Origin of the sequence: Corynebacterium sp. CCUG 65737 (genome assembly GCF_024454115.1) — a bacterium.
Classification (GTDB): domain Bacteria; phylum Actinomycetota; class Actinomycetes; order Mycobacteriales; family Mycobacteriaceae; genus Corynebacterium; species Corynebacterium genitalium.
In genome coordinates, this window is sequence record NZ_JAGPZB010000001.1 from 335,850 (window position 1) to 393,520 (window position 57,671).

General features: G+C 62.6%; 45 protein-coding genes (2 of these 45 cut by a window edge). 11 read left to right on the forward strand and 34 right to left on the reverse strand.

The window, feature by feature from the left end; genetic code table 11:
* From KBX17_RS01760 to KBX17_RS01790, 7 genes are all read right to left on the reverse strand, one after another.
* A protein-coding gene (locus KBX17_RS01760) for a carbohydrate ABC transporter permease (protein WP_256018313.1) crosses the window boundary here: on the reverse strand, positions 1-709 show its 5' portion. 299 nt of this gene lie to the left of the window's left edge; only the first 709 of its 1,008 coding nucleotides appear in the window; its start codon is at positions 707-709; its stop codon lies off the left edge, out of view.
* 341 nt (positions 710-1,050) lie between these two features.
* Positions 1,051-2,298, reverse strand: coding sequence for an ABC transporter substrate-binding protein (locus tag KBX17_RS01765; RefSeq protein ID WP_256018235.1), 1,248 nt, complete (start codon positions 2,296-2,298; stop codon positions 1,051-1,053).
* A gap of 299 nt (positions 2,299-2,597) precedes the next feature.
* Positions 2,598-3,077, reverse strand: a complete 480-nt coding sequence (locus tag KBX17_RS01770; protein ID WP_005286315.1) for a GNAT family N-acetyltransferase — start codon at positions 3,075-3,077, stop codon at positions 2,598-2,600.
* A gap of 155 nt (positions 3,078-3,232) precedes the next feature.
* Complete coding sequence (locus KBX17_RS01775) at positions 3,233-4,618, reverse strand: NAD-dependent succinate-semialdehyde dehydrogenase (protein ID WP_005286313.1); 1,386 nt, start codon at positions 4,616-4,618, stop codon at positions 3,233-3,235.
* A 110-nt stretch (positions 4,619-4,728) separates the two neighbouring features.
* Entirely contained in the window at positions 4,729-6,282 is a 1,554-nt protein-coding gene (locus KBX17_RS01780) for an APC family permease (RefSeq protein ID WP_005286311.1), read from the reverse strand.
* The gene (locus KBX17_RS01785) at positions 6,279-7,211 is read right to left on the reverse strand and encodes a universal stress protein (RefSeq protein ID WP_255994501.1); all 933 of its coding nucleotides are present in this window, start codon (positions 7,209-7,211) and stop codon (positions 6,279-6,281) included. The genes KBX17_RS01780 and KBX17_RS01785 overlap by 4 nt, the downstream gene beginning before the upstream one ends.
* A gap of 11 nt (positions 7,212-7,222) precedes the next feature.
* A complete protein-coding gene (locus KBX17_RS01790; RefSeq protein WP_256018237.1) occupies positions 7,223-8,719 on the reverse strand; it encodes an NAD(P)/FAD-dependent oxidoreductase in 1,497 nt (498 codons plus the stop codon).
* Between the two features lie 113 nt (positions 8,720-8,832).
* Between KBX17_RS01790 and KBX17_RS01795 the strand changes: the two genes are divergently transcribed.
* Positions 8,833-9,507, forward strand: coding sequence for a TetR/AcrR family transcriptional regulator (locus KBX17_RS01795; protein WP_005286304.1), 675 nt, complete (start codon positions 8,833-8,835; stop codon positions 9,505-9,507).
* Positions 9,508-9,513: 6 nt separating this feature from the next.
* Here the strand turns inward: KBX17_RS01795 and gabT are convergent, their stop codons facing one another.
* Positions 9,514-10,842 carry a 4-aminobutyrate--2-oxoglutarate transaminase gene (gabT, locus tag KBX17_RS01800; protein ID WP_255994503.1) on the reverse strand — a complete coding sequence of 443 codons (1,329 nt, stop codon included), beginning with the start codon at positions 10,840-10,842 and terminating at the stop codon, positions 9,514-9,516.
* 141 nt (positions 10,843-10,983) lie between these two features.
* Between gabT and KBX17_RS01805 the strand changes: the two genes are divergently transcribed.
* The 3 genes from KBX17_RS01805 (at position 10,984) to KBX17_RS01815 (ending at position 15,529) form a co-directional block, all read left to right on the forward strand.
* Complete coding sequence (locus KBX17_RS01805) at positions 10,984-12,537, forward strand: PucR family transcriptional regulator (RefSeq protein ID WP_256018239.1); 1,554 nt, start codon at positions 10,984-10,986, stop codon at positions 12,535-12,537.
* A gap of 152 nt (positions 12,538-12,689) precedes the next feature.
* Positions 12,690-14,180, forward strand: a complete 1,491-nt coding sequence (locus KBX17_RS01810; protein ID WP_040423411.1) for an NAD-dependent succinate-semialdehyde dehydrogenase — start codon at positions 12,690-12,692, stop codon at positions 14,178-14,180.
* A 104-nt stretch (positions 14,181-14,284) separates the two neighbouring features.
* Positions 14,285-15,529, forward strand: coding sequence for an amino acid permease (locus KBX17_RS01815; RefSeq protein WP_005286293.1), 1,245 nt, complete (start codon positions 14,285-14,287; stop codon positions 15,527-15,529).
* 67 nt (positions 15,530-15,596) lie between these two features.
* On the opposite strand, the gene KBX17_RS01820 is transcribed toward KBX17_RS01815, so the two are convergent.
* Together KBX17_RS01820 and KBX17_RS01825 are read right to left on the reverse strand one after the other, a co-directional pair.
* Positions 15,597-17,357, reverse strand: coding sequence for an acetyl/propionyl/methylcrotonyl-CoA carboxylase subunit alpha (locus tag KBX17_RS01820; RefSeq protein WP_256018240.1), 1,761 nt, complete (start codon positions 17,355-17,357; stop codon positions 15,597-15,599).
* 146 nt (positions 17,358-17,503) lie between these two features.
* The gene (locus tag KBX17_RS01825; RefSeq protein WP_256018242.1) at positions 17,504-18,382 is read right to left on the reverse strand and encodes a sulfurtransferase; all 879 of its coding nucleotides are present in this window, start codon (positions 18,380-18,382) and stop codon (positions 17,504-17,506) included.
* A gap of 222 nt (positions 18,383-18,604) precedes the next feature.
* Here KBX17_RS01825 and KBX17_RS01830 point away from each other — a divergent pair, with 222 nt between their 5' ends.
* A complete protein-coding gene (locus KBX17_RS01830) occupies positions 18,605-19,666 on the forward strand; it encodes a Cj0069 family protein (RefSeq protein ID WP_255994508.1) in 1,062 nt (353 codons plus the stop codon).
* 87 nt (positions 19,667-19,753) lie between these two features.
* On the opposite strand, the gene KBX17_RS01835 is transcribed toward KBX17_RS01830, so the two are convergent.
* Genes KBX17_RS01835 through betT form a run of 3 tightly spaced genes read right to left on the reverse strand, consistent with a single transcriptional unit; the run spans position 19,754 to position 24,982 of the window.
* Entirely contained in the window at positions 19,754-21,319 is a 1,566-nt protein-coding gene (locus KBX17_RS01835) for a GMC family oxidoreductase (protein WP_256018244.1), read from the reverse strand.
* A 15-nt stretch (positions 21,320-21,334) separates the two neighbouring features.
* On the reverse strand, positions 21,335-22,819 hold the full coding sequence (locus KBX17_RS01840; protein WP_256018245.1) for an aldehyde dehydrogenase family protein: 1,485 nt from the start codon (positions 22,817-22,819) through the stop codon (positions 21,335-21,337).
* A 51-nt stretch (positions 22,820-22,870) separates the two neighbouring features.
* Positions 22,871-24,982, reverse strand: a complete 2,112-nt coding sequence (gene betT / locus KBX17_RS01845) for a choline BCCT transporter BetT (RefSeq protein ID WP_256018247.1) — start codon at positions 24,980-24,982, stop codon at positions 22,871-22,873.
* A gap of 350 nt (positions 24,983-25,332) precedes the next feature.
* Between betT and KBX17_RS01850 the strand changes: the two genes are divergently transcribed.
* Positions 25,333-26,556, forward strand: coding sequence for a DUF4282 domain-containing protein (locus tag KBX17_RS01850; RefSeq protein ID WP_256018248.1), 1,224 nt, complete (start codon positions 25,333-25,335; stop codon positions 26,554-26,556).
* Positions 26,557-26,563: 7 nt separating this feature from the next.
* On the opposite strand, the gene KBX17_RS01855 is transcribed toward KBX17_RS01850, so the two are convergent.
* The 11 genes from KBX17_RS01855 to KBX17_RS01905 form a co-directional block, all read right to left on the reverse strand.
* Entirely contained in the window at positions 26,564-26,959 is a 396-nt protein-coding gene (locus KBX17_RS01855; RefSeq protein ID WP_256018250.1) for a DUF3151 domain-containing protein, read from the reverse strand.
* Positions 26,960-26,963: 4 nt separating this feature from the next.
* The gene (locus KBX17_RS01860) at positions 26,964-27,053 is read right to left on the reverse strand and encodes a hypothetical protein (protein WP_256018251.1); all 90 of its coding nucleotides are present in this window, start codon (positions 27,051-27,053) and stop codon (positions 26,964-26,966) included.
* Positions 27,054-27,106: 53 nt separating this feature from the next.
* Entirely contained in the window at positions 27,107-27,481 is a 375-nt protein-coding gene (locus tag KBX17_RS01865) for a hypothetical protein (RefSeq protein ID WP_256018252.1), read from the reverse strand.
* 10 nt (positions 27,482-27,491) lie between these two features.
* Positions 27,492-28,082, reverse strand: a complete 591-nt coding sequence (locus tag KBX17_RS01870) for a nucleoside triphosphate pyrophosphatase (protein ID WP_256018253.1) — start codon at positions 28,080-28,082, stop codon at positions 27,492-27,494.
* Positions 28,082-28,306 (reverse strand): acyl-CoA carboxylase subunit epsilon, encoded by a 225-nt coding sequence (locus KBX17_RS01875; RefSeq protein ID WP_256018254.1) that lies wholly within the window; start codon positions 28,304-28,306, stop codon positions 28,082-28,084. The genes KBX17_RS01870 and KBX17_RS01875 overlap by 1 nt, the downstream gene beginning before the upstream one ends.
* Positions 28,307-28,329: 23 nt before the next feature.
* Positions 28,330-29,847 carry an acyl-CoA carboxylase subunit beta gene (locus KBX17_RS01880; RefSeq protein WP_256018255.1) on the reverse strand — a complete coding sequence of 506 codons (1,518 nt, stop codon included), beginning with the start codon at positions 29,845-29,847 and terminating at the stop codon, positions 28,330-28,332.
* 83 nt (positions 29,848-29,930) lie between these two features.
* Positions 29,931-30,647 carry a hypothetical protein gene (locus KBX17_RS01885; protein WP_256018257.1) on the reverse strand — a complete coding sequence of 239 codons (717 nt, stop codon included), beginning with the start codon at positions 30,645-30,647 and terminating at the stop codon, positions 29,931-29,933.
* A gap of 62 nt (positions 30,648-30,709) precedes the next feature.
* Positions 30,710-31,258, reverse strand: coding sequence for an RNA polymerase sigma factor (locus KBX17_RS01890; protein WP_256018258.1), 549 nt, complete (start codon positions 31,256-31,258; stop codon positions 30,710-30,712).
* Between the two features lie 68 nt (positions 31,259-31,326).
* On the reverse strand, positions 31,327-31,680 hold the full coding sequence (locus tag KBX17_RS01895) for a hypothetical protein (RefSeq protein WP_256018260.1): 354 nt from the start codon (positions 31,678-31,680) through the stop codon (positions 31,327-31,329).
* 4 nt (positions 31,681-31,684) lie between these two features.
* Positions 31,685-33,508 (reverse strand): Hsp70 family protein, encoded by a 1,824-nt coding sequence (locus KBX17_RS01900; RefSeq protein ID WP_256018261.1) that lies wholly within the window; start codon positions 33,506-33,508, stop codon positions 31,685-31,687.
* A 124-nt stretch (positions 33,509-33,632) separates the two neighbouring features.
* Entirely contained in the window at positions 33,633-35,135 is a 1,503-nt protein-coding gene (locus tag KBX17_RS01905) for a hypothetical protein (protein ID WP_256018263.1), read from the reverse strand.
* Between the two features lie 240 nt (positions 35,136-35,375).
* Between KBX17_RS01905 and KBX17_RS01910 the strand changes: the two genes are divergently transcribed.
* On the forward strand, positions 35,376-37,202 hold the full coding sequence (locus KBX17_RS01910; RefSeq protein ID WP_256018265.1) for a dynamin family protein: 1,827 nt from the start codon (positions 35,376-35,378) through the stop codon (positions 37,200-37,202).
* Between the two features lie 3 nt (positions 37,203-37,205).
* Positions 37,206-38,693, forward strand: coding sequence for a dynamin family protein (locus KBX17_RS01915; RefSeq protein WP_256018266.1), 1,488 nt, complete (start codon positions 37,206-37,208; stop codon positions 38,691-38,693).
* 36 nt (positions 38,694-38,729) lie between these two features.
* Here KBX17_RS01915 and KBX17_RS01920 read toward each other — a convergent pair whose 3' ends face one another.
* The 10 genes from KBX17_RS01920 to KBX17_RS01965 form a co-directional block, all read right to left on the reverse strand.
* Entirely contained in the window at positions 38,730-39,680 is a 951-nt protein-coding gene (locus KBX17_RS01920) for a DUF3800 domain-containing protein (protein WP_256018268.1), read from the reverse strand.
* Positions 39,681-40,132: 452 nt separating this feature from the next.
* Complete coding sequence (locus tag KBX17_RS01925) at positions 40,133-43,036, reverse strand: exonuclease domain-containing protein (protein ID WP_256018269.1); 2,904 nt, start codon at positions 43,034-43,036, stop codon at positions 40,133-40,135.
* 118 nt (positions 43,037-43,154) lie between these two features.
* Positions 43,155-43,730 (reverse strand): hypothetical protein, encoded by a 576-nt coding sequence (locus KBX17_RS01930; protein WP_256018271.1) that lies wholly within the window; start codon positions 43,728-43,730, stop codon positions 43,155-43,157.
* A gap of 46 nt (positions 43,731-43,776) precedes the next feature.
* Entirely contained in the window at positions 43,777-44,631 is an 855-nt protein-coding gene (locus KBX17_RS01935) for a 3'-5' exonuclease (protein WP_256018272.1), read from the reverse strand.
* A gap of 93 nt (positions 44,632-44,724) precedes the next feature.
* On the reverse strand, positions 44,725-45,138 hold the full coding sequence (locus KBX17_RS01940) for a hypothetical protein (protein WP_256018274.1): 414 nt from the start codon (positions 45,136-45,138) through the stop codon (positions 44,725-44,727).
* Between the two features lie 107 nt (positions 45,139-45,245).
* On the reverse strand, positions 45,246-46,106 hold the full coding sequence (locus tag KBX17_RS01945) for an alkaline phosphatase family protein (RefSeq protein ID WP_256018275.1): 861 nt from the start codon (positions 46,104-46,106) through the stop codon (positions 45,246-45,248).
* Positions 46,107-46,121: 15 nt separating this feature from the next.
* Complete coding sequence (locus KBX17_RS01950; RefSeq protein WP_256018277.1) at positions 46,122-47,261, reverse strand: ABC transporter ATP-binding protein; 1,140 nt, start codon at positions 47,259-47,261, stop codon at positions 46,122-46,124.
* Between the two features lie 2 nt (positions 47,262-47,263).
* Complete coding sequence (locus tag KBX17_RS01955; RefSeq protein WP_005286213.1) at positions 47,264-48,118, reverse strand: ABC transporter permease; 855 nt, start codon at positions 48,116-48,118, stop codon at positions 47,264-47,266.
* Positions 48,103-49,056, reverse strand: a complete 954-nt coding sequence (locus KBX17_RS01960) for an ABC transporter permease subunit (protein WP_255994528.1) — start codon at positions 49,054-49,056, stop codon at positions 48,103-48,105. Before KBX17_RS01960 ends, KBX17_RS01955 begins: the two co-directional genes overlap by 16 nt.
* Positions 49,056-50,189 carry an ABC transporter substrate-binding protein gene (locus KBX17_RS01965; RefSeq protein ID WP_198002207.1) on the reverse strand — a complete coding sequence of 378 codons (1,134 nt, stop codon included), beginning with the start codon at positions 50,187-50,189 and terminating at the stop codon, positions 49,056-49,058. The genes KBX17_RS01960 and KBX17_RS01965 overlap by 1 nt, the downstream gene beginning before the upstream one ends.
* Positions 50,190-50,391: 202 nt before the next feature.
* Here KBX17_RS01965 and KBX17_RS01970 point away from each other — a divergent pair, with 202 nt between their 5' ends.
* From KBX17_RS01970 to KBX17_RS01980, 3 genes are all read left to right on the forward strand, one after another.
* A complete protein-coding gene (locus tag KBX17_RS01970; protein WP_256018279.1) occupies positions 50,392-51,057 on the forward strand; it encodes an HAD family phosphatase in 666 nt (221 codons plus the stop codon).
* Positions 51,058-51,150: 93 nt separating this feature from the next.
* Complete coding sequence (locus KBX17_RS01975; protein ID WP_256018280.1) at positions 51,151-54,051, forward strand: DEAD/DEAH box helicase; 2,901 nt, start codon at positions 51,151-51,153, stop codon at positions 54,049-54,051.
* Between the two features lie 13 nt (positions 54,052-54,064).
* Positions 54,065-57,671, forward strand: the 5' portion of a protein-coding gene (locus tag KBX17_RS01980; protein ID WP_256018282.1) for a DNA methyltransferase. It continues 1,022 nt past the right edge of the window; only the first 3,607 of its 4,629 coding nucleotides appear in the window; it begins with the start codon at positions 54,065-54,067; the stop codon falls past the right edge of the window.

Here is a 57,671-nt window from a genome sequence, read left to right on the forward strand (position 1 = left end):
AGATCATGATCACTGGCAGGTCGTACATGCGCAGGGCATCGAGTGTGCGGAAGAGCACCGCCACCATGAGTGTCGGGCGCACTAAGGGAAGAGTGATGCGGGTGAAGGTTTGCCACGCAGAGGCTCCGTCTACGTGTGCTGCTTCGTAAACATCCTTGGGCACCATTTGCAGCCCCGCCAGGATCAACAGGGCGACGAAGGGGGTTGTTTTCCACACGTCCGCGATGATCACAGCAACACGTGCCGCCCACGGGTGCGTTGTCCACGCAATGGATTGTCCAAGCAGCGAGTTCACCAGACCGTTGGGAGCGAACATGAATTTCCATAGCTGTGCGGTCACTGCGGTAGGAATGGCCCACGGAATGAGCACTGCCGCGCGAATCAGGGAGCGGATCCGGGAGGGGTGGTTCATGATCAGCGCCATGATCATGCCCAGCACGACTTCGAGCGAAACGGTGACCACGGTGAAGAACAACGTGACACCCACGGCAGGCCAAAAGTCGGTGGACAGCACGCCCGGCGGGCAGTCACCGACGGTGCCGGAGGGAGTCATGCATTGGTTGTTGATCCAGTAGAGGTAGTTGTCTAACCCAGCGAATCCGCCTTCGACGAAGACTCCTGTTGCTGGATCGAGGTGCCGGTTGGATTGGAAGGACAACCAGATCGCCCGCACAATCGGATAGCCGATGACAACGGCGAGAAACAGCATTGCCGGCGCAATGAGCAGGTATGCTCGCCGCGCGTCGGGGGAGGTGCTGCGGCCACGGCGTTGACGCGGATCAGGCGCGGCGGTGGAACTGGTTCGGTCGGGCGTCCGCGTGGTCGTCGACGACGCGGCGCTAGCGTTGATCGGGGTGCTCATCGGGGATTGACCCTTCATGCGTTGGCTGGTGAGAAGGAAGAACGGGCGAACGCCCGCAACGGGGGGCAATCCGTTGCAGGCGTTAGTCTAGGGAGCTGATTCGAAGTCAACGTGGCTCAGCCCACGCCCGCGCTGTCTGTCACGTTGACAGTGCGCGCTGCGAGCAGCCGCACGCCCCATGGAGACTCCTACTGTGCTTGCTTGATAGCTGCGGCCATGTCCTTGGTGGCTTCGTCTACGTTCTTGTTGCCGTTCAGGGCGGCGTAGGCGTTGTCCTGGATTGCCTTCGAGATGGCTGGGTAGAACGGGGACACCGGTCGCGGCTTGGCGTTCTCCAGGGATTCTTTCAGGGCAGGCAGGTAGGGTTGCTGCTCAATAAGGTCTGGGTCGTCGTAGACGGATGCCAGCACCGGCGGGAAGGATGCTTCTGCGAAGGAGCGCTGGTTTTCCTCGTTGATGATGAACTGGATGAAGTCGTGCGCGGTGGCCTTGTGCTGCGAGTTGACGTTGATTCCGTTGTTGTAGCCGCCCAGGGTGGACGTGCCCACTCCGTCTGCGCCGACGAGCGGCTGGACCTCGAAGTTGATGCCGTTGTCTTTGGCGTTGGCGTACATGTACGGCCAGTTGATGGCCAGAGCAGTCGTGCCTTCGGTGAAGGCGATGTTGGTCTCTTCTTCCGTGGCGGAGGTGGAGTTCTTGGAGATTGTGCCGTCCTTGTAGGCATTCACCAGCGCTTCCAAGCCTGCCTTTGCTTCGTCCGATTCAACTGTGGGTTCGCCGTTGCTGTCGAGCACCTCGCCGCCCCAGCCGTTCATGAAGCCGACCGTGTTCACGGTGAGGCCTTCGTATTGCTTGAGCTGGGTGGTCAGGCAGTCACCTTCAACTGCCTCGCAGGCGGAGGTGATGTCGGCGAATGTGTCCGGCTTCGAGTCGATTTTGTCCACGTTGCGGAACAGCAGCTGGCCATTGGTGTTCTGCGGCAGTGCGTAGAGGGTGTCGTTGTAGGTGGCGGACTCCACCGTGGGCTGCAGCAGCTTGGAGGTGTCCACTGCGAAGTCGCCTTCTAAAGGTACGAGCCATTGGTTCGCTGCGAAGTCTGCGGTCCACACAACGTCGAGGGCCATCACGTCGTAGTCGGAGTTGCCTGCCTGAAGCGACTGCACGAGGGTGTCGCGCTGATCGTCGGCCTCACCGGCGAGCTCCTTCAGAGTCACCTGTTCGTCCGGGTGCTCCGCATTCCACGCATCGATGATCGGGGTCAGCTTGTCCGTGTCATTGCGGCCCATGGCGAAGGTGATGGGGCCTCGCTCGCCGGCGCCTTCCGAGCCGCCGTTGGAGCCGGAGGAATCGCTGGAGCATGCTGCGAGAGTAGTAGCGGACAGTGCGATTGCGCACAGCGCTGCGCCAGTCCGACGACGGGTTGCGTGAAGTTTCATGCGTAGACCTTTCAGATAGGAGGTTTCCCCAATGTTAAATAACGCGTGCCTTGAAACCGGGATTCAGTGAATTTTCAGTGAACAATCCTGCAGAAATACCACACCCGTCACCCCCGACCCGGGGGTTTCATTCCGGATAAGGCCCGTTTGGTCGCAGCCGTCACACGAAAAACGTGTATTTCTTCCCGTCGCGCACCCCGCGGTTAGGGGGGAGAGCCAGCCGCGTGCAACGCGTGCAATACGAAAACCGCCGCGGCCCGAAAGCGGGCGCACGGCGGAATATCGGTGATGGTGAGAACTTAGACCAAGTCGCGGTACATCACGTTCGGGTTCTCCTTGGTGGGGATGAAGCCGAACTTGTCGTACACGTAGCGCGCACGCTTGTTTTCAGGCATGACCTCGAGCGCAATGCGCTTCGCGCCCTGGTCGATGGCAAGCTCGCACACGGAGTGCAGCAGCACGGCACTGAGGCCGTAGCCGTGGGAGCGCTCCTCCACAGCGAGGATCAGCTCCGGCACGTCCGGGCCCAGGTTGGCCTCGCTGGTCTTGTCGCCATTTTCCCAGTAGCGCAGCCAGATGCCACCGGCCGGGGTTTGGTCCTGGTCGTGGGCGATCCAGCCACCGTCATTCTCGGGCGACCAATCGTCGACAAATGCCTTGACCTTCTCCTGGCCGCTGCTGAGTCGCTTGGACTCGTCTCCGAAAACATCTGCCAAGTAGTACAGACGACGGATGTAGGTGCGGTCCGATTCGGTGGCGGGCTTGAGTCTGAATTCCATAAACACCAATTATAACGAAACGCACGATTAATAGACGCCACTTATGAGAATCTAATTATCCTTAATGACATAGAAAACTGCCCCTTCGTCTCTGGTTTCCGCGGCAGCGGCAGAGACAGAGGGGCAGTGGCAGTTGTGATGGGGGGGCGGGCTGCTTAGTCCTCTTCGAAGTACAGCTGCTTGTTGACGAATTCGTCCATGCCCAGCGGTCCGAGCTCGCGACCGAAGCCAGAGCGCTTCACGCCACCGAATGGAATCTCTTCGCCCTCTCCTGCGGGGGTGTTCACGTTAGCCATGCCGGAGTTGATCTGGCGGGCGATTGCGCGTGCGCGCTCCGTGTCCTGGGAGAAGACGGCGCCGCCGAGGCCGTACTGGGTGTCGTTGGCCAGCTCGAGAGCTTCCTCGTCGGAGGAAACCTTGAAGACGAGGGCGATCGGGCCGAAGAGCTCTTCGCTGTACACCGAGTTGTCCTTGCCCAAGTCGGTGATCACGGCCGGGGCAAAGTAGGCGTTGTCACCGAGGCCGCCACCGGCGCGAAGCATTGCGCCTTCCTTGACGGCGCGGGTGACCTGCTCGTCGAGACGCTCGGCGGCGTCGCGGGAGGACAGCGGGGAGTAGATGCCGTTCTCGCCAGCTTCCTCAGGCGTGCCGGGCTTCGCTTGCTCGGCCAGCTTGACCAGCTCGTCGACGAACTCGTCGTAGATGTCATCCATGACGATCATGCGCTTATTGCCGTTGCAGACTTGGCCCATGTTGTAGATGCGGGTCTCCCACGCCAGCTCAGCGGCGGCCTTCACGTCGTCGGTGTCCAGCAGCACGTAGGGGTCGTTCCCGCCGAGCTCCAAGACTGCCTTCTTCAGGTTCTTGCCTGCCGTCGCGCCGACAGCGGCACCGGCGCGCTCGGAACCGGTCAAAGAGACGCCCTGAACGCGAGGATCCTCGATCATCGTGGTGATCTGATCGTGGGAGGCGTACACGTTCTGGTACACGCCCGCGGGGACACCAGCATCCTCGATGATCTTCTGGATCGCGGCGGAGGACTCCGGACAGATCTCAGCGTGCTTGAGAATGATGGAGTTTCCGTTCATCAGGTTCGGCGCCGCGAAACGTGCGACCTGGTAGTAGGGGAAGTTCCACGGCATGATGCCCACCAGGGCACCGAGCGGGAGGTGACGGATCACAGCGGTGCCGCCGTTGAAGCTCTCGATCTTCCGGTCGGCGGCGAACTCTTCGCCGTTATTCGCGTAGTAGCGGAAGATATTGGCGGACAGCTCCACCTCGTCAATGGCGTGGGGGCGCGACTTGCCCATTTCGCGGCCGATGATCTCCACGAGCTCGTCCTGGCGCTCGTCGAAAAGCTCGGCGATGCGCAGCACGTACTTCTTACGCTCAGCAATGTCGAGGGCGGACCATTCTTTAAAGCCCTTTTCCGAGGCGGCGAGCACCTCCTGGATCTCATCGTCGGTAGCGGTGGGGAAGGTCGTGATGACCTCGCCGGTGGCCGGGTTTTCTACCCGGTAGGACATATCTTTCTCAGCCATGTTTCTCCTTAATTCGTAGAGCTTTCGTTATCTGTGCTCGTTGTCTGTGTTCTTTTGTGCGGCCCAGTGTAGGGAGGCGCCCTGTGAATCAGATGTGCCTTGTGCGCTGCCTAGATGGTCAACATCTCGCCTTGCTCATCGTCTTCAGCCGTGGTCCGTGGCAGGGTCTCGTTGCGGAAGAATGCCGGGTGCCGTAGGCGTGTGAACAGCATGAGCACGGCGCCAAGCAGGAGGATGCCCATGCCGAGCACGAACACGGTTCCCACGCCAAAGATCGAGGAGCCGGAGCCGTAGGACGGATCGATCGAGTCGAATGCGGTGACGAAGAACATCGCCAGAAGCATCGTGCCGCCGATCAATGGCAGCAAGAAGCGGAAGATGAAGCCGCGCACCGAGTCCGTGATCTCCTTGCGGAAGAACCACACACAGGCAAACGCGGTGATGCCGTAGTAGAAGCAGATCATCAGGCCCAAGGCGGTGATCGTGTCCCACAGCGCATTTTCCGACGCGATTCGGGTCACGGTGTAGAACCCGCCTGCCGCGATAGCGGAGGCAGCAGTGGCCACTGCCGGGGTGTGGAATTTCGGGCTAATCTGCGCGAAGATCGGCGGCAGCGCCTTGTAGAAGCCCATCGCCAGCAAGGTGCGGGCAGGCCCGACCATCGTCGACTGCAGGGAGGCGAATGAACTCGCCAGCACCGAAATCGACATCAGAATCGCCCACGGTCCCATGACCGGGCTCGCCAGCGCGGCGAAGATCGATTCTTGGTTCTCCGGGTTGCCGGCGCCTAAGCCGGTGTCGCCGGTGCCTGCCCAGGCCACGACCGCGACAGCGGTGAGGACATAGACGGTGATGACCACGAGCACGGTGAGCGTGGCCGCGCGGCCCGGGGTCTTCTCCGGATCCTTCGTCTCCTCGTTCATGGTCAGGGTGACGTCCCAGCCCCAGAACATGAAGATCGACAGGGAAATGCCAGCTGCCACTGTCGAGAAGTCACCGATGGTCAGCGGATTGAACCAATCCGCCTCAACCGGGTGAAAATCGAAGCCTTTGCCGTGGTACGCGTTCCAGAGCGCCATTCCGCCGAAGAGCACGAGAGTGAACAGCTGCAAGGCGACCAGGAAGTACTGGAGTTTCTCCGTGGACTCGAGCCCGCGGTACGAGATGTATGCGGCGACTGCGAGTAGTGCGATCGTCGTCGGAATATTCACCCATAGGTTGCGGGTGAGATCCGCGATCGCCTCATTGCCGGTCAGCTGGGCGAGCAGGATATAGAAGAAGTCCACGGCCACAGCTGCGAGATTCGACAGCACCAGGATCGTCGCGGTGATCAGGCCCCATCCGCCCATCCAGCCGACCCAGGGGCCGAATGCTTTCGTTGCCCACGTGAACGAGGTTCCCGAGTCGGGCACTCGGTTATTCAGCTCGCGGTAGGCAAACGCGACGAGCAGCATGGGGAAGAAACCCAGCAGCAGGATAGCGGGGACGTGGTCGCCGACTTCAGAGATCGTCGGGCCGAGACCGGATGTCAGCGTGTACGAGGGGGCGATGCAGCTCACGCCGATCACGACGGCACCGATGAGGCCGACACGTCCTGCGATGAGGCCCTTTTCGCTTTGCGACGGCTGGTGTGCCAGGTTCTCTACCTTCTTACGCTTGCTCATTCACCCGCCTCCTCGGACTCGTCCTTCTTTTCCAGTGCGGGAGTGATCACGAGCGGGATCGGCAAGGTTCGAAGCACCTTCGCAGCGCGCGGGCCCATGAACACTCGGCCTGCAGTGGCCAGGCGCGACGACCCGGCGAGCAGGATTTCGTCGTCGTTCCACTCCAGTTCGGTGGCTGCCTCAGCGACCGTCTTTCCGGTGACGATCTCGGTGGAGGCAGACCCGGCGTCGACAAGCTGCTTTGCTTGTTCCGCGAGGTAGCGGTTCGCGTTCGCCTCGACGTTTTCCAGCACCTTGTGGCTGACTTCCTGGTTGAGCGCGCCTGCGTCTTCCTGGGTGAGGAAGGAGATGAGGCGGAGCTCGCTGCCGGACTTCTTCGCTGTCTGGATCGCGGTGTCGATTAGCTCGTGCGACCCGGAGAGCGTGCCGAACATGCAGGAGATGCGGCTAATGCGCTCGGGAGCCTCGTAGCGTGGCGGTGCCAGTGCGACGGGGATCGACGACGAATGCAGCAGCGTGTTCGCCGACGACCCGATGCTGAACCGACGGAGTAGTCCGCCACCGCGGGTCCCCAGAATGATCAGGTCGCAGTCCAGCTCCTTCGCAGTGCGGTGGAGTGAGCGCGCAGCGTCGCTTCCCGACACGACCCGGCCGGTGGCGTTGATCTCGTCGGGAACTTTCGCGAGCGCGTCTTCCAGCCATGTGCTCAGCTTGCGGCTGATCACCGTCTCATGCGCCCGTGTGTGCGGGTACGTGCCGGAATGTGCCTCGGAGTGGGGGACGACCATCGCGATCTCGAGGTCGGCATTCCAACTCCGCGCCAGGCCGATGCCGAGGTTCAAGGCATCGCTGCCGGACGGAGTGGCGAGGTATCCGACCAGGATCTTCGCCGGTCCCTGGTCAGTGGGTTGTGGTGACGGTTGTGTCATATCACCTATTCCTATCCGTTATCGAGGATGGCGTTCGCAGCGCGCTCGCCCTGGCGGATAGCGCCGTCGACGTGCTGGTAGCCCTCGTCGGCGATATCGGAGCAGGCGAAGTGGATCGGTCCGACCGGCTGGTTCTGCAGGTGGCCCCAGCGGGACAGGCCGCCCAGGTCGTAGCTGGTGGCGTAGGCGCCACGAGTCCACTCCTCAGCAGCCATGTCGGAGAGGTAGAACGCGATCGGCTCCATGGTCTCCGGCCCCAGGTACTCGGCCATGGCGGACAAAATGCGCTGCTTGCGCTCTTCCTCCGGCAAGTGCCACATCTCCTCGGCGTAGACATCGGAGACGAAGCCCACGAGCGTGCCGTAGGCGTCCTCTTCGCCCGCGGTGCCACCAGCGATGTTCTGGCCGCGGTTGGTGTTGTCGTAGACCTCCTGGACCAGACGACCGCCACCGAAGCCGGTGCCGGACAGGCCCTTGTCGCGCCAGAACGGCGTTTCGTAAATGGCGTGCACCTTGATGACCAGGCCCATGGAGATGTGCTGGTGGGCGATATGCAGGTCGCGCGGCATCGGCGGGGCGTAGGAAATGCGGTTGTACAGGTTCGGCGGAACAGCGATGACGACGTTCTTGGCGCGGACGGTCACCTGGTCGGAGACGACGGTGACCTCACCCGGCTCGCCGTTGTTCGGGATGCCGTTGCGCACGTCCGGCTTGACGTTGTTCAGGCTGTCTTCGGTGGACGGGTCAGGCTGAGCCCACTGGATCTCGCGGACCGGGGTGCCCAAGAAGACATCGTCGCCGAGCTCTGCGGCCAGGGTCTCGGAGACAGACATCATGCCGCCTTCGACACGGCGGTCGAGGATGAAGTCCTCATCCACGAGATTGGAGAAGGAGCCAGCGGAGGCGGCCATCAGCACGGCCTGCAGGGCGGAGAACGTGAAGGACGGCTTGGTCAGCATGCCGGACGCGACGTAGATGGAGATGTTGTCGATCGCCTCTTCGTCGTCGGACTGCTGCTCGAGCCAGTGACGGAAGGAGATGGAGTCGAGCTCCGCGGCCTTCGGGTGCGCCCACGGCTCCTTGGCTCCGATCTCGGCTGCCAAATCGTCGAGAATCTTGATCAGTTTGTCCATCTCGGCCTGAGTGCTGTCGGCAGCCGGAAAGACCGGGCCCTCGTACTCGTGGCGCTCACCGTTGGGGGAGAGGTAGATGGACTTGCCTTCGCGGTAACGCTGGAAGGTGGACAGGCCCAGCTCGTCGACAAGCTCGATGAGGCGGGTCTGGTCGGGGGAGATCCACTGACCGCCGAGCTCGACGAAGTGGTCGACGCCGTTGTCGTCGCGCACGCGGCCGTTCCATGTGCGGCCACCGACTCGCTCGCGCGCCTCGAGGACGGCAACGGACTTGCCGGCCTTGGACAGGGTGCGTGCCGCCATCAGGCCCGCAGGGCCAGCGCCGACGACGACAACGTCGCGCTCGATTTCTGTGCGTTGTGCGCTAGGATTCATGCTTCTGCTCCTGTTCTTGAGGCCGGATGGATCCGACCGTCGCGGGTAATGAACGCCATTCATTAATGGTGTGATTCAGGATACATTCGAGTTCGGGTAGAAGGAAGGGTCACATGGGAAATGAACGTGGTCGCCCGGCTGAACCCCTGGTCAGTCGCGAAAAAATTGGTTTCGCCGCACTAAGTATTGCCTCCGAACGGGGCTACGAGACGTTGACAATGGCCGCAGTAGCTCGCGAAATCGGGGTGGCGCCCAGCGCTTTGTACAACCACATCTCGGGCAAGGGAGAGCTGCTTTATTTGCTCCAGGATGCGGTCATGCAGCTTGTCGACGTCACATCGCTGCAGCACGCCATCGCCGCAGGCGAAGGCTACCGGGAGGCGCTCGAGGCGTGGGCACACTCTTACCGCGATGTGTTCGCCGGGCATACCCCGTTGATCCCGGTCATCGCACGGCAGCCCATCGGCGATTCGCCACGTACCCAGGAAATGTACGAGATCGTCGCTCGCGCAGTCTCTGCCGCCGGCTGCCCGCACGAGAAGGTGATGGAGCGCATCATCGCGCTCGAATCCTTCATCTACGGCTCCGCATGGGATGCTACTGCGCCGGCGGACCTCTTCGATCCCGCCGCGATTTCCCCGGAACACGCGGAGTTGCGCCGAGTGGCGGATGCCATGCGTGCCCGGGCAGCAAAAAAGGGTCAGCATGACGCTAACCCTTATGCCGACCAGCCTTTTGAAGCTGGCCTGAAAGATCTGTTGGACGGAATTACGGATCCGTCCAACTAGCTGTAATTAGGCGTTGTTGCGCACGGCCTCAGCCATGACACGCAGGCCGTCGCGGAGCAGCTCCTCTGGGATGACCAGCGACGGCAGGAGGCGGACGACATTTCCGTCGAGGCCGCATGTGAGGATGAGCACGCCAGCAGCCTTGCATTCGGCGGCGACCTTGGCGGTCAGCTCAGCGTTCGGCTTGCCGTCCTTGGTGACGAGCTCCATAGCGATCATCGCGCCGCGGCCGCGGATCTCAGCGACCTCGTCCAGCTCGGTCAGCGGGTCGAGCTCCTCGTGGATGATCTCGGCGATCTCCTTGGCGCGCAGAGCGAGGTTGTGCTCCTTCATCTCCTCGATCGCGGCGATAGCGGCCGCGCAGGCCACCGGGTTGCCGCCGTAGGTGCCACCCAAACCGCCGGCCATCGGGGCGTTCATGATCTCGGCGCGGCCGGTCACAGCGGACAGCGGCATGCCGCCGGCGATGCCCTTTGCGGTAGTGACCAGGTCCGGCTCGATGCCTTCGAAGCTGGAGGAGAACCACTCGCCCGAACGGCAGAAGCCGGCCTGGATCTCGTCGGCGACGAAGACGACGTTGTTCTCGCGGCACCAGTCGACGATGGCGGGCAGGAAGCCTTCGGCCGGCTCGATGAAGCCACCCTCGCCCTGGATTGGCTCGATGACCACGCAGGCGAGGTTCTCGGCGCCGACATTCTGCTCGAGGAAACGGATGGTGCGCTCAGCGGCTTCCGGGCCCTTCAGGCCGTCGCGCAGCGGGTAAGACATTGGCGCGCGGTGCACCTCGCTGGCGAACGGTCCGAAGGTCGACTTGTACGGCTTATTCTTCGCCGTCATGGCCATCGTCAGGTTGGTGCGGCCGTGGTAGGCGTAGTCGAAAACGGCCACACCCGTCTTGCGGGTGTGGGAGCGGGCGATCTTCACGGCGTTCTCCACTGCCTCCGCACCGGAGTTGAACAGGACAGTGCGCTTCTCGAAATCGCCTGGGGTCAACTCGTTGAGCAGCTCAGCGACCTGCAGGTAGCTCTCGTAGGGGCTGACCATGAAGCAGGTGTGAGTGAAGTGGCCGGCGGCATCGGCGACTGCGCTTGCAACACGCTTATTGGAAGCGCCCACCGAGGTCACAGCGATGCCGGATGCGAAGTCGACGAAGGAGTTGCCATCGGCGTCGACAAGCACACCACCGTCGGCGTCGACGATGTAGCCGGGCAAGCCCGGGCTCAAGGCGGAGGCCACGCTCGCTGCGCGGCGCTTGTCCAGTTCTGCGCTTGCCGGTCCCGGCAGCTCGGTGTCGATTCGACGGACCTGGGGGAGGCGATACTCGAGATCCTGCATGGTGCGGGTTCCTTTCCAATTCAATCCAGCGGGCTGCCCGAAAACGGACAGTGGTTCGTGGCTGTAGTATCCGTCCCCCGCCCACCCTCAAAGCAACCGACACAGTGTCGATCTTCTTCGTGAAACTTCTACACTGTGTCCATGAGCAAGGATGTGCTTGACGACGCACGAAGCGGTCATCCCGAGTGGGAGACCGCCGTTGATCTCCTAGATCTCAGTTGGTTGTACGGAATCAGAGCCTTGAACCTCGACCCCGTCGGAGACCTCAGGCGGGGGCGATTCGAGTCTGTCCAAGCCAGTGAGATTGTGGAGACCGCTGAGTTCTTCCGGCCTTTCTCTGTCATTCTCACGTTGGGCCTGCGCATTCAGCCGGACGATGAAGCAGGCATCGCTCACTACGTGGAGCAGTTGAAAGAGTCCGGGGTGGCGGCCCTTGGCTTCGGTACGGGGCTGCAGCATGCCGAGATTCCTCCCGCCCTCATCCGGGCCTGCGCCGACGCGGCTCTGCCGCTATTCGAGGTGCCGCGGGCGACCCCCTTCGCCTTGATCTCAAAGGTGGTGGGGGAGGAGTATGCGCGATTGCAAGCAGTCGCGGCCAACGAGATTCTCGAGGCTGCGGAAGGTCTCAACCGCGCAGCATGGAATGGCGGAGTCGATGCACTCGTTGGACGCACCCGGACAGCAGTCGGCGCCGATGTGCTGATCGGGGACAACACCGGCAGAATCATCTCCTCAGCCCCTGCGAAGCCAACGGAGCGCGCGTTGAAGGCCCTTCGTCTGGCCGTTGCCGATAGCGGGCGGAGCCGCGCGTACCGGACGGAGAACCGCACCATGATCGTCCAGCGGATGCGGGCGATGGGAGGAAAATACTTCGTCGCTGTGGTGGATTCCCCGCGCCCTCTGCCGCCGCTCGCGCGCAGTGCCGTGAAGCATTTCGTGGGGCTCGCGGAAATCGTATTGAGAGATCCGCAGGCGCTCAGGAGCGCGGAAACGCAACTGCACGGGTCGGCCCTAGAGACTTTTCTCGAAGGCCAGGAGGCTTCTCCAGCAGCCGCGCGTTTGCTGGATCGTGCCGCGGACGCTGACGGGGCTGTCGTCCCAGTCGCGATCGTCGCCGCGAATAAGGCCGCGTCTAACAGGTCGCTAGCTCGTTTGGATGAAGGACTCAATCTGCGCGACAACCCGTTGGCGCATGTAAGACTCGCCCCGGACGGCTTCGTGTTCTTATCACGCAGGGTGATCTCCGAGGCCGCCGTGACGGAGCTTATCGGTGATTTCGGGGCCCGGCTGCGCGTCTTGTCCGGTCGGCAACAGTCCTGGCGCGAGCTAGGCCGTGACGAGCTGCAGGCATTGCTCGACCGTGCGCGCGCGCTTCCGCCGGGCACCGTCGACGAATATCTCCCTCGGCGGCTCGACTGGACGGAAGACACGGGGGTCAGGCAAGTGCTGTCCCGCCGCTATAAGGAAGTGCTCGCGCCGCTCGCAGAGGATGACCCAGCCCTGCTCGATGCAGTCCAAGCCTATTTGGTGCATGGTTGCGAGATCCGTGCTGCCGCTGAGTCTCTCAGCATTCACAGACACACCCTGAAGGCGCGCATCGACCGCGCCGAGCAACGCTACGGGTTGCCTTTGGATGACCCGCTCGGCCGCGCGGAGATTCTTGTGCTGCTCAACGCTGCAGGATCGAACTCCTAGCACAGGAGTTTGGCGTTTTCAATGCCCCTGAACGGGGGCGTGCGGCAACCGTACGCTGAGTAGCCTGCAGCGGTATAGCGTGTTTTCGAGAAAAGGCTGGCGTGAGCCAGTTCGCTGAACACCGGCGAAATCAATCTACGAAAGGCGAGATCATGGCTGATTCCAACGGCGCTGTCGATACTGCACAACTGCTCGATTCCCTGCCCACCGGTCTGTTTATCGGTGGCCAGTGGCGTGACGCGTCCACCAACGAGACATTCGATGTGGAGAACCCGGCCACCGGCGAAGTCCTGGTGACACTCCAGTCCGCGAATAGCGACGACGCGGTTGCGGCGCTAGACGCTGCGGTCGAGGTGCAAAAGGACTGGGCACGCACCCCGGCCCGCGAGCGCAGTGAGATCCTGCGACGTGCGTACGATCTGGTCACCGAACGCACCGAGGAATTCGCCACGCTCATGACTCTAGAAATGGGTAAGCCGCTGGCGGAAGCACGCGGTGAGGTGAAGTACGGCGCGGAATACCTGCGCTGGTTCGCCGAAGAGACCGTCCGTCAGTACGGCCGCTCCCAGGAAGTGCCAGAGGGCGGCATCCGCATGGTCACTCGGCGCAAGCCGGTCGGCCCGTGCCTGCTGATCACCCCGTGGAACTTCCCGCTGGCGATGGCGACCCGCAAGATCGCCCCGGCGATCGCTGCGGGCTGCACGATGGTGCTCAAGCCGGCTGAGCTTACGCCGCTGACCACCTACTACTTCGTTCAGACCATGGTTGAGGCAGGCCTACCGGCAGGTGTGCTCAACGTTGTCTGCGGTACCGATCCGGCAGCTATCTCCGAGCCTCTCATCGCGGACCCGCGTCTGCGCAAGGTCTCCTTCACAGGCTCAACGGCGGTGGGCAAGATCCTGATGAAGCAGGCAGCTGATTCAGTGTTGCGCACCTCCATGGAGCTTGGTGGCAACGCGCCGTTCATCGTCTTTGAGGACGCGGACATTGAGCAGGCGATCACCGGCGCAATGGCAGCGAAGATGCGCAATATCGGCGAGGCCTGCACTGCGGCGAACCGTTTCCTCGTGCACGAGAGCATCGCCGATGAGTTCACCGAGAAGCTCGTCGCGGCGATGGAAGCGCTCACCGTGGGCAACGGCCTCGACGAGGGCGTCAACGTCGGCCCGCTGATCGAGGAGAAGGCACGCAAGAATGTCGCCGCGCTCGTGGAAGACGCGAAACAGAACGGCGCCGAGGTTCTCACTGGCGGCGGTGCCGCTGAGGGTGATGGCTACTTCTTCCAACCGACGGTCCTGCGTGGCGCCAGCACTGATTCCCGGATCTTCAAGGAAGAGATCTTCGGGCCGGTCGCATCGGTCTACGAGTTCAGCGATGAGGACGAGGTGATCGAGCTGGCCAATTCCACCGAATACGGCCTCGCCTCCTACGTCTATTCGGAGGACCCGGACCGCATGTGGCGGTTGGCTGACGGCCTGGAATTCGGCATCGTCGGCTTCAACGCCGGTGTCGTCTCCAATGCAGCTGTCCCGTTCGGCGGCGTGAAGCACTCCGGCTTGGGCCGCGAAGGCGGAGCAGAGGGCATCGACGAGTACACCGAGGTGCAGTACATCGGTGTCCGCGACCCGTACGCCAACCAGTAGAACCAGCGCGTTCCGCGCAGTTGACGACGCACGGACCGGGGTGACATCTGGGCCACATAGGACCTCAAGTGTGACCCCGGTCAAGTTGTTGCTACATTCTCGCTATGTCATCAACCACTTCTGTGCACGCGCCGTTGCGCGACGACGAATCTGCCCGTTCCGATGAAGCGGGTCACGCCCTCGGTTTCTGGAAGGGCGTAGCCCTGATCTTCGGCACCAACATTGGCGCCGGAATTCTCTCCCTGCCGTACGCGGCCCGCAACGGCGGCTTCCTCGCTCTAGTGGTGGCGCTCGCGATCGCAGGCACCCTGACCACTATTTCCATGCTCTACGTCGCGGAAGTCTCCCTCCGGACAAAAGAGCCGCTCCAGTTGTCCGGCTTGGCGGAGAAGTACCTGGGTCAGACCGGCCGCTTCCTCGTCTTCACCGCGATCATGGTCAACAGCGTCGGTGCATTGATTGCGTACGCATCCGGCTCCGGCAATCTCATGCACAACCTGTTCAACCTGCCTTCCTTGGCGGGCACCTTGATCTTCTATGCCCTGGGTGCCTTCATCATGTGGAAGGGCCTGCAAGCCACAGGGAAGGTGGAAGGGCTGATCACCAGCGGCATGGCGATCATCATCTTCACGCTGGTGGTGTGGACAATCGCCGGTCCCGGCATTGAGCCCGCGAACCTTTGGGTGCTCAAGCCCTACTTCATCATCCCGATCATGAATCTGGCCGTGTTCACATTCCTGGCCCAGTACGTGGTGCCGGAGATGGCGCGCGGCATGGCCGCCACCAAGCCGGAAATACTGCCGAAAGCGATCATCGCGGGCATGTGCATCACCGCGTTCACCCTCGCGGCTGTGCCGTTCGCGGCGCTCGGCCTGCTGGGCACCGAGGTGACTGAGGTGGTCACCATCGCCTGGGGCGAGAAACTCGGGACTGCGGCTTACTACATGGCCAACTTGTTCGCGCTGCTGGCCATGTTCACGTCCTTCTTGGCCATCGGCTTCACTGCGATGCGCAACGTGCTGGACATCTTCCATTGGCCGGAACACGGGTGGCAGCGTCTCGCCGCAACTGGACTGACGGTGCTTCCGCCTCTCGTGATTGCCGTGGCGGGCCTTGGCGGTTTCGTCTCTGCGCTGACTTACGCCGGCGGTTTCGCTGGCGCCATCATGTCGGTCGTTCCCGTGTTGCTGCTTCGCCGCGCCCGGGCGAACGGGGATCAGACTCCGGTGTGGCAGGTGCGCGGAGTAGACAACACCGTCATCCAGGCGCTCATCATCATCGTCTACGTGGCGGCGTTCATCTACTCCATTATCTCGCTGCTGGGGCTTGTCCCGGCTGGCTGGGCATAAGAGAAACACCGGGGGAAGAGCTTGAACCCTCCCCGGAAAGCGGTGCGACCCGTACGCCAACCAGTAGTTAGCGGATTTCTAGGAGCACGGCGGTCTTATTCACCTGATCGCCCTGCTCAACAGCGAGCCCCTTCACGGTGCCGGACTTGTGCGCCTTGACGGGGTTTTCCATCTTCATGGCCTCGAGCACGAGGAGGATATCGCTCTCGTTGACGGTGTCGCCCTCTGCGACGTTCACCTTGACCACCGTGCCTTGCATCGGGGCGGGCACGGCATCGCCGGACAGGGCTGCCGCGGAATTGCGGCGCTTCTTGGCCTTGCGCTTACCGCTGCCACCGATCACGAGCGAAGCGGGAAGGGCGACCTCGACACGACGGCCGTCGATCTCCACGGCGTAGGTGCGCTTTGTGCCCGGCTCCTCGCCTTCTTCCTCATCGTCGGTATACGGCGGGATCTCGGCGGTGAACTCCTCCTCGATCCAGCGGGTGTAGACGCCGAAACCGTTCTCGTCGCCGATGAAGGCTGGGTCGTTCAGCACTGCGCGGTGGAAGGGGATCACGGTGGGCAGGCCGTCGACGATGAACTCGTCGAGAGCACGGCGGGCGCGCTGGATGGCTTCCTCGCGGGTCTCACCGGTGACAATGAGCTTGGCCAGCATGGAGTCGAACTGGCCGCCGATCACATTGCCGGTGCGCACGCCGGAGTCGACGCGGATGCCGGTGCCGGCGGGCTCGACATAGCGGGAGATCGTGCCCGGTGCCGGCATGAAGTTCATGCCCGGGTCCTCGCCGTTGATGCGGAACTCGATGGAGTGGCCGCGCGGGGCCGGATCCTCGGTGTGGCGCAGCTTCTCGCCGTTCGCAATACGGAATTGCTCGCGTACCAGGTCGATGCCTGCGGTCTCCTCGGTGACGGGGTGCTCGACCTGCAGGCGGGTGTTGACCTCCAGGAAGGAGATGATGCCCTCCGGGTTCTGCTCGTCGGCAGGGCTGACCAGGTATTCGACGGTGCCAGCACCGTGGTAGCCGGCTTCTTTCACGATGGCCTTGGCAGAGGAGTGAATCGCCTCGCGCTGAGCATCGGACAAGAACGGTGCAGGAGCTTCCTCCACGAGCTTCTGGAAGCGGCGCTGCAGGGTGCAGTCGCGGGTGCCGGCGACGATGACGTTGCCGTGAACGTCGGCAAGCACCTGGGCTTCGACGTGGCGGGCGCGGTCGAGGTAGCGCTCGACGAAGCACTCGCCGCGGCCGAACGCTGCGACGGCCTCGCGCGTGGCGGACTCGAACAGCTCGGGGATCTCTTCGCGGGTGTGGGCGACCTTCATGCCGCGGCCGCCGCCACCGAATGCGGCCTTGATGGCCACGGGCAGACCGTGCTCGTCGGCGAACGCGAGAACCTCGTCGACCGAGCTGACCGGCTCTTTAGTGCCCGGTGCCATCGGGGCGCCGACCTTCTCGGCGATGCGGCGGGCCTCGACCTTGTCGCCCAGCAGCGCGATGGCCTCCGGCGAGGGGCCGATCCAGGTGAAGCCTTCGTCGATAACGCGGCGGGCGAAATCGGCGTTCTCGGACAAGAAGCCGTACCCGGGGTGGATCGCGTCCGCACCGGAGGCCTGGGCGGCACCAATGATCCGGTCGAAGCTCAGGTAGGAATCGGCGGCGGTGGCCCCGCCGAGCGCGAACGCCTCATCAGCCAGGCCCACGAACGGGGCGTCCGCGTCCGGCTCCGCGTAGACAGCGACGGATGCGATGCCGGCGTCTTTCGCGGCGCGGATCACGCGCACGGCGATTTCGCCACGGTTGGCAATGAGAACCTTCGAGATTGTCACGGGGATCTTCCTTCTAGCCGGGTGTACAGACAGTTATCGCCAAGGGTAAAGCACAGCGCAAGCACAGCTGAACTTCAACCGGGCAGTTACGGATGACTAATCGCAAAAACGCTTATCGACGTTTCCCCCGCACCCCAAGCAGCCGCTTACTCTGTGTCCCGCTCAATCGGCATGCGGACCATGTTGCCCCATTCGTACCAGGATCCGTCGTAAAGCGAGACGTTCTCCACGCCCAGCACGTGGCGGAGGATGTACCAGGTGTGGGCGGCGGACTGACCGGCACTGCAGTAGGTGATCACCGGAGCACCGGCGGGCACATCAGTGTAGGCGGCGGCGATGGACTCGCGGTCTTTCACGCGTCCGTTGGGGTGGACGGAGTCACCCCACGGGTGGTTCACAGCACCCGGAATGTGGCCGTGGCGCAACACAGGGGAGGCGCAGTTGGAATCCGGGGCTACTTCAACCTCGGCGCCGGCGAAGTATTCGGGGCCGCGGACGTCGATAAGCAATGTGTCCTCGGGCCGCGACCGGACGTGCTCCACGAAGCTGCGCCACGTGCTGTCGTCGCGCTCGACCACGGGGTAGCCCTGCGCCGGGTACTCGGGCACAGCGAAAGAGGTGTCGCGCTCTTCGCCCATCCACGCGTCGCGCCCGCCGTCGAGCAGGCGCACGTCGGGGTGGCCGAACAGCTCAAACACCCACGCGGTGTAGGCAGCCCACCAGTTGTTGCGGTCGCCGTAGACCACCACCGTGTCATCGCGGCTGATGCCGCGGGCATCCATGAGCGCGGCAAAGGCTTCCCCGTCGATGAAATCGCGCTGCACCGGATCGTTCAAGTCGCGGTGCCAGTCAATGCGCACCGCCCCGGGAATGTGCCCGATGTCGTACAAGAACGCGTCCTCGTCCGACTCCACCACCCGCAAACCGTCGACCCCCAGGCGGGCCGACAGCCACGACGCGGAGACGAACCTCTCCGGGTGGGCAAAGTCCTGGAACTGAGGAAATGGGTCAAATGCTATGGCCATGCGAGATTCCTCTACGGCTTGGAAACGGTCACTGCCCTACCTTACTCGTCAACCATTCCTGCCGAGCGCATTTAGTGTGATGAACACCCGGTGTGAAGTTAATTACTATCCCCGTCACTCGCTGAGCAACGACCTGAAGAAGGGCTTAATCTCAGGGGCGGATCACCCTTTTCCCGGTGGAGGTCCGCAGACGTACAAGCACAGATCGAAAGGGAATCTCACGTGCACAAGGCTATCGTCGTCTTCGAGGTTGAGGGCGGTTCTGACAAGTACTTCGACGGTCACCGTCGCGACACCATGCCGATTGTCAACTCCATCAAGGACAAGGGCTGGCACTCCGAGGTGGTCTTCTTCCGCCCCGAGTGGTCCGACGACATCTTCAACTACGTTTCCGAGAACTTCGACGGCTACATCTCCCGCGTCAACCCGGGCAACATCCCCGGTGGCGAGAAGGGCTACTTCGACCTGCTGACCCGCCTGTCCGAGGCTGGCCTGGTGGGCATGTCCACCCCGGCAGAGATGATCTCCTACGGCGCGAAGGACGCCCTGGTCAAGCTGAACAAGACCGACCTCGTCCCGGAAGACACCGCCGCTTACTACGACGTCGAGTCCTTCCACGAGACCTTCCCGACTTCCCTTTCCTACGGCGAGCGCGTGCTGAAGCAGAACCGCGGCTCCACCGGCTCCGGCATCTGGCGCGTCCGCCTCGCCGACGAGTCCCTGGCAGAGTCTGTCGAGCCGGGCACCGCGCTGCCGCTGGACACCAAGCTCAAGTGCACCGAGGCTGTGGACAACCACACCGAGGAGCGCGAGCTGGGCGAGTTCATGGACTTCTGCGACCAGTACATCATCGGCGACAACGGCATGCTCGTGGACATGCGCTTCATGCCACGCATCGTCGAGGGCGAGATTCGCATCCTGCTCGTCGGCCCGCACCCGGTCTTCGTCGTGCACAAAAAGCCGGCTGAGGGCGGCGACGCTTTCTCCGCGACCCTGTTCTCCGGCGCAAAGTACACCTACCAGAAGCCGGAAGAGTGGCAGGAGCTCGTCGACATGTTCGCCGAGGCCCGCCCGGTCATCGCCGAGAACCTCGGCGGCGACAACATCCCGCTGATCTGGACCGCCGACTTCATGCTCGCCGACGATGACGAGACCGGCGAGGACACCTACGTCCTCGGCGAAATCAACTGCTCCTGCGTCGGCTTCACCTCCGAGCTGGACATGGGCATCCAGGAGATGGTCGCTGACGAGGCGATCAAGCGCGTTGAGGAGAAGAACGCTTAAGCGCTCGCTTATCGACGTGAAAAGGTTCCCCGCCCTTCCAGGCAGGGAACCTTTTCGTTGCTGGGGCCGGTGTGACGGCCGGGAGGATTACTCGCCGGCGATCAGCTGGGCGGCGCGCTCACCGATGATGTAGCAGGTGATGTTCGGGTTGACTGCCACGATCTGCGGCATCACGGACGCGTCGGCGACACGCAGGTTCCTTGTGCCCTTGACGCGCAGCTCTGGGTCGACCGGCGACATCGGGTCATCGGCAGAGCCCATACGTACTGTTCCCACCGGGTGGTAGACGGTGTTGTGGGTCTTGCGGATGTAGTCCGCGATCTCTTCGTCCGTCTGCGCCTCCGGGCCGGGGGACAGCTCGCGCTTGACAATGTCCTTCAGGGCCGGCTGCGCCGCGATCTTGCGGGCCAGCTTGATGCCCTCGACGGCGATGTGCATGTCGTAGCCCTCTTCATCCGTGAAGTAGCGCGGATCGACCTTCGGCTTGTCGCGGTAGTCGTTGGAGCGCAGCTTCACAGTGCCGCGGGAGCGGGCGTGGCAGACGTTCGGTGTCAGCGCGAACGCTTCGTCGGCCTGCGGGTAACCCTGGCGTGCGGTGTGCATGTCAAATGGGGTGCACCCGTAGTGCATCATCAGGTCCGGTAGGTCGGTGTCGCCCTCGATCCGGGTGAAGATGCCGATCTCCCACCACTGGGTCGAGTCGCGCACCATCGGCACGTTGGACTCGAACTGGATGACAGCTTCCGGGTGGTCCTGGAGGTTCTCGCCGACACCGGGAGCGTCGACAAGCACATCGATACCGAACTCCTCGAGGTGCTCGCGCGGGCCGATGCCAGAGAGCATGAGCAGCTGTGGGGTGTTGATCGCGCCGGCAGAGACGATGATCTCCTTGTTCGCGGTGATCGTGGTCTTGCGGTTGAACACGTCGGCAAGCAGTTCGACACCGGTGGCGGTGTTGTCGTCGCTGAAGAGGATGCGCGTGACCCAGGCGCGGGTGATGATGTCCAGGTTCTCCCGGTCCTCGTTCGGGTGCAGGTAGGACACCGCCGAGGAGCCGCGGGTGTTGTCGGCGTGGGAGTTGATTTGGAAGAAGTTCGCGCCGTGGGTGACCGTCTCACCGGTGTTGAACGGCTTGCGCGGCAGCCCCGCCTCCTCGCAGGCATCGAGTACGGCAACCCCCACCGGGTCATTCTGCGGAACATCCATGAGCTGCACGGGGCCATCGTGGCCGTACTGCTCGCCGTCGCGGGAGTTGGTCTCCATCTTCTTGATCAGCGGCGTGATGTTCTCCGGGGCCCAGCCGTTAGCGCCGAGCTTCTCCCACAGCTCCATGTCTTCAGCCGGCGGGTGGAACGCGATGCAGGAGTTGTGAGAGGAGCAGCCGCCCAGCACCTTCGCGCGGGCGTGGCGCATGAAGGAGTTGCCGTTTTCCTGCTCCTCAATCGGGTAGTCCCAGTCCAGGCCGGATTCGAGAAGCTCCGGCCAACGCTTCAGGCTCAGCACCTCGTCGTGCTCGCGGTCGTCGGGGCCGGCCTCGAGCAGTGCGACGGTGACATCCGGGTTCTCCGACAAGCGGGAGGCGACAGCCGCTCCGGAGGAACCGCCGCCGATGACGATGTAGTCGTAGGATTCGCGTGCGTCAGACAGGTTCATAGGTGGGGTCTCCTTCTAGTTCTGCTTGTTGGGGAACCAGCCGGTCACAACAGGTTCAGTGTTGTGATAGATGTGCTTTGCCTGCGTGTACTCCTCCAGGCCGGCGACACCGAGCTCGCGGCCGATGCCAGACATTTTGAACCCGCCCCACTCCGCCTGCGGGATGTAGGGGTGGTAGTCGTTGATCCAGATGGTGCCGTGCTGCAGGGCACGGGAAACGCGGTTGGCAACGCCCATGTCAGAGGTCCAGACTGCGCCGGCAAGACCGTAGTCGGTGTCGTTGGCAATCGCGACGGCCTCTTCTTCCGTGCTGAAGGTCTCTACGGTGATGACCGGGCCAAAGCCTTCCTCCTGCACGGCGGGGTTGTCGCTGGCGCACTGGTCCAGAACGGTGGGGGAGTAGAAGTAGCCGTTCTCGTGTTCTGGGCCGCCCCAGTCGCCGCCGCAGCGCAGCCGCGCACCGGCATCGATGCCGCGCTGAACATAGTCGGTGACCTTGTCGCGGTGCTCCTTCGAAATCAGCGGGCCGGTTTCAGCCTGCTCGTCGAAGGGACCGCCCATGACGATGTCCTTCGCGCGCCCGACGAGGTCATCGACGAACTTTTCCGCGATGGACTCGTGGATCACGAGGCGCGTGCCCGCGGAGCACACCAGGCCGGAATCCATGAATCCGGCGTTGAGCGCGTTATCCAGCGCCGCGTCGTAGTCGGCATCGGCGAAAATGACGTTGGGGTTTTTCCCGCCGAGCTCAAGAGCGACCTTCTTCACGCCCTCTGCGGCTGTCTTGGCGATGATCCGGCCCGTCTCCAGCCCGCCCGTGAAAGACACCAAGTTGATTTCTGGGTGGGAGGAGAGCACGGAACCAACGTTGGCGCCGTCACCGGTGACAACGTTGGCCACACCCTTCGGCAGGCCGAGGTCATCGAGCACCTCCGTGATGAGCAGCGTCGTGTGCGGGGTCAGTTCCGACGGTTTGATCACGAAGGAGTTACCGGTTGCCAGGGCCGGAGCGATCTTCCACGCAGCCTGCAACAGCGGGAAGTTCCACGGGGTGATCATTCCGCACACTCCGATGGGCTCGTACACGACGCGGTCGATCACGGAGTCGTCTCCGGCATCGACCAACCTGCCGGGGTTGGAGTCCGCGATCTTGCCGAAGTAACGGAAGCAGCCGGCAATGTCGTCCATGTCGCCCTCGGCCTCCACGAGGCGCTTGCCCGTGTCGAGAGCCTCCGCCTTGGCGAAGTCCGCTTTGCGCCGCCCAATTTCCTCGGCCACCCGAATCAGGAAATCACCGCGCTCCGAAGCAGGCGTATTACGCCATTCACCCTTGTCGAAGGCTGCGCGGGCAGCCTCAACTGCACGGTTGGCGTCGTCCGAGGTGCCTTCCGACACGACACCGACCTCGGAACCGTCGGCGGGGCAGATGATTGTGCGCGTCGCCCCGTTAGAAGCGGCCACCCATTGTCCGTCAATGAACAAAGTTGCAGTTTCCGGCATATGCCGTGTCCTTTCGATCCTTAATTTCTAGAGGGCTGTCTCTTGCGCTCTCTACTGTGGATACGTTCCCGAGGGTACAGATCCTTGTGTGTCCGCCTCCGGGGCCGATGCTCCGGCATCCTCCCACGTGGTCGGTGCAGCGACGGTGGTATCAGCGATGACGGTTCCGAAGTCGTCTCCGGCCATGTCCATGTAGAGACGGTGTTGGTCGTAGTAATTCAAGACATCAGAAATCAGCTGGTCTGAGGTGTATCCCATGACATTGTGGCCGCGGGTGCCGCGGGCGTCGAAGACCTCTACGCGGTAGAAGAAGTCTTGGTCGTCTTCCGCGCCGACGGCATAACCCGGCATCTCGTAGGCAACGGGGCATAGCTGGTATTTGAAATCGTCCTGCTCATCGAATTTGACGTTCAAGTCGATGAACGGAAGCTGATTTTCCTCATCTACCCCCTCAATGAAGGTCGCATCCAGGCCCATGTTGCGCATCTCCAGATAGACCTCACGCAGCGCGGGCTGGGCGCTGGAGCCAATGAAGTCCCTGGCTTGATCGCTTGTTGGCCACGATATGTGGCGGGCGAGCCGCTTCTTCCAGTATTTCGAGTCTTCCCCGGTGCCGGCAGGTGCCGCGGCCCGCGATGCCAGTGCACGCTCCTGGGATTCCATCGCCCACTTCTCCGCGCGCAGCACCTTCATCACGGAAGCCATGAGTAGGTACATCACGACCGAAAAGGGCAGTCCGATAAGGACGGTGGCTGCTTGGAGGGTGTACACACCGTCGATAAGCAGCATCGCGAGAGTGAGCACACCGATGATGACAGCCCACACAATGCGCAGCCACGGAGCACCGTCAGAATCTCCTTTCGTCGCGTGCGAGGTCATGTTCGCCATCACCAACGAACCGGAGTCGGCCGACGTGATGTAGAACAGCAGCCCGACGATAACGGCGAGCCCGATGAGGAACGTGGCACCCGGGTATTGCTGCAGCAGGTTGTAGAAACCGGATTCTGGCACTTCCAGCGCCTCATTCAGGAAGTCGGTGTCGCCGTCACGGAAGAAACGCAGCGCGGAATTACCGAAGATAGAAATGACCAGCACAATGAACCCCGGCGGCACAAGCAGCACACCGAGAATGAACTCGCGTAGCGTGCGGCCGCGGGAGATGCGGGTGAGGAAGAGCCCGACAAACGGAGTCCAGGCGATCCACCAGGCCCAGAAGAACAGGGTCCAGTCCTGCAGCCACTGCCCGGCCGGGTAGTCGCTCATGCCGGCGGTATAGCCGAAGGTTTCCAGCAGCATGCCGGGGAAGCGGGAGATCGAGTCGCCGACGTTTTGCACTAACTGCGTGAGCAATGTCGCCGTCTGCCCGGTGATGAGGATCCACGCCAGCATGCCCAGCGCTAAGTAGACGTTGAGTTCCGAGAGGAACCGGATGCCTTTGTCGACGCCAGACACCGAGGAGACGATGGAGATCGCCACAGAGACGACAATCAGTGCCGTCCACACAGTGATGTTGTTCGGAATGCCGAATAGCGACGACAAACCGTAGTTGAGGAAGACCACGCCGATACCGAGAGAAGTCGCGATACCGAAGATCGTGCCGATCGTGGCGGTGACATCCACCGCGTCACCGGCAGCGCCCTTGACGCGCTTGCCGAACAGCGGCGCAATAGCCGAGCGCAGCGACAACGGCAGGTGGTAGCGGTAGGCTGCCAAACCCAACGCCACGCCCATGAGCGCGTACATTGACCACCCCGGCACGCCGTAGTGGAAGATCGTCCAGATCGGGGCCATGCGGGCGGCCTCGTCCGACATCGGGGCGACATCTGGGGGAGTGGCGAAGTTCGTCGCTGGGCCCGCGATGGCGAAGAACATCAAGTCCACGCCAATCCCGGCTGCGAACAGCATCGAGGCCCACGTGAACAGGCTGTACTGCGGCCGTGAATGGTCCGGGCCCATGCGGATATCACCGAATCTGCTCAGTGCGACAACGAGCACGAACAGCACGATGAGACCGGCGGTGAGCACGTAGTACCACCCCAAGTTCGCTCCGATCCAGTCCATTGACCCGAAGATCACTTTTTCTGCCTGGCCCGGGAAGAACGCCGACCAGAGAACAAACCCGACAATGAGCACGCCCGAGGTGATGAATACGGGCTTGTTCACCCGGGCAAAACCTTTTTCGTTCAATGCATCGTCGGTTTGCGATTCACCGGAAGGACCGGGATGCGAACCGCCGACACCATCTGAGAAAGAAGCGGTGGTGGTCACCGTGACTCCTTGAGAAAGTAGATCAAAATTTGCAAGAACCAGCTCCCTGTGACCGGGGGCCAGCTTTACTACACAGTAGTGACAGTCACCACACAGGGTCATGTGTTGCATCTTTTCCAGTGGCGCGGTGCACTCCACTCACCCCTCTCCGGGCACCGTCACCCCCGCAGCGACCCGTGGAAATTTTGCAGAAGATAGTTAAACTACAGACGTTCAAGTAGCCACGAACCGAGAAGGACCTAGCAATGTCTACACCGAATAAGCCGAACTCAAACGAGCCCATCAACCCCAACGCCAACGAGTACGGATCATCCGGCTTCGACACCACCAAACCCGGTTCCCGCTCTGACAACACCGGCTCTGATTCGGCGCCCGGCTCTACGCCGTACTCCGGCTACGTCGAATCCTCCGTCCCGTCTTCGCGCAGGAAGCCTGGTGCCGCTGCCGGCACGTCCGATAGTTCCCACCCGGACACCACGGTGATCTCCACGAACCGCGAAGGTGCCGCCGGTTCTGCTTCGACAGGGGGTTACTCGTCGTCCCAGGGCTCTACGGCCTACAGCGCTGGTTCGGCAAGTGCAGGAAACCCCAGCGGCACCACTGGTTCCGCGGGTGCTGCTGGCACCACCGGCTCTGCAGGTTCTGCAGGCGCCACCGGTTCGGCTGGCTCCATGGGTTCTGGCACGCACGCCGGCACCTACCAGTACGGCCAGTCTGCTGAGCCCGCAGGCAATTGGGCCGGTACGAGCGCTTCTTCCAGCGCTCCGCAGTCCTACGGTAACCAGTACCCGTCGTCGTACGGCACGCCGGCAGGCCAGCCTGGGCAGCCGGGTCAACCGGCACAGTCGACGCAGACGAACCAGCCGGGCAACCAGTTCGGGCAGCAGCCGAGCAACTTCGGCCAGCCCCAGCAGGGCCAGCAGGCACAGTCCCAGGCGCAGTTCGGTGGCCAGTTCCTCAGCTCCGAGCAGGCCTACGAGATCCGCAGCTCCAACCAGGCCTACGGCGCTGACCAACCGTACGGTGCTAACCAGCCGTACGGCCAGCAGCAGCAGTTTGAACAGCAGCAGTTCGACCAAATGCAGCAGTTCGACAAGGTCCCGCAGGAGAAGGGCAAGGGCTTCTTCAGCTCGTTGTTCGACTTCAGCTTCCGCGAGTTCGTCACGATCGACTTCGTGAAGATCATTTACATTGTGCTGCTGGTCGCCGCCGCGGTCTTCTGGGTTCTGGGCTTGATCGGGTCCTTCTCCGGTTTCGAGGACGGCGCAGGCACCGGCATCATGTTCCTGCTCGGCTGGCTGATCTTCGGCACGCTGGCGACGCTGCTGCAGATCATCCTCATTCGCGTCGGCCTGGAGGCTCTCGTGTCGGTGGTCCGCATCGCTCAGAACACGACTGATCTGGTGGATGAGGAAAAGGGCGCCGAGGACGCTGTGAGCGTCGACAGCGCTGAAGACACCACCAAGTAAAAGCGGCTTACAGCAGCTTTTCGACGGCCGCCGGATCCGCATCCGACAACATCTGGCGGCACCGGTCGTACTCCGCGTTGTCGCCGATGGCCTGAGAGGTCAAGGCCAGCATTGCGATCGATTCGAGAACGCCGCGGTTGGGTTCGTGGGAGTAGGGCACCGGGCCCCAACCCTTCCACCCGTTGGCGCGCAGGCGGTCCAGCGAACGGTGGTAGCCGGTGCGCGCGTAGGCATACGCCACGAGCACGTCACCGCCATCTAGTTCGCGGCGGGCGCGGGCGGCCCACACACTGGGGGAGTCGGGGTGGGTGAGGGCGGTGTCGTCGTTGAGCAAGTCTTTGCCTGCAGCGGGGTCGTCCGGTAGCTGCACGGGCGGCGGGGCCATCATGTCCTTGAATTCCATGGGGTCAATCCTGCCACTTCGGGCCGCGGCGGATGCGGATCGGGCCTTTCGCCGCGGCCATGTCGACTTCGCGGTCGCCCTGGGTGATGATCACCGTTCCGGTTTGCGCTCCGCCAGCTTAGCGACGATCTCTTCCCCCAACCCCACCTAACGCCCCCGGGCAATGTCGAGCGCGCCGCTGATCATCGGCACCTGGAGCGGCAACCGTGCCAGGGCGACGGCCTGCATGGGCAGGGGCTTCTTCCGCCACAGGTAGGCCATGTAGAGGTTGGCGGGGAACACACCGGCCAGCAGCAGCGCAGAGGCGTACCCGCCGAGAGCGCGCGTGCGGGGGTGCGCGACCAACGCGGCGCAGGCGAGCTCGGCCACGCCGGATGCCAATGTGTAGGTGCGCCGTTCGCCGGGCAGCTGCGGCGGCACAATCTCGTCGAAGACCTGGGGTGCCACGAAGTGCAGCGTGCCGGTGGCGGCGAACATGGGCGCCATGTTCTTCCGGAAAAAGTCAGTGAGGTTCAGGGCCATGCCCGCGAGTCTAGCCCCACAACTCGGAGACGTTGACCCCGAACGAGTAGAGCGCCTTGCGCAGCAGCGGCAGCGACAGGCCGATGACGCTGGTCTGGTCACCCTCAATCGAGTCGATGAACCAACCGCCCAGGGCTTCCAGGGTGAACGCACCGGCGCACTCGAGCGGTTCACCGGAGCGAGCGTAGGCCTCGATGTCGGCATCGGAAACATCGCCGAAGCGGATCTTCGTGGACACCGCATCGGTGATCCACGTGCCGTTGTAACCGATGGCGTGGCCGGTGATCAGCTCGGCCGTTCGGCCGCGCTGGGCTTGCCAGCGGCGGATCGTCTCCTCGATGGTGTGCGGCTTGCCCTGCAGCTGGCCGTCCAGAAAGAGCATGGAATCGCAGCCGGCCACGATGTCGTCCGGGTAGGCCGGTGCGACGGCCTCGGCTTTAGCGTGGGCGAGGGCGCACACGGAGTCGGCGGGGGAGGCGTCGATAAGCGAGGCGAGCAGGGCATCTTCGTCGATGTGTGCAGGCTTGACCACGGGCTCGACGCCGGCGTTGCGCAAGATCATCAGCCGCGACGGCGACTGGGACGCTAAGACAAGACGCACTAGAACAGCGCGGTCGAGTTGAACGCCGACGGGTTGAACACCACTGGGCCGTGCACGCGGTTGGAGGGACGGCCCCACAGGTTGCGGTGGCCGCCAGCGGTGCGGGACTTCGCCTCCTGCTGCAGGTCGCTCAAGACCTGGGTCAAAGCGGCGAGTTCGGCCTCAGTCGGGTTGCCCTTGACCACGGTGAACGGTGGCTGCGATGAGGACTGTGACTGTGTCATGGTTAGCTTCCTTCCAGATCTCGCTACAGCGGAATGTTGCCGTGCTTCTTCGGGATGGCGTAGACCACCTTGCGCTCCAGCAGACGCAGAGCTTCGGTGACCTGGGTGCGGGTGTGGGAGGGTTCGATGACAGCGTCGACAAGCCCGCGCTCGGTGGCCACGTAGGGGGTGAGGTGGGCTGCAGCGTACTCGTCGGCGTCGACGCCGAGGTGCTCAGCGGCGGTTGTGGCGTCCGCAAGCGCGATCTGCGCGGTGGGCCACGCGAAGACCATGTCGGCGCCCAAGTCCTTCGAGCCCATGACCACGTACGACGGGCCGATGGCGCGGCGGGTGATCACGGTGATCTTGCCCACCTGGGCCTCCGCGTAGGCGAAGGCAAGCGCCGCACCGTACTTGGCGGAACCGAGGTGCTCTTCCTCCTCGGAGGGGAAGAAGCCGGGGGAGTCGACGAATTCGACGATGGGCAGGTTGAAGGAGTCGCAGACGCGGATGAACGCGGCGGCCTTCTTCGCGGCGGCGTGGTCGAGGCAGCCGGCCAGCACGCTCGGCTGGTTGGCCACAATGCCCACGGCGCGGCCGGAGATGTGCGCGAAACCGACGACAACGTTATCGGCGTAACCGCGGCCCAGCTCGACCAGGCCCTTGTCGGTGACGCGGGTGATGATCTCGCGGACGTCGTACGCCGCGGAATCATTGTCCGGGATGTAGGTGTCCAGGGAGCTGGTGTCCGGCTCGACGGAGTTGTCGTTGATCGGGGAGGCGGCGCGGTTGTTCTCCGGCAGGAACGCGGCCAGCTCGCGCACGGTCTGGATGGCCTCCAAGTCGGATCCGGCGGTCAGGTGCGCCACGCCGGTGACCGTCTGGTGAATGTCGGCACCGCCGAGGGACTTCGCGGTGGCCACGCGGCGGGTCACCTTGGTCACGGCCGAAACGGAGGTCAGGTGCATCGTGGCGGACTCGACCATGACCACCAGGTCGCTCAGCGGCACGAGCAGCGCCGCCAGGGAAGCGACTTCGCCCGCCACGACAGAGATCTGCGGCACGACACCGGAGGCTTCTGTCGCCTTGCGCAGGATCCGCGCCGACATTGCGGCGGTGACCACGCCTTCCTGCAAGCGTGCGCCGGTGGAGTCATGAATCGCGATGACGGGCACACCAGTCTTGATGGCCAAGTCGTAGACCTTCAGGATCTTCTCGGCGTAGACCTCGCCGAGCTGCCCGTCGAAAATCGAGGAGTCGTGGGCGTAGACGGCGACGCGTCGGCCGTCGATAAGCCCATAGCCCGTGACCACACCGTCAGTGACGGGCTTGGTGCGGTCCATGCCGTGCTCCTCGACGCGGTGGCGCGCCAAGGCGTCCGTCTCCACAAACGTGTCGGGGTCAACCAGCGCTTCCACGCGCTGGCGGGCCGTGGAAATACCGGCTTCACCTGCGGTGCGCGCGGCTTCGCTGCCCATCGGCTCGCGAGCCTCCGCCAAGCGGTTGCGCAAGTCCGCGATTTTGCCGGCGGTGGTGGTCATGTCGGGCTTCTTGTCGGTCATAACGCCTCATCCTACGGGGTCGGGTGCATCCATTCGCTTATCGACGCAACCTCCCCCACCGTTAACCACCCTTGTCCTGGGCCCTACTCTCCGTAGTGGCCGAGCATGTACTGGCTGCCGTTCCAGTAAAGATTGAACGCTTCGACATCACCGCTGACCGGTGCAATCCGTCCGTTGTCGAATCCGAGCGTGACGTGGTTCTGCAGCTTCACGCTTCCGGTGAGGTCCTGCTGGCGCTCGCTCCAGGAAAAGTCGATGGTGTCGCCGTTGAGGGTCACGTCGGTGATCCCGCGGAAGGTGCGCATGTCTCCATCGGGCTTACCGTCGATGTAGAACGCGATGCCGTCCGACACAGCGGCCCCGGTGCCAGCGGGTCCGTCGACGCTGCCGCGGCCGCCGTGGAAGATGATCCAGCTCACCGGCGCGCACGGGTCGTAGTGGTTATCGATGTCCTCGATCCAGTAGTTAAAGTCCGATCCGTCCGTCGAAGGCATCCGGCCCGGAGCAGAGTTAGAGGGGTACTGCTCGCGGGGGTCCTTTGGCAGCTGCGCGCACTTCTCTGTGTCTTTTTGCTTGTCTTTGGGCTTCTCGGTGACGGTCTCGATGACGGTGGCCGGGCCCCCGGCGTCACCATCGTCCTGCGCGTCAGGGGCGGCTGCTGTGGTCAGGGCGGGCTCCTCCGAATCGGGGAGCGTGGACTGCGAGCAGCCTGCAAGCGCGAAAGCGCAGGCGAACGCTGTCGTTGTAGCGGCAAGCATTGTGGTGAAGCGGGTGCGGAGAATAAGCGGCGAGGAAGACATATCAGCAGATTACACCGCAGCGGCCCCGTGGACCTGCGGTTGCGGGTGACAGTCTCCGCCCGCTAAGCATTGGCGGCGAGTAGTTCGCGCAGGCTCTTCCGTGCCCGGTGCACCCGCACCTTCGTTGCAGAGAGGGAGGAGTCTTGGTGCTCAGCGATCTCCGCGAGCGTGAACCCGGCGACCTCGGCGAGCACGAGCGCTTCGCGGGACTGGTTGGGGATAGCGGCCAGCGCCTTCGTCAACGAGTCGTTGTCGGCGATGGACTCCTCGAACTCCGCGGCAACGTCTTCGATCTCTAACGGGCCCGCGTCGTCGTTGCCACCGAGCGGGGAATCGATGGAGACCTCCGGGCGTCGCTTCCGAACAATCTCCAGCGACGCATTCGAGGCGATGCGGTACATCCACGTGCCAAAGCCCGACTCGCCCCGGAACTTCTCCAGGTTCTTCCACCCGAGGTACAGCGCCGCCGCGAAGGCGTCCTCCGCATCGTGATGGTTCGCCGTGATGCGCAGGCACACGTTGAACAGCTTCACCTCGTGCTGTTTCACCAGCTCAGCGAAGGCCGATTGATCGCCGGCCTTGGCGTTAGCGATGAGCTGGGGTTCGTGCATAACGGACAGGCTACTTTAGGGCAGCCCGGACTGCCCGCATAACCCTTGCAGATATGCTGGCGCGGGGGTTAGAAGTCCGGATCGGTGTCGAGATCCTCGTAGTCGTCAAGGGACATGTCGTCCGTGTCGTCGGTGTCCGCCGTGCTATCGAAGCTCTCCGTTGGGTCGGCAGAGTCCGGCATCTCGGGGTCGGTTTCTGGCGCAGGGTCAGAGTCTGGCTCGGTGGTAGCTGGAGCGGTGTCGGCGTCGACCGGGTCGTCGAGCGCGAGGTCATCGTCATCGATGGTGTCGATCGCGTCGTCCTCGGCCGCGACATCGGGAACGAGGTCAGCCTCGTCCCACTCCGGCCACTCTTTTGTGGTGAACGCGGTGTTCAGGGAGCGTTCGGTCAAGCCTTCTGGGATCGGTTCTGGTGTGATCATGGCGTTAGAGAAGGTCGTAGGTCTTGAACCAGTCAACGGCATCCTGGGGCGAAGCGAAGTCGAAGGAGCTCATCACCACGCCGGTCTCAGTATCGGCGTAGGTGATCGAAGCATCGTAGAGATCATCGGAGTCGGCTCCGATGGCTGCGGATCCGTCGGAGCTTTCCTCCATGATCCCCTCATCGGACTTGGAGTAGCGGCCTTGCTTGATCAAGGCGCGTTCCCGCTTCGCGGCCTCCTGGTTCACGGCGAGGTTCACGTAGGAGGAAGCATAGCGGCCTACCTCACGGAAGTGCTCAACCCCCTCGCTATTCGTGTTGACCTTGCACTGGATGCTGGGCGCGCCGAGGAGACCCGAACTGCTTGTGTTCAAGGAGCAGTTCTGGACGGCGCCCTGGAGCTTCTCCGGTAGTGCTGCATAGATCTCTTCGCCGGTCTTCGGCTCTGCGGACTCAGTCTGGGTTGGTGCCGTGGACTCGCCGGCGGATTCAGCCGCGGTGCCTCCATCCTGCGCCTGGTTCTCAGCGGGGTCGTTACCGCCGCGGGTCAGGGCGAAGGCGCCGATGCCGCCGATGAGGAGAACCGAACCCAAGACTGCGCCGACAGCCAGGGCGGTGCGGTTCTTCTTGCGGGGCTCGGCCTGGCTAGGCTGGCCGGTCTGGCTCGACTGGCCCGGCCGACCTGCAGGACCCGGCTGGCCGGCGTACGTCGGCGTGGTGGGCGCAGTCGAGGTATGCAGACCGGTGACAATCGGCGCGACGGCAGAGAGCGCACCCTGGGCGACCACCATCTTCGGATCGTCGAGGTTGGCCACCGGGCCGAGGCTCTTGATCTCCTCCTGAACCATCGGGACGCGGGATGACCCGCCGGTCATGTAGAGGGCTTTCAGGTCGCCGGGGGAGGTGACGCCAGCGTCGATAAGCGTCTGGCGCGTCAAGTCAGTCGCACGCTGGACGGGCTGACGGATGATGTCCTCGAACTCGTTGCGGGTCAGCGTCAACCGGACAGATTCGGATTCGCCGGGGACGGTGATCGTCGCGGTGGGGGATTCGGAGAGGACCTCCTTCGCACGGCGGATGCTGTCTTCGACGGCGTGGCGGTCGGACAGGGGCGCGCGGCGGCGGAGGTACTCGATCTGGTCCGGGTGGTCGTCCTCAAGCTGGCGGTCGACCCAACGCCGAATCAGGGCATCGAAGCTCTTGCCGCCCAGAGAGTTGTCGCCGCGGGCAGCCACGATGTGAAAAGACCCGTCGTTTTGCGCCTCCAGCACAGCCACGTCGAGGGTGCCGCCGCCGAAGTCGAAGACGGCGATCTTGTCGCCCGGTTCCAACGGCTGGTTCGCCGAGTAGTACTGGGCGGCTGCCTTCGGCTCAGAAACCGTGCGGATGTTGGTGGCGTTGAGGCCGAGCTGCGTTGCAGCGTCGAGAAGCACCTTGATCTCCGCGTCCGTCCACGCCTCCGGGTGGGTGAGCACGAGCTCAGCCGGGCGGTGGTCATTGTGCTCGCGGGACGCCCGGCGCACCACCGACTCCAACACGGCAGCAACCGGGGTGGAGGCAGGAATGTCGTAGCCGTTGATCTGGAAGATCTGCTGCGGGATGACGCGCTTCGGCGCGGCGAGGAAGCCGTCCGGGTTGCCCTCCGCCTTGTTCAGGGCCACGTCGCCAGTCTCGACGTGTTCGGGGGTCTCAATGTACACCGACGACGGCATGGTCATCCTGTCGTGGGACAGGCTGACGGCTTCCACACCACCGCGGGTCGGGTTCGTGTGCGCCGCCGCGGTGTTGGATGTGCCGAAGTCAATGGACAGAGTCCAGTCCTTGGACATGGGGGTCCTCCCTAGCAGTAGGTGGTCTTCATGGCTAACAGTAGTTAGATGCCGGGGCGGGGCGGGAGGTTACACCCCGCCCCGGAAAAACCGGAGGGTATCCGGCCTTTCCAAGGAAGGGGTTCTAAGACTCCGCTGCTGGGGTTTCAGCAGTCGTTTCAGAGAGGGTTTTCGCGGCGCTATCCGCATTGTTTTCGGCCGTGTTCTCTGCAGTGTTTTCTGCGGTGTCCTCCGCCGAGCTCTCTGCAGCGCCGTCCGCGTTGCCCTCTGCCTCAGCTACCGCAGCGCGCAGCATCAGGTACTGGGCGGCAACCATCTGGGACAGCTGGGTCTTCGGGTCGACCTTGTTTGCTTCTTCTTCCGGGTCGTTGCCAATGGTCGCTTCGGAGTTCGCCGAAGTGTTTTCGAACTTGGAGATGTGGGCGTAGTAGTTCTCATACTTCAGGTAGCAGTAGTGGAGCTTTCCGCTGCCCTCGTAGGTGGAGTAGCACTCGGTGCCGGGCACGCCCTGCGGCTCGTCGAACTTCTCCGGTTCGTCTTCGGAGTCCAGGGCACGGAAGGACGCCAGCATCATTTCCGCGTTCTGCGGGTTGGCCAGACGGAAGAGAGTGGATTCACCGATCGCCATGGCCTCGATGTCGGCTTGGTCCAGCAGGCGGGAGACCTCACCGGTGGCCTTGAACATGCCGTTCATCGCGCGCTTGTTCATGTGGGCGGGGACAGGGCCGTTCATCTCCACGCCCTCTGGGGACATCACGACGTACTTCAGGATGTTGTCCGGGTCCATCGGCTGCAGTTTGTCGTGTTTGCCGAAGCCTTCTTCGGTCTTGTGGGTTTCAATGTCATCCATCATCGGAAGCTGCATGGTGAGGAACTTCGACATGTAGTCCACCGCCCACGTCAGGTCTTGGTTCTTTTCCTCTTCGGCCATATCCAGGTCCCGGTTGTCCATGGCGTTGGCGAAGATGACGAACTCGTTGTACGTGGTCACCATGTGGACTTGGTCGCCTTCTTCATCCTTCATGCCGGCGGCGCCGGGGTGGCCTGGAATGTCGATGTACTCCAACGGGTAGGTCGTGTCGTCTTCCCAGTTGATGCCGCCCTCTGCCAGGTAAGTGTCGCGAATTGCGTTGGCGAACCCTTCGGCAGAGGTCGGGTCGGTGAAGCGCCAGATGTAGTTTTCGGCGATCTGGTTGCCGTCCTCGTCGCTGGCGGGGTGAATGTAGCCGGAGATGTAGTTCTTCTCAAACGGCTTGGTCGCCTCGTTCACTGCGTCGGGGAAGACCAGGCTGATCCGGCCGAACGTGTTGTAGCGCACTGGCATGCGGCCTTGGGTGAACCGTTCTGGGTCGACCTCGTAGGGCAGCAGGGTTTGGTAGCCGATCTGGTTGCCCTCTGAGTAGGAAGTCATGTCAACCGGGGTTTCGGGCCATCCCGGGTGCGGTTCCTTGCGGTACTGGCCGGTGTCGTATTTCTCTTCTTCGGGGACCTCGGAGGTGGCCTGCTCTTCGGAGGCTTGCTGCTCTTCTGGCTGCTGGAACTGCTCCAGCACGGAGCAGCCGGTCAGCGCGCCGGCAGCGGCAACGGTGGTGAGGATCGCGGCGACGCGGGTGCTGATACGGGACACGGGGGAGGGGCCTTTCTTCATGAAGGTGCGATGCGGTCACAGTTTGGATGCGGGGAAAGCCTGCGAAGGTTACACCTTAGAGGGCGGTTTCGTTCTGAATTTTGCATAAGAGTCTGGCATATCTTTCCTCCGCGCGCGTGGAAAGGGGCTGTCCCTGCCCCGCCCGGCGATATCTCCGCCACAATGGGGGACGCATATACTTCCCTCTAGCTAACCCCCACACGTGAGAAAGCTTAAGAAGTGACCCAGCCGGATCAATCCACCGCAGCGCCTGCAGCCCAGCAGGAGGGCGTGCACGCCAAGGCCAAGGGCTACATTGACCGTGTCTGCGAGGGGATCTTGGACAAGCGCGGACGGGCGAAGGTGTCGGTGCGGGTCAAACAAGCGGCGTCGGCGGAGCTGCAAACGAATACGGTGATTCTCGCCGGCGAGGTCAACCGCGGCAAGAGTTCGTTGGCGAACGCGCTTGTGGGGTGGCAGCGAGTCTCACCGTCGAGCACGGACTTTACGACGGTCATTCCCATCGCCATCGGACCTGAAACCGAGGAAATCCCAGCCGGTAGTGCGGCCTTGATCTCGGCCGAAGGAACGGAGATTCATCCGCTGACCGAATTGCCCAGCCGCGTGGATCGCGCGTTGCAGTCCTTTGACGGATTCGTGCCCACCCGTGCGCACATTGCTGTCGACGGTTCCAAGATGGGCGACACCATCGTCATTGACACTCCCGGCATCGGCGGCATCGGCTCTGCGGACTCAGCTGTGCAGGCGGACACGGAGAACTTCGCCAGTGTGGTCGTTGTGGTGGCAGATGCTTCTAGCCCGTTGACCAAGCCGGAGATGGACTTTCTCAAGCACGCCCACGAGGTCTCCGCGTCCGTGGTCGTGGCGGTGACCAAGACGGATAAGAACATGACGCGGTGGCGCGATATCGTCGCCGAGGACGAGAAGCTCATTGCCGCCCACGTGGGCGAAAACATTCCCGTCATCGGTGTGTCCTCGCTACTGCCGTTCGCAGAACTGGGCACTGACGACGACAATGTCGATGCCTTCGCCGGCTTGGCACGGCTGCGTAAAGAGATCGCGGATCGCTTCGCCAGCGCGGAGTCGCTGCCGGTGGCCAACGCGCTGCGGATCATGAACCGTGCGCTGGAAGACATCGAAGCGGAAATGGAGACGGAGCAGCGCGATCTCGAGCAGGCCGAGGATGTTCTGCCTGAACTGGAGGAGCAGAAGGCCAGCTTCGAAGAGCTGCGCCAGCAGGCCAAAGTGTGGGAACGCCACTTGAACCGCGACCTCCAGCTCATGCGCCAGTCCGCGGCGGACAAGTTGGATGAGGATCTCATGGAGATCCGCACGAAGTGGACAGATTTCATCGACAAGCACGGCATCCAGGTCTTGCGCAAGGATCCGCAGCACTTCACGCGTTTGATGGAAGAGGATTTCCAGCGTGCGGTGGTGGTGTCGGTCAGCCAGTTCGGTAATGATGTGGAGGCCTATCTGCACAAGATCTTCGGCAACTCCACTGTCCCGGACGAGATCATCGCGGAGATCCGCGAGCAGCTGCACATCGGGGAAATCCGTACGGCTGAGGTGAACCGCAACATGCGCGACACGTTTGACCCGATGATGCTCATGATGGGTTTCTCCGGCGGTTCCACCATTGGTGGTCTGCTCGGTGCGGCCCTGGTGCCCGGCGTGGGCATCATTGCTGGTGCCGCGTGGTTCGGCGTGACCTTCGGGTTCCGTGCCATCAAGTCGGGTAAGTCCCAGCTGAAGAGTTGGCTCAATGAGTCCCGCAATTCGGCGGTGAAGCACACCAACAACATTTTGACGCAGTTCACACTGGTGGCTCAACCGCTGATCTCCGCCCGTTACACAGCCCAGTTGGAAGCGCAACTGGGTGACTTGAAGCAGCGCATCGCGCGTGCTCAAAAGACCATTAATCAGCGGCAGGAGACACGGAATCGGCGCCTGGAAGTGATCAAGAAGAACCGGGCGCGCGTGCGCAAGGCTCACGGTGATGCAGAGACCATGATCGATCAGCTCACGGCACGGAAAGCGGGGTAGTACATGTCCATTCTCGAATTGATTGCGAATGAGCTGCACCGCTTGGCGTCGCTGTCGCCGGAGATGGCCCACGCCTGCGGCCCGCTCCTTGCGCGCGTGCAGACGCCGCCGCGCATCGTCATTGTCGGCCGCATCAAGGCCGGCAAGTCGACGCTGCTCAACGCGCTCGTCGGCGCGCCTGTCGCGGAGACCCGCGCGCTGGAGGCCACCAACGTGGTCACCGTGTTCCAAAACGGCATGCCGGATCGCGCCGTGGCCTACCTGCGCAGCGGCGAGCAGGTCCCCATCCCGATCCAGCGTGGACGCGTGTCCCAGTTGCCGGTGCCGGCGGCGGAGATCGCGTTCATCGACCGCTGGTTGCCGTCGCAAGCGGTGAGCAGGTACACGCTCATCGATACCCCGGGTACAGCAACGCTGACAGCGGAAAATGAAGCCACAACGCGCGCCGCGCTTATCGACGGCTACGAGCAAACCCGTTCCGCCTCCGTCGACGCCGATGCTGCCGTGTTCCTGTTTGACTCTGCACCCCGCCGCGACGAGGTCGAGTTCATCCAGCAGCTCGGTTTCACACCCTTGAACACGCTGGGCGTGCTGTCGCGCGCGGACTCCTTCGGTGAGGGGGCCTTGGGCGATGAAGACCCGATCATGAAAGCCCACGAGCACGCTGCGCGCCTGTCCCAGCAGCTGGGCGGTTTCGTCTCCCGGGTCATGCCGGTTTCCGCCCTGTTGGCGCAAACAGTGGCGACGGGCGTGGTCAGTGAGTCCTTGACCCGTGAGATCGCCGCGGTGACATCGCAGTCGCGTTTGGAGCTGGTCTCCGCCCTCTACTCGAAAGGCAATAAGGGTTCCGGTGGACCCCGCAACATCGATGCCAGCTTCTCCGCCCACTCCCTTCAAGCGGCCCCGGACCCGAACCGGCACGCAGCGCACCGCATCGAGAACGTCGTCGACCTGATTGGTGAGTACGGCCTGTTCCGCGGCCACGAGGAAGCCGTCAAGGGCGGCGCGGCGTTCAATGACTGGCTGATCCGCGCCTCTGGCATCGGTGCGATCCGCGAGGCGCTGGAGCGCGACCTGTCCTGGTACGCCTACCTGCACCGCGCTGGTGAGATCCTCACTGACCTTGAGGGGCTGGTCTACCGCCACCCGGCCTTCACCGAGCCGATCCGACACACGCTGCACACCCTGCGCAACCACCCCGTAGCCATCCCGGCGAAGTTGTTGATCACGCTGAAGTCGCTGCTGGCAGCGCATGCTTCCGAGGAGTTCATCCACGAAGCCGCGCGGCTCGCCCATGCTGGTCCGCCGCCGTCGCGCTTGGATCTGCCGCCGAACGCGAACCCGTGGACGGTCCTGGATCGCATCCGCGAGCGTCGTTCCCAAATGCAGATGCTCTCCTTCGGGCTGCTCGACCCTTCGGAGGAAGAAGCGATGGTCGTGTTCAACCAGGCCTACGACCAGATGGAGCGCGACACCCAGGCGCTGACCTAAGCGGAGCCTAGCGCTGCTTTTGTTGCATCGAAGCACTTAGCAAGGTTCGCCGCTACGGATTTTGTAGAGTTTCTCCTGAAGGTCTGGTGAACCCGCATCGATCAAGCGTTGGAACATTCCATCATTTCGTAAGCGCTTCCTTTCCTGCTCCGCTTCACGTCGCTGCTCTACCTCCCAGAACCTAGTAGCCTTGGTGAGCCGATTTGGAAAACAAGTAGAATCCTTCGTCGGAGAATTGGACCATACAACAGAATTATCGGTCGGATGCGAGAGCTTAAAAATCTCTCGTCCTAGATCTACTGACCAAGCGAACTGGGACTCCTCCGCGAAGTGGTAGTCCGTCAACCTCCCCAAAAGAGCGCAAGTCCAGTCAGCTAGCTGAACGGTGTTGTAAAGATGGCTCTCGGTCTGTAATGGAGTTTCGACGATGCTGCGATTCGACTTGTTACTGCGCGAGTAAATCGTGGCGCTCAGAGTGGCCACTGCGCGTTCACGGTTGTCAGTTTCCGTAGCATCCATAACTACGAGTATTAGCTCTTCCTCGTCTGAGGCAAGGGATCCGAGCCTGTTGATGGCTTGAATAAGACAATGGTTCTCCCTGTCCTGGGATTTCTCTCTTGTTTTACTCACTGGACCAACGGGTTTCTGCTGTCCGTAGAAGAAGAGATGTCCGCCCAACTTTCCCAGCTTCCGGTAGATACGGGAGAGCGCCGGGGCTAGTTCGTCCCCGTAGCGCTTAATGTTTCGCGTCGTGAGTAATGCAGAACCTTTCTTTTCCCACTGGTCTGACGGCACTCCGGATAGTTCGATCTCCACAGCGAGTAGCTGCTCTTTAACGTACTTGAAATAGCCACTCATCTCGCGAACGTTCTCAGCAGGCAAGATGTAACCTGCGTAACCGAAACACGGATGCGTGTTGTATTTCGCGTGGTCGTGAGAGATGTACGGACCTTGGTGTCCAAACTCGTCAATATAAGCGATAAGCATTCGTGAAGCCCCCAGCAGATAGCTCAGTGGCCGAGTCGCTCAAAGCGACCCGGCCACCGGAAATAGCGCGGTACGTGTGTTTCAACGCCGCCACTGTGGTCCCAACTTTAGATGGTGCTTTGCGCGATCGCAAGCGGGATAAGACGATGCTTCACATTTCAAACCTTGTTCTCAAGTCCAGCTGACACACCAAAACCCAGGAAAGCAAGGTCCATGTGGTGCGTCACTCTGTGCTAGTCGCTTCTGGCAGCGCATGCTTCCGAGGAGTTCATCCACGAAGCGGCACGGCTCGCCCATGCTGGGTTACCGCCGAACGCGAATCCCTGGCCGGTTCTGGACCGTATTCGCGAGCGCCGGTCCCTGATGCAGATGCTCTCCTTCGGCTTGCTCGAGCCGTTAAGTGATCACATGGTTCACCAATTGATAAATTGATAAAACCGGAGCGCTGAGCCTCACAACCCTTGGATCAGGTCGCCGTATTCGTCCTGGCCGCGGTGACGGAACACGGCGACGGTGCGGCGACGCGGGGTAGTTGGTTCAAGGTGAAGAGCTTCATTGATGGCGGCAAGCGCTGATTCAGAGTTGCCGGCGAGAGCCGGATCGAGGCCCATCGAGTCCAATAGGTGAGCCAGGTCTACCACTGCGTCATCTGCGGGAAATGCACGAGCGGGAGCGGGGAAAACCGCGAATTCCTCCGGAGCGAAGCGGAGCCACACCCGGTCGCCCACGGATACCTCGGCCTCGAGAAGGAAGCGGCGGATCGTGGATGTGTCGGACTGCTCCGCTGCGTTCACGCCCACGAACTGGTCACCCAGGCGGCTCGGCACAGCGACTTCACCGCCCGCCGGTACACCGTAGATACTGGCCACACCGAGCGGCAGGCTGAAGCCGGATCCTCCCAAGTGATCGTGGTTGACGGTGAGCAGCATGCACCACGCACCGTCGCGCCAGTAGAGGTCCGGGTCATCCTGCGGGTCAACCTCGGTCGTCTCACCCGGGCTGGCATCGGAATCGCTGGTGGCATCGGAGTGGTCGTGGAGCACGGAATCCGCTTCACCGGCATAGGCCTCCAGGCCCCACTCGCGTAGCCCGTAGAGGTCAGATGCCACACGAATAATGCGCTCATCGACGTTCACGGCGTTGGTGATAAAGCGCTCATTGATGTCCATCGGCGTTGCCTGGGCAATCTCCGCGGTGCTCATCGGCTCTCCATTGAGCGGCAGCACGCCCGCGGCGAAGTCTTGGTGGCTGGACGCGATGAGGACGTGCGCGTCGTCGGAGAGCACGACTAGCCCGTTGCGCTGCGACATCCATTCCGCCAGAAGATCGCGGTCGGTGCCTAAAGACTCGGCGGCTGCGCTGATAAGCGCCGCGTTATGCTCGTCGGCAAGCTCTGCCAGCGCCGCGTCGACAGCGTTTGCGAAACCCGGCGCGGCGATCCACGTTTCGTCGGTGTCCCACAGGCCCCACATGCGGAAGTAGTGCTCGTACGTGCCAGTGAACGGCTCTGCATCCATTGCCAGGGCTGGGAGCTGCGCATTCACCGAGGCGGTTGTTGACAGCGGCAGGAACCTCGCCGCGAGATGGTGCGCAACGTCAGTTGATAGGGCGGTGGTCCCCACGACGTCGTGTCTGATCTCCGCGTCGAGCTGCTGGATGCGCTTTTGCGAGATGTTGTAGAGTTCGCCCAGCTCTTCCAGTGTCGTGTCACCCATGTAGTGCATGGATATCATGGTCATCTTCATCGGATCGTCCGCGCACGCTGCGGCTAGTTCTTCGACGCACCGCGCGAACAGTCCCGCAATCGCGTCTCCCGCCATGCGCTTTTCGACGCCCAGTGCCAAGCCCCTCACCCCACGCGGCAATTCCGTCCCCGTTAGCGCGAGCCAGCCCGCGAGAATGTCCAGCTCTCTGTCGGTGTCGGACTCTGTGTCCGACTCGGTTGCAGGCTCGGTGGCGGGGGAGGAGGCGGTGGACGCCGGCTGCTCTTCGGGAGCGTCTGTGGGCGCTGCCGGTCGGTCCTGCGGCTGTTCTGTCTCCATGCTGGCCAGCAACCGGGAAAAGTGCAGCTCGCTGACAATCGGGATGTTTAGTTCGCGGGCACGGCGGGCCTTGCGGCTCATGGTGTCCGGGTTCGCAGCAACGAGGAGCGCAGTATTCTGTCCTACCCCGCCGACCGTTAGGCCGTGGCTGAGTGCCCGGGTTTCCCACTCTGTGCGCGGCACGTCCATGGAACCGGTGAATGCGATGCGGTCGTGTGGGGAAAGCTCGACCCATTCCTCATCGTCAGCGCTGTCGATCTGCGGCGTGGCAATGAGATCATGGACCAAGGCGGGGTCAATGGCGAGCTGTTCGGCCAGTGTGCACAGCTCGGTTTTCTCGCGTTCGGTGATGACACCATCGACCCAGGCTCTGACGGCGATCTGGCGGATGAACTCCTCGTGGATCCTAGCGACATCATCGTCGGTAAGCCCTGTGTCGTGGGCGAAACGGGCTAGCCCGTAAAACTCTGCCGGGGTGAGGTGACGGTCGCCGAGGCAGACCCGCAACAGCTCGCTGTACTGGTCCGTGTCCGTGTCGCCGCCTGCGGGAAGCGATTGGATGAGACGCGCGAGCCAGTTCTCCTCATCGCCTAGCTCATTGGATTCGGCCGTCTCTGTACGCTCGTCGGACTCCGCGGTCTCAGCGTGCTCGGCGGGTTCGGCCGTTTCATCGGGCTTGGCGGTCCCGTTGAGCCCGTTGAGCTTGGCGGTTTCAGCGGTCTCCACAGGGGGCGTCGCAGTGAGATCTTTCCGGGTCACCAGAGCGGCGTTGGTGGGGGTCATGGCACCGTTGAAAAGCAGGGGAACGCCAATGAGCGTGCCAGAGAACGTGCGTAAGAGCTCCGCTGTTGCTGCAGCGTCAGGTAGCGCGGCGTGCGGCGTGCTGTTGGTTAGACCTGCTGCGTCGAGCGCATCAGCGAGACTGCCGCAGCCCAGTTGCGCCGTGGCCAAGTCCTTCGTATCCACCCAGTGCGCGTCACTGACGTTTGTGGCTATGCCCACGCGGTGGAACTCTTTGGAAAGGAACCGTTTCTCAAATGACGCGTTGTGCGCCACCCCGATCCTTCCCTTGAGTACCTGAGCAAGTTCGGGTGCGATGTCTTCCCACGTTGGCGCGTTCTTCAGATGCGTTGTGGTGAGCTTGTGCACGTGGCTGGTGGCAATGTCCCGGTTCGGTTGCACCAACGTCTCCCACGTTCCCTGTTCCCGCAGCTGCTGGTCCAGCAGCACGACACCGACTTCGACGATGCGATCAGAACCACCAAAACCGGTTGTCACAACGTCGATGACAGCGAAGCCGGGGTGCGGGCTCATGGCAGAAAATTCTCCAGCAGGAAGGGGCTAGGACTCCCCCACGGTAGTTCACCCTCCAGTGGGGCGCACGGCGAAAGATCGGGCTGGAAGGGCTACTGCGGATATTCAACGGTGGTGTTCAGGAAGTACCCCTCAACTTCACCGGCGGCGTCCAGTGCCCGGCCTGTCTGGAACCGTTCAGGCAGTCTTTCTCACCGGCCCAGATGAAGATGACGATGACACCGGAGACCACTGCCACGGCGGTGGAGACCATCCATCCGAGCGCCAACGTGATGGACAGTCCCGACTCTGGACCTAGGCCCATGTATCCACCGCCGATACCCAAGGCTAGGAACGTGGCCACTGAAACAGCTGCCGACCACTTGAACCAGGTGGCGGCACCATCGCTTCGCTTCGCTTTAGGCGCCGGCTCGTGTGTGCCAGCAGCATGCGGCGCCGCGAGTAGCGCGGTAGGTGGCTCGTACGGCGCAGACTGGTTCGACGTGCGCGGAATTATTGGGTCCCCAAGGTGAGACCTAAGTGCCTCAACTGGTGCCGGCTTTGGCTGAGCCGGCTTTGTTTGTGTTGGCTCAGGCTGTGCCGGTGTAGCTTGCGGCACCGTTTGCCCGGCGGCTGCAGCGACCACGAGCTCCACGAGCATTGCTTGACGACGTTTCCCCACCCCCGGCAGCGCAAGCAACTTATCCGCACTCATAGCGAGCATCTTCGGGCTCTCCTGTTTCCATAGCGCGATATAGGGCTCAAGGCCGGTACCGGCCCCGTCGATCTGGGTGGTGGGGTGCAGGTTGTCCGCAATCCATGCCAGCGGCTTCTTCGGGAAGGTAGCGATCCACGCTTGTGCGATCCCCGCATGGTCCTGGGCAGATGGACGGTGTGATACCGATGCGAGCGACGGGAACAGGCCAGCACCTGCGTACCGCGTAGGCACTTCGGGTTTGGGAACCTTCACCTGTTGGGGGATCACCTTGGGCTGCCGTGTGGATCCCGAGCCCGCAGTCGTTGGCTGCACTCCGCCTGAGCGTGTGAGCGTCCTCGCTGGTTGCCGAAGGCGACCGTTCCGCAAAGGCCGCCGTGGGGTGCCCCGTGATCGGTGCTAGGTGTTCGACATGGAGGTAGCGGAGCAGGTCGGCGGTTGCTGAAGCGTCGGAAAGCGCGCTGTGTGCGAGCGGATTCGGAATGTCGGCGATTGCCAGCGCCTCGCTGAGCTTTTTCACGCCGAGGTAGTGCGAGGACAACGTCATCGTGTCCACCCACGAATCTGGGACCGAGTCCCGCATCCCTGCCCGATGGAACTCGTTGCGCAGGAAGCGCTTCTCAAACCCGACGTTATGCGCCACCAGCACCCGCCCGTGCAGGAGATACTTCAGGTGCGGGGCAAGCTCTTCGAAAATGGGAGCCTGTGCGACGTCTTCATCCGCGATGCCGTGAATGCGGCTGTTCGAAATAGGCTGCTGGGGATGCACCAGCGCCTCCCACGTCTTCTCCACGGACAGGTCCGGGCGCAGCAGAACGACTCCAATCTCGATGATCGCGTGCTGGTTGTGCACGCCGGTCGTCTCAAAATCGATGACCGCGTACCCGTGGTTCCGAGACATTGTGCTACATCCCTCCTGCTAGTGAACTAGAACTAAACCTAGTTCACGCCGCGGACACTACCGGGAGGGCGTTCGTGCGGGTGTGCGATGAACTTAGTCAGCCGGGAAGAGTTCTTTGCGTAACTTTCTTTTCATGTACCGGCCCCACACCGCGGCGAACACAGCAGCGACCGTGCAGGTTGCGGAGAAGAGCAGCACGTTGAACATCACAACACCCCAGAGGCTGTTCGTGACCGAACCGGTCGACCTGACAATCGCCAATAGCGCGATGCCCGAGATCACGGCCCCGACGAGGGAGACAATGAACAGCCCCGCGATGCCCTTCTTCCACTGCCTCGAAAGTTTCGACTCATGCGCTTTAACGATCTCCTGAGAGGACTGAGCCGACGCCGCCGGCAGGCGCGATCCGCCGCGCGGCAGCCACGTGCTCGGCGGGGGATCGTTCGGTCCGGGTTCTGGCTCGAACTGATTCCAGTAGCTCTCCGGCCTTCCGGTGGGGTGAGCCATTTCGCTGTCGCCTTCCTCTGGGGGCCGGTGCGGGTATCACGGTATGCATAAAGCGAGGCCACTCTAATGTGTGACCTCGCGTTATGGCCTGAATTCGGTGCCTGAGTTTACCCGTATCGGGCCTCGAGAATCAAGGGTGTGAGCTGGGTCGGCTCCAGTTCCTCCGGCCAATCTGGCAGGGCCCCGCTCGGGGCCCAAGCGATGGCCCAGGAGGCGCGTTCTTCGGGGGAGTCGCCGCCGTGGCCACCGGCGTCCACGTGACCGTGGTCAGTAGTGATCACGACGAGCCAGTCTTCCCCAAAGGTGTCGTAGCGGAACTGGACGTCCTCCACCAGGGTCTGGACATGCGCGTCGACTCGGCGGATCGCGTCAGCGTACTGCTCGGAGATCGCGCCGTACACGTGGCCGGCGTCGTCCACGTCGCAGCAGTAGACGAACCCCATGTCGAATGCTGGCCCGCGCAGCGCTGCGTGGGTGTAGGCCACGCACTCTGCGTCGGTAGCAATGTAGCCATGGGTTTCTCCATCGCGGGCGACGATGCGGTGCAGGCCCGCCTTCTGCTGATCGACTCGCGGGTGGAGGATCGGTCCAAGTCCTGCCGGATCGATCAGCACCGGCCAGCCGGCAGCGGCGAAGGTGCGCGTGGTGGTGTCCCGGTGGAACGCCTGGGAAAGGACGTCGGGGTATGTCCAGTGGTGGCTTCCCACCATGGTGTTGTCCACAATCCCGTGCTCCGCGTGCGATGCGCCTGTCAGCAGGGAGGCCCACCCTGGCCCAGAGATGGTCGGCACTTCCATCGTGATGGTGGAGAAGCGGCCTTCCTCGGCCAGGCGGGGAAGAACGTTACCGGCGCCGTCACGTAGGACGAGGTCCCACCGGGTCCCATCGAGACCAATGATCAAGATGGGCCGGTGCGCACCCGGGCCGACATCGTTCGAGCCCTGAGGCTCGTTGCTTGGAATCAGCATGTGTGAACCTGCTCCTTACTCGTGCGGCTGACCTGCTTGGAGCGTCGGGTAGGTGCCCAGCGGACGCTTCGCGTACAGCTCCTGGGCGACGGTCAGCTCCTCATCGGTCGGGGTGTCAATCACTGCCTCCGAACGGACTAAGTCCAGCTTCACTCGCTGGCCCGGGGCGATCTGGTCGGCCTTCGTCGTGGAGACGTCGACACGCACCTGGCCCGGGTAATCGTCGTGGTCGAGCATGACTGCGGAGAAGATGCCGCGGAGCTGAATGTCGTGGACAGTGAAGCGGCCTTCTTCGTCATTACGCAGCTCGAACTCCTCCGGGCGGAGAAGCGCGATCATGATGTCGCCGTCGGAGGCGGGCATGTCCTTGTTCACAATGTCCATCTCGACATCCATCACGTTGAGCCGGCCGTTGCGCACCACGCCCGGGATACGGTTGGTAACGCCGACGAAGGAAGAAATGAATGGGGACTCCGGATGGCGGTAAATCTCGGCCGGGGTACCGATCTGGGCGATCACACCCTCATTCATGACACCGATGCGGTCCGCCATGACCAGAGCTTCCTCTTGGTCATGGGTCACCATGAGGGTAGCAATGCCCTCTTGCCGCTGAATGCGGCGGATTTCATCGCGCAGCTGCACACGGACTTTGGCGTCGAGGGCGGACAGAGGCTCGTCGAGAAGCAATACTTCCGGCTCCACCGCCAAAGCGCGCGCAAGCGCAACACGCTGTTGCTGGCCACCCGACATTTGGCCCGGGTACTTCGCAGCATGCTCGTTCAGGCCGACGAGCTCAACGAGCTCTTCTGCGCGTTTGCGGCGAGCTCCCGCATCAACGCCACGGATCTTCAGGCCGTATGCGACGTTCTCCACCGCATCCATGTGCGGGAACAGGGAGTACGCCTGGAACACGATGCCCAGGTTGCGCTTGCGGGTAGGTAGGCCCGACACCTCGCGGCCGTTGATGATGACCTCACCGGAATCTGCCTGTTCGAGACCGGCGAGGATCTTCAGCGAGGTGGACTTACCGCAACCGGAGGGGCCGAGGAGAGCGACCATCTCGCCCTCGCCGATGGACATGTTGAAGTTACGCAGGACGGTTTTTTCACCGTAGGACTTGACTAGATCCTTGAGGATCACAAAGGGCTCAGCCATGGCTACGAGGCCTTTCTATTCTTTTTGAGCGAGATGGTGGATGCCGCCGAGATCAAACTGAGCAGAATCCAGGTGAAGATCATGACGAAGAACGACAGGGCGGCGATACCGCGCGGGTTCGTCGAGGACACTTCGACCATGAACACGGGGAAGGTGTACTGCAGGAGCAGGGAGGCGATAGCGAACTCGCTGACCACCATTGCGATGCAGAGCAGCGACGCGGACAGCATGGCGACGCGCAGGTTGGGGATGACTACGCCGCTCAACGTCTGCCAGGTAGTCGCACCCAGCGACGACGACGCAGCGAACATCGTGCGCAGGTCCAAGGCCTTTACACCAGCGTCAATGGCGCGGTAACACAGCGGCAGCGCGTTGATCACGTACAGCGGAACGAGGATCCACATCGAGGTGAGCAGCCCCGGGGCGAACGGCCGGAAGAACACCGACACACCGTTGACCAGAGCCACGGCCGGGACCACGAGCGGGAGCACCGACAGGAACTCCGCCGCCTTTGCCATCTGCGGCGCCTTGAGGTTCAGGAAGATGATGGTGGGCACGAGAAGAATCAGCATGACCAGGGTGGTCACCACCGTCAACAGCAGCGTGTTGATCAGGGATTCGCCTGCGCGCGAGTGGTTGAAGGTTTCCGCCAGGGTGTCTGTGGTGAAGCCGACACCCGGGCGGGTGAAACCGAAGACGGCAGCCGCCAACCAGGGCAGCGCGAAGTAGATCGCAGCGACGATGAGGATCGCGGTCGAGGCTGCCGACGTCTTGTGCTGGTTGCGGCGGCGGACCTGCTTGTCGGACGCGGGGTCAATGGCTTCCTCGGCCGGAGCTGTCGTTACTGGTTGAGCCATTTTTCACTCCTTCTGGTGAAGTAGATGCGCAGAGCCATCGCCGCGATGATGATGAGCATCATCCAGGTGACCAGCGCAGCTGCAAGGCCCGGGTTGAGCAGCACGTTGCCGCTGATGAAGAAACCGATGAGGATCGGCACCAAGTTGAGCGAGCCGCCGGCCAGGGCGAACGCGGTGGCGTAGGCAGCGAATGCGTTAGCGAACAACAGCAGCAGGGAACCCAGGATGGCGGGCCACAGAACGGGGATGACCACATCCTTGATGTATTGGCTGCGGGTGGCGCCGAGAGACGATGCAGCGTCGTACCACTCTTTGCGGATGCCCTGCATGGCCGGCAGCATCAGTGTGGCCATCAGCGGAATTTGGAAGTACAGGTACACCAGCGACACACCCCAGAAACCGGTCAACGAGAAGACGTCGCGGAAGCCGGGCCAGCCGTTGGCGATGGCAACGGTGAGCAAGCCTTCGGTGCCCAAAAGCGCGATGAACGCATACGCCAGACCCACACCACCGGACTGGGCGGCGAGAGCGGAGAAGCTGTTGATCAGACCGGAGAGCTTGCCCGGGCGCCTGTCGTGGGTCAGTGCCCACGCCAGCAGCACGCCGAAGAAGCCACCGACGACGGCGGTGAACAGGGACAGGTTGAAGGTGAGGACGAACGCACTGCGGTAGGTCGAACCCATTGCCTCGCCCATCGTCGCGAGCGTGAAGTTGCCTTGGGGATCTTGGAACGACTTTAGGGTGTTCGCCAGGATCGGCATGATCAGGAAGACAGCCAGAAAAAGGAAGTACGGGAGGGCACCGAGGGAAGCAGGGTTGAAACTGAACTTCCCTTTGGGTGTGCGCTCCCGCTTTTCCTTCTTCTTGCCGTTCTCGTCATGCCCCAGAGTAGATTGCGGTTCCACCGCGTCCTGGGAAGAAGAGACGGCGCTAGACATTAGTTACGGACCCTCTTTGCCCACTCGGTAGCGATGACTTCGTTGGCCTTGTCGCCCTGCTCAACGGACGGGACCTGCACCTTTTCCAGGACAGCCGGGTCCGGCAGCTTCTCCATAGCCTCATCGGAGAGTTTGCCTTCTTCTGCCAGCTTGGTGAAGCGGGACGGGATAGCGCCGCCGAGGGCGTACTGCTCTGCGCCCTCGTCGGAGTTGAGCCACTCAACCCACAGGCGTGCCGCGTTCGGGCGCTTCGGGTTGACGGAGATCGGCTGCGCGTAGAAGTTGCCGAAGACGCCGTCTTCCGGAACGACGCGCTCAAGGTCGACGCCGTCCTTCTCCAGCTGCTCGGTAGCGCCAACCCAGTTGTAGTTCCAGTCGAGGACGATCGCGGCCTCACCGGTGGTCAGAGCGGCAGCCGGGTCGGAAATGCTCACCAGGTTGCCGGACTTGGACAGCTCCTCAAAGAAAGCGACACCCGGCTCAATGTCGTCGAGGGAGCCGCCGTTAGCCAGCGAAGCAGCGAACACGCCGGCGATGGAGGATGCGCCCTGGCGCGGGTCGCCGGACAGAGCAATCTGACCCTTGTACTTCGGGTCGAGCAGGTCCTTGAAGGTCTTCGGGACGTCGTCGACCTTCTTGGTGTTCACACCGAACTCGATCACGCCGTAGTACGCGGACACCCACTTGCCTTCCGGGTCCTTGAAGTCGTCGGGGATCTCGTCGAAGGTGGACGGCTTGAACGGCTCCACCAGACCCTGGTCAATGGCTGGGTTGGTGAAGGAGTAGCCGATGTCCAGCACGTCAGGCTGGGAGTCCTGGCCTTTGAGGTTCTGGACGGCTTGGAGCTCCTCGGCGGAGGACGCGTCCGGGGAATCGACGGCGACCTTCACGTCGTACTTCGAAGTGAACTCGTTGAAGTGGCCTTCGTAGTTCGCCCAGGTCTTCGGGTAGGCGATGAGGCGGACTTCACCCTCCTCCTTGGCCAGCTGCGCGATCTCCTCAGGGGAGCCACCCACGTTTGCCGAGGCGCCGTCATCGCCCCCACCACCGCACGCCGCGAGGCCGAGAGTGGTGGCGACTGCGAAGCTGGCTGCTGCTACGCGTGCAGCCGCGGACTTCTTTGTAAAGAACATGTAGAGCCTTTCCATTAGGGCGAAGCTGGGCAGGAGTTTGCCCGCTTTCCGCTTAAAGGTTTCACAGGTTTCTTAATGATCAGTGGCAGCTTTGTGACAAATCGGCGAACAGGAGTTGATCATTATCTTGCGTTGGTTTCTGCGAAAACTGCTGGTCAAAAGGTTGCGTGTCGTCCAAACGGGCCGTGGCACAATCTATTGCATGGCCAATTTCTTCCTAGAACAGCTCAGGGATTGTGACGGTGTCTTGTTCGACTTCAACGGCACGCTCAGCGATGACGAGCCGGTTCTGGAAGCGGCATACGACACGGCCCTGCAGAACGTGGGGCTCGACGGCTTACGTTCCAGTGAATATGAATCCCTGGTCGGCCTGTCCGATCCCGACATCGCCCGCCGGCTTTTGGCGGCGCGGTCGTCGGATGCGTTCGATGCGCTCGTCGGCCACCTATCCGACGCATACACATTGGCGGTGGCTGAGCATCCGACGATCACGAGCGCGTCGGCTCGGTTCGTCTCTTCGCTTATCGACGACGGCAAGCGCGTCGCCGTGGTCACCGGAACCTTCCGCGCACTGATGCAGAGCGGCTTAGCCCAAGCCGGGCTCGCTGCGGTAGGGGAGCGTAGCGTCGCCATTGAAGACGTCACCCACGGTAAACTTGATCCCGAGGGGTTTCTGCTCGGGGCAGAGAGCATCGGCGTGCCCACCGACAGGATCATCGGGTTCGAAGACTCCCGGGCCGGGGTGGAAGCGCTCACACGTGCTGGCATTCGTGCCGTCGGCATTGGTCCCCACCTGGTGGAAGCAGACGGGCTGATCGCTCACTTTCCGAGTATGGATGACGCAGCCCGGGCGTACCTCGGCAATTAAGTTACGCGCTCACCCCGCCTACCGGATGAGCTCAGGCCGTTCGACTTCTATTGTTGCTTCGGAAACCCGAAGAGGTGGCTAATGTTTACACCCATGAGCACGCCGATGTCGGTTGATCCCGCTGAGCACAGCCAGGCCTCCTACGCACCGGGCCTGATGGTCCGAGTCCGTGACGAGCTCTGGCTGATTACCCATGTCACCCAATCCGTGGACGGCTACCTTCTGAAGGTGCGTGGCCTGTCCGATTACGTGCGTGACACCACGGCGAGCTTCTACACGGCAATTGATGAGGTAGAGGTTTTCGACCCATCCAGGGTCGAGGTCGTTGCTGATGAATCGCCCGGATACCGCACCACGCGATTGTGGCTGGAGACAACGCTGCGCCAGACTCCGGTTCCGCTGTACCAAAAGGAGCTCTCGGTTGCGGAAGAGATGCTCATGGATCCGCTCGACTACCAACTCACTGCGGTCCGCAAGGCGCTTTCCGACGATAACCTCCGCCCCCGCGTTCTCATTGCCGACGCCGTCGGTTTGGGAAAGACCCTCGAAATCGGGATGATCCTGTCAGAGCTCATCCGCCGTGGCCGCGGGGACCGCATTCTCGTGGTGACCCCGAAGCACATCATGGAGCAGTTCCAGCAAGAAATGTGGTCGCGCTTCGCTATCCCGCTCGTGCGTCTGGATTCTGCAGGAATTCAACGCGTGCGCCGGATTCTCCCCGCCAGCCGGAACCCGTTCACGTACTTCTCACGCGTCATCGTCTCCATGGACACGCTGAAAAGCCCGAAGTACCGCGCGCAGCTGGAGAAAGTCCGCTGGGACGCGGTGGTCATGGACGAGATTCACAATGCGACGAATGTGGGCACCCAGAACAACGAACTTGCCCGCACGCTTGCGCCGACCACGGAAGCTTTGCTCCTCGCATCCGCGACTCCGCACAACGGTGACCCCGAATCTTTCAAGGAGATCCTCCGTCTGCTGGACCCGACTGCTGTCATGCCGGACGGCACGATTGACAAGACTGCGGTGAGCCGTCTTCTCATCCGCCGCCATCGCCACAGTGATGAAGTGGCTTCGGTGGTGGGGGAGCAGTGGGCTGTCCGGCAAGATCCACTGAATATTCCGGTGGAGGCATCAGCGGAAGAAAACGCGGTCGCCGGCGAACTCGAGGCCATATGGATCAACCCGGAGAACGGCCAAATTCCGGCGCAGGATCGGCTCTTCCCGTGGACTCTGGTCAAAGCATTTCTGTCCTCGCCCGCCGCGCTCGAGGAAACGGTCACGAACCGCCTCAAGCGGGTCCCTGCCAGCGACCCGAACCAACGCGAGGCGCTGGAGCGGCTCAAAGACCTGAACTCCACGGTGACCCGCCAGAACTCCAACAAGTACGCGGCGCTGATTAACTACCTGCATGACATCGGTGTGACGAAGGGGAGTGACATCCGCGCGGTGATCTTCTCGGAACGCGTTGCCACTCTCCACTGGCTGCAAGAAAACCTCATTAAAGACCTCAAGCTGCCCAAAGATGCCGTCGCAGTGATGCACGGCGGGCTCTCGGACGAGGAGCAAATGAGGCTTGTCGACGAATTCAAACGCGAAGACTCCAAACTCCGCATCCTCGTCACCGGCGACGTCGCTTCAGAGGGCGTGAACCTTCACACGCTGTGCCACAACCTCGTCCACTACGACATTCCGTGGTCGCTCATCCGCATCCAGCAACGCAACGGCCGTATTGACCGCTACGGCCAGACCGAGCCGCCGCAGATCACTGCGCTGCTCCTCGACACCGCGCAAGGCGGATACGTCGGTGAGCTCCACGTGCTGCAGAAGCTCATCGAGCGCGAGCACCAGGCCCATGAAATCCTCGGCGATGTCGGTTCGCTCATCGGGCAGCACTCCGTCAAAGGCGAGGAAGACGAGATCCGCAGAATCATTCAGAATCAAGCTGGTTTCGATGACGTTGTGAAGTCCCCGGAACACATCGCTGAAGAAACCGCGCACACTGAAGAAGATCTCATTGACCAATGGATGGCAGGGTTCGGCCTTGAGCTCGACGAACAGGACATCGACTCCGCTGATCCGCACACCCACATCACAGCGGGAAGTACCAACCGCGGCAGCCTGTACGCGTCCGAGATCGACTACCTCGAAGACGCATTGAGCGAAGCCTTCCATGGCGCCCCGGAGAAAGACATCGCAGCTAACGGCGTGGGCTACGTCCGCCACCCGAACCAGGTCGCTGAACTCACTCCGCCGGAGGACCTGCGCCGCCGCCTGGAAGTGCTTCCGCAGGACTACCTGGCGGACCGCAAGGTTCGCGAACGATTCCAGCTGGCCACCAACACGGACATCGGAAACGAGGTCATGCGCCGCGCCCGCACGGGGCAGGACGGTTCCACCTGGCCAAAGGCCCACTTCCTCGGACCACTGCACCCAGTGACAGATTGGGCCACCGACCGTGCGCTCGCGTCGCTCTCCGCCGGCCAGATCACCGCCATCACCGGCGACGTCCCCACCCCGACTGTGTTGCTCATGGCGACGTTGACCAACAAGCGGGGCCAGGTCGTCTCCCGCGCATTCGTGGCGGTGTTGGACGGCATGATCCCACAGGACGTGCCGGATCCCATCGGGTGGTTGCGCGGTATCGGACTCACCGAGCAAGCCATCAATCCGGGCACGCTCATTCTGCCTGACAACGCCCAGGAGCTTATTTCCCAGTCAGTGCAGGTGGCTAGTGGCCAGCTGCAACCGATGATGTCTGCTGCGCGCTCACATGCGGAGGACCGTATTGGGTACTGGATCGACCGTGCGGACCGTTGGCAGCACGCCAAAGACGAAAGCCAGACAATGCTGCGCGTCGGCCGCTCGGCATCGCTTATCAGCGAAGAGAAAGCACTGATCTCCTCCCTCGAACCCGACCGGGAGCTGATCCGCCCGCTCGTTCTCATCCTGCCCGCCGACACTAACGCCGAGCCACACGCAGGCGAAAATTAGGAGACGCACACCAATGGCTGCATACGATTCCATCCTCAACGTCGACGAGTGGATCAGCGACCACTACTTCACCACCGACGAGACCAAAGGCGAGTCCTTCACCAAACGCGTGAAGAACCGCACCAAGGAATGGTCCGAGCTGGAAGAGGAGACCGGAACACTCTCGCCGGTCAAGTGTTTTCAGAAGTACCGCGGCGATCTCCAAAAAGCGTTCGCGACCAACGCCGATGCCGACGCCACCGATTCGCTCATCCGCACAGCTTTCGGGTTCGGGGCACCATCGCAGACGACCTACGAGCGCGCTGGCGAAGAACTGTCTTACGACGGATGGCACGGCAACGCCGGCACCCTGATCGTCGTCAGCGCAGCACCCGCAACCGACGCCCATGACAGAGCGGAGGACGAAACAAACAACGATGTCACCGAAGACACTCTCACTTCCCTCCCGGTCGTTGGAGGAGTGACCCCAGCGGGCAAGGAACCGCAACCCACCACGGTGTCTAAGCTCATCGGTGACCTATTCCTCTCACAGGACGCGCCCGAATTCATCGTGGTCATCGCGGGAACGTGGGTGCTTGTCGCCGAGCGCGAAACGTGGCCGCTCGGCCGTTACCTGGCCATCAACCTTCAGCTGGCCGTCGAACGCAATGACACGAAGAAGGCCGGTGAGCTGGAACGCATTGCCGTCATCCTCGCCCGTGAGAATCTCGAGCGTGCCGCCGACGGCACCACGTGGTGGGTTCAAACCCGCGAGGAATCCCAGCAGCACGCGGTGAAGGTCTCCGGCGACCTGCGCGATGCCGTGCGCGAATCCATCGAGATCATCGGCAACGACGTGCTCGGCCGGCGCCGTGAACAGAACCTGCCCATCGACGACCTCGACGGCAACGAGCTTGCCCGCCAATCCCTGCGCTACCTCTACCGCATCCTCTTCCTGCTCTTCGCGGAAGCGTCCCCGGAACTTGCCATCCTGCCCACCGGCGCGCCCGAGTACGTCGACGGCTACGGCCTAGACCGCCTCCGCGACCAGATCCTCAACCCACCCGTCACCGACAAAGCCCGCCGCGGCACGCACCTCTACGACTCGCTGCAGCTCCTGTTCACCCAGGTCAACCACGGTCACGACCCGCTGGAGACCTCCGACGCCGACAAGGACGCGCAGAATGAGGGCCTGACCTTCCGCAACTTGGAAGCAGACTTGTTCAAGAGCGAAGCGACTTCGCTTATCAACGCAACGAAGCTCTCCAACGACGCCCTCACCCAAGTGCTGCAGAACCTCCTTCTGTCCAAGGTCTCGGCAGGCAAGGACCGCGGATTCATCTCCTATGCCACGCTCGGCGTGACCGAGTTGGGCCAGGTGTACGAGGGCCTGATGTCCTACCACGGCTTCATCGCCCAAGAAGACCTCTACGAGGTCGCGCCGAAGGGCGACGCCTCCAAGGGGTCCTGGGTGCTTCCCACCAACCGCGCCGACACCGTCCCCGAAGACAGCTTTGTCATGGAAACCAAGCGGATGGAGGAAGGCGGCACCGCAAAGACCCGCCGCCGGCACCCGGAGGGGTCCTTCGTGTTCCGCCAGTCCAGCCGCGACCGCGAACGTTCGGCGTCCTTCTACACCCCGCAGGTGCTCACCGAGTTCACCGTGGGCCAGGCCATCGAGGTCCTGCAGGAGGAGGGCCGCATCACCTCTTCGGAGGACGTGCTCAGCCTGACCATCTGCGAGCCCGCCATGGGCTCCGGAGCCTTCGCTGTGGAGGCCGTACGCCAACTCGCGGAGCTCTATCTCAAGCTTCGCGAGGACGAACTGGACACACAGGTCGAACCCGAGCAGCGCACGATCGAGCTGCAGAAGGTCAAGGCCCACATCGCCCTGCACCAGGTGTACGGCGTGGACCTGAACCCCACTGCGGTGGAGCTCGCCGAGATCTCCCTGTGGCTGGACACCATGACCAGCCAGCTCAAGGCCCCGTGGTTCGGCCTGCACCTGCGCCGCGGTAACTCACTCATCGGCGCGCTGCGCTCCACCTATTCCACAGCCCAGCTGAAGAAGCGCGAGTGGCTCACCGCCGTCCCGCGCCGGGAGTCCGTTCAGAATCTCGCCAATGCTATCGACGCCGGCGAGCCCCGCGACATCAACGCCGCCGGCCGCATCCACCAGTTCCTCTTACCCTCGGCAACGTGGGGCGCCGCCGCCGACGCCAAAGACCTGAAGACCCTCGCCGCCGACGAGATCAAGGTCATGAAAGCGTGGAAGAAATCCGTCACCGGCAAGGTGCCCACCAAGGAGCAGGCGAAGAAGCTGTCCAACCTCGCCGCGCGCGTGGAATCCCTCTGGGCCATCACGCTGTCCAAGATGCGCATCGCGGAAGACCAAATCCGCCGCGACATCGACCTCTGGGGCCGCGACATCGACCTCTGGGGCCGCGACACCGAGCACACCGCGAAAAATGTGCGCCGCGAACAGATTGAGCGCGAGCTGCTTCACGACGCCGATGGCGCCTACCTCCGACTCCGCCTCGCCATGGACGCATGGAATGCGCTGACCTTCTGGCCACTAACCGAAGTGGACCAGCTTCCCGACCTCGACGAGTGGCTGGTCACTCTTACCGACCTCCTCGGCGTGGACACCCAGGCCCGCGATACCAACCAGATTCGCCTAGCCAGCGCCACCAACTGGGACGAACTGGTGGAGCTGGAACGTACCGAGATCGGCCTTTCGGGCGCCCGCAAGATCGAGACCGTGATGGCGAACCACCCGTGGCTCGAAACAGTCCAGACCGTCGCCGCCGACCAAGGTTTCTTCCACTGGGACCTTGACTTCGCTGCCGTCTTCGCCCGCGGTGGCTTCGACCTGCAGGTGGGCAACCCACCGTGGGTGCGGCCGCGTACGGACCTTGATGCGCTGTACTCCGAGACCGACCCGTGGTTCTCCCTCGCCCACAAGCCGACCCAAGCTGCAAAGAACGACCGACGCGAGCAGTGGAGCACTGATCCGTCTGCGCGAGAGGTTGTCTATCGAGGGCTGGGCGAATCGGTGGCTACTGCGGCGGTTCTCGCCGACATCACGCGCTACCCGCACCTCGTGGGCCAGCAGCCGGATCTCTACCGAGGGTTCATGGAGCGGACGTGGGGTAACGCGTCGGAGGATGGCGCAACCTCCCTCATCCACCCTGAGTCTCACTTCACTGAGAAGAAGGCTGCGCAGTTGCGGCGCGGTGCGTACCTGCGATTGCGGCGCCACTGGCAGTTCATTAACGAGATGGTGCTGTTCGACGTTCACCATCTGGTTGCTTACGGTGTCCACGTTTACGGGCCACAGCAAGAGGTGCCGAGCTTCGACCACGCCGCCTCGTTGTACCACCCCTCCACCGTGCAAGAGTCGCTCCCCCATGACGGATCTGGCAATCTTCCTGGCCTGAAAGACGATAACGGGAATTGGGATCTACGGCCCCACCGTGACCGGATCCAAACGGTTGATCTCAATGCGCTCGAGGTCTGGCACTCGATACTTGAGGATGACTCCGTTCCGGCTATCGAGTCCCGCATGGTCTACACCGTGAACACCGAAGCCGCGGCAGTACTCGAGAAGCTTGCCGCCGCACCCCGTATCCGCGAGCTCG

Excerpts from the sequence above, each read along its gene's own strand:
- KBX17_RS01765 (WP_256018235.1), bottom strand. The coding sequence starts at position 2,298 with ATGAAACTTCACGCAACCCGTCGTCGGACTGGCGCAGCGCTGTGCGCA.
- KBX17_RS01770 (WP_005286315.1), bottom strand. The coding sequence starts at position 3,077 with ATGGAATTCAGACTCAAGCCCGCCACCGAATCGGACCGCACCTACATC.
- KBX17_RS01775 (WP_005286313.1), bottom strand. The coding sequence starts at position 4,618 with ATGGCTGAGAAAGATATGTCCTACCGGGTAGAAAACCCGGCCACCGGC.
- KBX17_RS01780 (WP_005286311.1), bottom strand. The coding sequence starts at position 6,282 with ATGAGCAAGCGTAAGAAGGTAGAGAACCTGGCACACCAGCCGTCGCAA.
- KBX17_RS01785 (WP_255994501.1), bottom strand. The coding sequence starts at position 7,211 with ATGACACAACCGTCACCACAACCCACTGACCAGGGACCGGCGAAGATC.
- KBX17_RS01790 (WP_256018237.1), bottom strand. The coding sequence starts at position 8,719 with ATGAATCCTAGCGCACAACGCACAGAAATCGAGCGCGACGTTGTCGTC.
- KBX17_RS01795 (WP_005286304.1), top strand. The coding sequence starts at position 8,833 with ATGGGAAATGAACGTGGTCGCCCGGCTGAACCCCTGGTCAGTCGCGAA.
- gabT (WP_255994503.1), bottom strand. The coding sequence starts at position 10,842 with ATGCAGGATCTCGAGTATCGCCTCCCCCAGGTCCGTCGAATCGACACC.
- KBX17_RS01805 (WP_256018239.1), top strand. The coding sequence starts at position 10,984 with ATGAGCAAGGATGTGCTTGACGACGCACGAAGCGGTCATCCCGAGTGG.
- KBX17_RS01810 (WP_040423411.1), top strand. The coding sequence starts at position 12,690 with ATGGCTGATTCCAACGGCGCTGTCGATACTGCACAACTGCTCGATTCC.
- KBX17_RS01815 (WP_005286293.1), top strand. The coding sequence starts at position 14,285 with ATGTCATCAACCACTTCTGTGCACGCGCCGTTGCGCGACGACGAATCT.
- KBX17_RS01825 (WP_256018242.1), bottom strand. The coding sequence starts at position 18,382 with ATGGCCATAGCATTTGACCCATTTCCTCAGTTCCAGGACTTTGCCCAC.
- KBX17_RS01835 (WP_256018244.1), bottom strand. The coding sequence starts at position 21,319 with ATGAACCTGTCTGACGCACGCGAATCCTACGACTACATCGTCATCGGC.
- KBX17_RS01840 (WP_256018245.1), bottom strand. The coding sequence starts at position 22,819 with ATGCCGGAAACTGCAACTTTGTTCATTGACGGACAATGGGTGGCCGCT.
- KBX17_RS01850 (WP_256018248.1), top strand. The coding sequence starts at position 25,333 with ATGTCTACACCGAATAAGCCGAACTCAAACGAGCCCATCAACCCCAAC.
- KBX17_RS01855 (WP_256018250.1), bottom strand. The coding sequence starts at position 26,959 with ATGGAATTCAAGGACATGATGGCCCCGCCGCCCGTGCAGCTACCGGAC.
- KBX17_RS01865 (WP_256018252.1), bottom strand. The coding sequence starts at position 27,481 with ATGGCCCTGAACCTCACTGACTTTTTCCGGAAGAACATGGCGCCCATG.
- KBX17_RS01875 (WP_256018254.1), bottom strand. The coding sequence starts at position 28,306 with ATGACACAGTCACAGTCCTCATCGCAGCCACCGTTCACCGTGGTCAAG.
- KBX17_RS01880 (WP_256018255.1), bottom strand. The coding sequence starts at position 29,847 with ATGACCGACAAGAAGCCCGACATGACCACCACCGCCGGCAAAATCGCG.
- KBX17_RS01885 (WP_256018257.1), bottom strand. The coding sequence starts at position 30,647 with ATGTCTTCCTCGCCGCTTATTCTCCGCACCCGCTTCACCACAATGCTT.
- KBX17_RS01890 (WP_256018258.1), bottom strand. The coding sequence starts at position 31,258 with ATGCACGAACCCCAGCTCATCGCTAACGCCAAGGCCGGCGATCAATCG.
- KBX17_RS01895 (WP_256018260.1), bottom strand. The coding sequence starts at position 31,680 with ATGATCACACCAGAACCGATCCCAGAAGGCTTGACCGAACGCTCCCTG.
- KBX17_RS01900 (WP_256018261.1), bottom strand. The coding sequence starts at position 33,508 with ATGTCCAAGGACTGGACTCTGTCCATTGACTTCGGCACATCCAACACC.
- KBX17_RS01915 (WP_256018266.1), top strand. The coding sequence starts at position 37,206 with ATGTCCATTCTCGAATTGATTGCGAATGAGCTGCACCGCTTGGCGTCG.
- KBX17_RS01920 (WP_256018268.1), bottom strand. The coding sequence starts at position 39,680 with ATGCTTATCGCTTATATTGACGAGTTTGGACACCAAGGTCCGTACATC.
- KBX17_RS01925 (WP_256018269.1), bottom strand. The coding sequence starts at position 43,036 with ATGAGCCCGCACCCCGGCTTCGCTGTCATCGACGTTGTGACAACCGGT.
- KBX17_RS01930 (WP_256018271.1), bottom strand. The coding sequence starts at position 43,730 with ATGAGTGCGGATAAGTTGCTTGCGCTGCCGGGGGTGGGGAAACGTCGT.
- KBX17_RS01935 (WP_256018272.1), bottom strand. The coding sequence starts at position 44,631 with ATGTCTCGGAACCACGGGTACGCGGTCATCGATTTTGAGACGACCGGC.
- KBX17_RS01940 (WP_256018274.1), bottom strand. The coding sequence starts at position 45,138 with ATGGCTCACCCCACCGGAAGGCCGGAGAGCTACTGGAATCAGTTCGAG.
- KBX17_RS01945 (WP_256018275.1), bottom strand. The coding sequence starts at position 46,106 with ATGCTGATTCCAAGCAACGAGCCTCAGGGCTCGAACGATGTCGGCCCG.
- KBX17_RS01950 (WP_256018277.1), bottom strand. The coding sequence starts at position 47,261 with ATGGCTGAGCCCTTTGTGATCCTCAAGGATCTAGTCAAGTCCTACGGT.
- KBX17_RS01955 (WP_005286213.1), bottom strand. The coding sequence starts at position 48,118 with ATGGCTCAACCAGTAACGACAGCTCCGGCCGAGGAAGCCATTGACCCC.
- KBX17_RS01960 (WP_255994528.1), bottom strand. The coding sequence starts at position 49,056 with ATGTCTAGCGCCGTCTCTTCTTCCCAGGACGCGGTGGAACCGCAATCT.
- KBX17_RS01965 (WP_198002207.1), bottom strand. The coding sequence starts at position 50,189 with ATGTTCTTTACAAAGAAGTCCGCGGCTGCACGCGTAGCAGCAGCCAGC.
- KBX17_RS01970 (WP_256018279.1), top strand. The coding sequence starts at position 50,392 with ATGGCCAATTTCTTCCTAGAACAGCTCAGGGATTGTGACGGTGTCTTG.
- KBX17_RS01975 (WP_256018280.1), top strand. The coding sequence starts at position 51,151 with ATGAGCACGCCGATGTCGGTTGATCCCGCTGAGCACAGCCAGGCCTCC.